The sequence below is a fragment of the Pseudomonas sp. KBN12P06040 genome (assembly GCF_037574965.1).
In the GTDB taxonomy this organism is placed as follows: domain Bacteria; phylum Pseudomonadota; class Gammaproteobacteria; order Pseudomonadales; family Pseudomonadaceae; genus Pseudomonas; species Pseudomonas aeruginosa.
The window spans coordinates 4,208,076-4,264,133 of the sequence record NZ_JBBELS010000001.1; the positions used below are offsets into that span (position 1 = coordinate 4,208,076).

Annotated in this window: 53 protein-coding genes and 2 pseudogenes (2 of these 55 running past the window's edge); 28 read left to right on the forward strand and 27 right to left on the reverse strand. The window is 68.3% G+C overall.

The genetic code is table 11. The features are described 5' to 3' along the window. On the reverse strand, positions 1-592 hold the start of the coding sequence (gene aprX, locus VQ067_RS19730) for a type I secretion system-dependent protein AprX (RefSeq protein ID WP_003082538.1). The gene continues 653 nt to the left of window position 1, outside the view; only the first 592 of its 1,245 coding nucleotides appear in the window; the start codon lies at positions 590-592; its stop codon lies beyond the left edge, outside the window. Positions 593-1,633: 1,041 nt separating this feature from the next. Here aprX and VQ067_RS19735 point away from each other — a divergent pair. Both VQ067_RS19735 and VQ067_RS19740 read left to right on the forward strand, forming a co-directional pair. Then, positions 1,634-1,948 carry a LasR-specific antiactivator QslA gene (locus VQ067_RS19735; RefSeq protein WP_003086723.1) on the forward strand — a complete coding sequence of 105 codons (315 nt, stop codon included), beginning with the start codon at positions 1,634-1,636 and terminating at the stop codon, positions 1,946-1,948. A gap of 235 nt (positions 1,949-2,183) precedes the next feature. Beyond that, positions 2,184-4,760 carry a PAS domain-containing protein gene (locus VQ067_RS19740; RefSeq protein ID WP_033990215.1) on the forward strand — a complete coding sequence of 859 codons (2,577 nt, stop codon included), beginning with the start codon at positions 2,184-2,186 and terminating at the stop codon, positions 4,758-4,760. A 22-nt stretch (positions 4,761-4,782) separates the two neighbouring features. On the opposite strand, the gene VQ067_RS19745 is transcribed toward VQ067_RS19740, so the two are convergent. Next, the gene (locus tag VQ067_RS19745) at positions 4,783-6,555 is read right to left on the reverse strand and encodes a S8/S53 family peptidase (protein ID WP_003086721.1); all 1,773 of its coding nucleotides are present in this window, start codon (positions 6,553-6,555) and stop codon (positions 4,783-4,785) included. A 79-nt stretch (positions 6,556-6,634) separates the two neighbouring features. Next, complete coding sequence (locus tag VQ067_RS19750; RefSeq protein ID WP_003086720.1) at positions 6,635-7,195, reverse strand: TetR/AcrR family transcriptional regulator; 561 nt, start codon at positions 7,193-7,195, stop codon at positions 6,635-6,637. Positions 7,196-7,359: 164 nt separating this feature from the next. On the opposite strand from VQ067_RS19750, the gene VQ067_RS19755 reads away from it, so the two are divergent. From VQ067_RS19755 to VQ067_RS19775, 5 genes are all read left to right on the forward strand, one after another. Continuing rightward, positions 7,360-8,157 carry a crotonase/enoyl-CoA hydratase family protein gene (locus VQ067_RS19755; RefSeq protein ID WP_033990217.1) on the forward strand — a complete coding sequence of 266 codons (798 nt, stop codon included), beginning with the start codon at positions 7,360-7,362 and terminating at the stop codon, positions 8,155-8,157. Between the two features lie 56 nt (positions 8,158-8,213). Next, a complete protein-coding gene (locus VQ067_RS19760) occupies positions 8,214-9,098 on the forward strand; it encodes an alpha/beta hydrolase family protein (protein WP_033990219.1) in 885 nt (294 codons plus the stop codon). Between the two features lie 382 nt (positions 9,099-9,480). After that, entirely contained in the window at positions 9,481-10,929 is a 1,449-nt protein-coding gene (locus VQ067_RS19765; protein ID WP_033990221.1) for an efflux transporter outer membrane subunit, read from the forward strand. Beyond that, complete coding sequence (locus VQ067_RS19770) at positions 10,926-12,077, forward strand: HlyD family secretion protein (protein WP_033990223.1); 1,152 nt, start codon at positions 10,926-10,928, stop codon at positions 12,075-12,077. Before VQ067_RS19765 ends, VQ067_RS19770 begins: the two co-directional genes overlap by 4 nt. After that, entirely contained in the window at positions 12,067-13,578 is a 1,512-nt protein-coding gene (locus VQ067_RS19775) for an MDR family MFS transporter (protein WP_003112040.1), read from the forward strand. Before VQ067_RS19770 ends, VQ067_RS19775 begins: the two co-directional genes overlap by 11 nt. Before the next feature lie 2 nt (positions 13,579-13,580). Here the strand turns inward: VQ067_RS19775 and VQ067_RS19780 are convergent, their stop codons facing one another. Further along, positions 13,581-14,363: an AraC family transcriptional regulator gene (locus tag VQ067_RS19780; RefSeq protein ID WP_033990224.1), complete on the reverse strand. Its 783-nt coding sequence runs from the start codon at positions 14,361-14,363 to the stop codon at positions 13,581-13,583. A 191-nt stretch (positions 14,364-14,554) separates the two neighbouring features. Here VQ067_RS19780 and VQ067_RS19785 point away from each other — a divergent pair, with 191 nt between their 5' ends. Continuing rightward, positions 14,555-15,058: a thioredoxin family protein gene (locus tag VQ067_RS19785; protein ID WP_003086710.1), complete on the forward strand. Its 504-nt coding sequence runs from the start codon at positions 14,555-14,557 to the stop codon at positions 15,056-15,058. Between the two features lie 21 nt (positions 15,059-15,079). On the opposite strand, the gene VQ067_RS19790 is transcribed toward VQ067_RS19785, so the two are convergent. From VQ067_RS19790 to VQ067_RS19805, 4 genes are read right to left on the reverse strand one after another with little or no spacing between them, the layout of a single operon-like run. Beyond that, complete coding sequence (locus tag VQ067_RS19790) at positions 15,080-15,337, reverse strand: DUF2790 domain-containing protein (RefSeq protein ID WP_003107483.1); 258 nt, start codon at positions 15,335-15,337, stop codon at positions 15,080-15,082. Beyond that, positions 15,334-17,373 (reverse strand): FUSC family protein, encoded by a 2,040-nt coding sequence (locus VQ067_RS19795; RefSeq protein ID WP_033936171.1) that lies wholly within the window; start codon positions 17,371-17,373, stop codon positions 15,334-15,336. The genes VQ067_RS19790 and VQ067_RS19795 overlap by 4 nt, the downstream gene beginning before the upstream one ends. Beyond that, a complete protein-coding gene (locus tag VQ067_RS19800) occupies positions 17,373-18,281 on the reverse strand; it encodes an efflux RND transporter periplasmic adaptor subunit (protein ID WP_023101424.1) in 909 nt (302 codons plus the stop codon). The genes VQ067_RS19795 and VQ067_RS19800 overlap by 1 nt, the downstream gene beginning before the upstream one ends. Before the next feature lie 12 nt (positions 18,282-18,293). Then, complete coding sequence (locus VQ067_RS19805; protein WP_003082517.1) at positions 18,294-18,491, reverse strand: DUF1656 domain-containing protein; 198 nt, start codon at positions 18,489-18,491, stop codon at positions 18,294-18,296. 133 nt (positions 18,492-18,624) lie between these two features. Here VQ067_RS19805 and VQ067_RS19810 point away from each other — a divergent pair, with 133 nt between their 5' ends. Both VQ067_RS19810 and VQ067_RS19815 read left to right on the forward strand, forming a co-directional pair. Then, positions 18,625-19,431: an AraC family transcriptional regulator gene (locus VQ067_RS19810; RefSeq protein WP_003082516.1), complete on the forward strand. Its 807-nt coding sequence runs from the start codon at positions 18,625-18,627 to the stop codon at positions 19,429-19,431. A gap of 109 nt (positions 19,432-19,540) precedes the next feature. After that, on the forward strand, positions 19,541-19,891 hold the full coding sequence (locus tag VQ067_RS19815; RefSeq protein ID WP_003120540.1) for a hypothetical protein: 351 nt from the start codon (positions 19,541-19,543) through the stop codon (positions 19,889-19,891). 76 nt (positions 19,892-19,967) lie between these two features. On the opposite strand, the gene VQ067_RS19820 is transcribed toward VQ067_RS19815, so the two are convergent. Continuing rightward, complete coding sequence (locus VQ067_RS19820; protein WP_074241281.1) at positions 19,968-20,816, reverse strand: aminoglycoside phosphotransferase family protein; 849 nt, start codon at positions 20,814-20,816, stop codon at positions 19,968-19,970. Between the two features lie 38 nt (positions 20,817-20,854). After that, the gene (locus tag VQ067_RS19825; protein ID WP_003133652.1) at positions 20,855-21,463 is read right to left on the reverse strand and encodes a TetR/AcrR family transcriptional regulator; all 609 of its coding nucleotides are present in this window, start codon (positions 21,461-21,463) and stop codon (positions 20,855-20,857) included. A 105-nt stretch (positions 21,464-21,568) separates the two neighbouring features. On the opposite strand from VQ067_RS19825, the gene VQ067_RS19830 reads away from it, so the two are divergent. Then, positions 21,569-22,174, forward strand: coding sequence for an NAD(P)H-dependent oxidoreductase (locus VQ067_RS19830; RefSeq protein ID WP_019485849.1), 606 nt, complete (start codon positions 21,569-21,571; stop codon positions 22,172-22,174). Positions 22,175-22,190: 16 nt separating this feature from the next. Here the strand turns inward: VQ067_RS19830 and VQ067_RS19835 are convergent, their stop codons facing one another. The 4 genes from VQ067_RS19835 to VQ067_RS19850 are packed head-to-tail and all read right to left on the reverse strand — an operon-like array spanning position 22,191 to position 26,373. After that, positions 22,191-23,312 carry an agmatine deiminase family protein gene (locus VQ067_RS19835; protein ID WP_009315504.1) on the reverse strand — a complete coding sequence of 374 codons (1,122 nt, stop codon included), beginning with the start codon at positions 23,310-23,312 and terminating at the stop codon, positions 22,191-22,193. Next, positions 23,309-24,421 (reverse strand): extracellular solute-binding protein, encoded by a 1,113-nt coding sequence (locus tag VQ067_RS19840; protein ID WP_003086695.1) that lies wholly within the window; start codon positions 24,419-24,421, stop codon positions 23,309-23,311. Before VQ067_RS19840 ends, VQ067_RS19835 begins: the two co-directional genes overlap by 4 nt. Next, a complete protein-coding gene (aguB, locus tag VQ067_RS19845; RefSeq protein WP_003086694.1) occupies positions 24,418-25,329 on the reverse strand; it encodes an N-carbamoylputrescine amidase in 912 nt (303 codons plus the stop codon). Before aguB ends, VQ067_RS19840 begins: the two co-directional genes overlap by 4 nt. 3 nt (positions 25,330-25,332) lie before the next feature. Continuing rightward, the gene (locus tag VQ067_RS19850; protein ID WP_003086692.1) at positions 25,333-26,373 is read right to left on the reverse strand and encodes an agmatine deiminase family protein; all 1,041 of its coding nucleotides are present in this window, start codon (positions 26,371-26,373) and stop codon (positions 25,333-25,335) included. Positions 26,374-26,504: 131 nt separating this feature from the next. On the opposite strand from VQ067_RS19850, the gene VQ067_RS19855 reads away from it, so the two are divergent. Continuing rightward, a complete protein-coding gene (locus tag VQ067_RS19855; protein WP_003086688.1) occupies positions 26,505-27,392 on the forward strand; it encodes a LysR substrate-binding domain-containing protein in 888 nt (295 codons plus the stop codon). Positions 27,393-27,395: 3 nt separating this feature from the next. Here the strand turns inward: VQ067_RS19855 and VQ067_RS19860 are convergent. After that, positions 27,396-27,545 (reverse strand): annotated as a pseudogene (locus VQ067_RS19860) (hypothetical protein); the annotation flags it as partial. On the opposite strand from VQ067_RS19860, the pseudogene VQ067_RS19865 reads away from it, so the two are divergent. The 15 genes and pseudogenes from VQ067_RS19865 to VQ067_RS19935 all read left to right on the forward strand — a co-directional run. Beyond that, positions 27,528-27,713, forward strand: a pseudogene (locus VQ067_RS19865) (LysR family transcriptional regulator); the annotation flags it as partial. The pseudogenes VQ067_RS19860 and VQ067_RS19865 sit on opposite strands and share 18 nt — an antisense overlap. Positions 27,714-27,799: 86 nt before the next feature. Beyond that, entirely contained in the window at positions 27,800-28,957 is a 1,158-nt protein-coding gene (gene mltA, locus VQ067_RS19870) for a murein transglycosylase A (RefSeq protein WP_003082509.1), read from the forward strand. Between the two features lie 719 nt (positions 28,958-29,676). Beyond that, positions 29,677-31,497, forward strand: coding sequence for a non-ribosomal peptide synthetase (locus tag VQ067_RS19875; protein WP_071534878.1), 1,821 nt, complete (start codon positions 29,677-29,679; stop codon positions 31,495-31,497). After that, complete coding sequence (locus VQ067_RS19880) at positions 31,494-32,756, forward strand: hypothetical protein (RefSeq protein ID WP_033990225.1); 1,263 nt, start codon at positions 31,494-31,496, stop codon at positions 32,754-32,756. The genes VQ067_RS19875 and VQ067_RS19880 overlap by 4 nt, the downstream gene beginning before the upstream one ends. Next, on the forward strand, positions 32,750-33,364 hold the full coding sequence (locus tag VQ067_RS19885; RefSeq protein ID WP_033990227.1) for an alpha/beta fold hydrolase: 615 nt from the start codon (positions 32,750-32,752) through the stop codon (positions 33,362-33,364). Before VQ067_RS19880 ends, VQ067_RS19885 begins: the two co-directional genes overlap by 7 nt. Beyond that, complete coding sequence (locus tag VQ067_RS19890; RefSeq protein WP_003082507.1) at positions 33,361-34,239, forward strand: phytanoyl-CoA dioxygenase family protein; 879 nt, start codon at positions 33,361-33,363, stop codon at positions 34,237-34,239. The genes VQ067_RS19885 and VQ067_RS19890 overlap by 4 nt, the downstream gene beginning before the upstream one ends. Continuing rightward, a complete protein-coding gene (locus VQ067_RS19895; protein ID WP_003086676.1) occupies positions 34,236-35,603 on the forward strand; it encodes a 2-isopropylmalate synthase in 1,368 nt (455 codons plus the stop codon). Before VQ067_RS19890 ends, VQ067_RS19895 begins: the two co-directional genes overlap by 4 nt. Continuing rightward, on the forward strand, positions 35,600-36,346 hold the full coding sequence (locus VQ067_RS19900) for a class I SAM-dependent methyltransferase (RefSeq protein ID WP_003112447.1): 747 nt from the start codon (positions 35,600-35,602) through the stop codon (positions 36,344-36,346). Before VQ067_RS19895 ends, VQ067_RS19900 begins: the two co-directional genes overlap by 4 nt. A 9-nt stretch (positions 36,347-36,355) precedes the next feature. Further along, positions 36,356-37,834 carry an ANL family adenylate-forming protein gene (locus tag VQ067_RS19905; protein WP_015503295.1) on the forward strand — a complete coding sequence of 493 codons (1,479 nt, stop codon included), beginning with the start codon at positions 36,356-36,358 and terminating at the stop codon, positions 37,832-37,834. Continuing rightward, complete coding sequence (locus VQ067_RS19910; protein ID WP_023112205.1) at positions 37,834-39,432, forward strand: asparagine synthetase B family protein; 1,599 nt, start codon at positions 37,834-37,836, stop codon at positions 39,430-39,432. The genes VQ067_RS19905 and VQ067_RS19910 overlap by 1 nt, the downstream gene beginning before the upstream one ends. After that, positions 39,429-40,388, forward strand: coding sequence for a clavaminate synthase family protein (locus VQ067_RS19915; protein ID WP_023088936.1), 960 nt, complete (start codon positions 39,429-39,431; stop codon positions 40,386-40,388). The genes VQ067_RS19910 and VQ067_RS19915 overlap by 4 nt, the downstream gene beginning before the upstream one ends. Next, complete coding sequence (locus VQ067_RS19920) at positions 40,385-41,614, forward strand: MDR family MFS transporter (RefSeq protein ID WP_003082502.1); 1,230 nt, start codon at positions 40,385-40,387, stop codon at positions 41,612-41,614. The genes VQ067_RS19915 and VQ067_RS19920 overlap by 4 nt, the downstream gene beginning before the upstream one ends. Continuing rightward, positions 41,611-42,246 carry an alpha/beta fold hydrolase gene (locus tag VQ067_RS19925; protein ID WP_009315494.1) on the forward strand — a complete coding sequence of 212 codons (636 nt, stop codon included), beginning with the start codon at positions 41,611-41,613 and terminating at the stop codon, positions 42,244-42,246. The genes VQ067_RS19920 and VQ067_RS19925 overlap by 4 nt, the downstream gene beginning before the upstream one ends. Before the next feature lie 117 nt (positions 42,247-42,363). Continuing rightward, positions 42,364-43,062 carry a pirin family protein gene (locus VQ067_RS19930; protein ID WP_003086661.1) on the forward strand — a complete coding sequence of 233 codons (699 nt, stop codon included), beginning with the start codon at positions 42,364-42,366 and terminating at the stop codon, positions 43,060-43,062. A gap of 180 nt (positions 43,063-43,242) precedes the next feature. Then, positions 43,243-44,178, forward strand: a complete 936-nt coding sequence (locus VQ067_RS19935) for a DedA family protein/thiosulfate sulfurtransferase GlpE (protein ID WP_003086658.1) — start codon at positions 43,243-43,245, stop codon at positions 44,176-44,178. A gap of 16 nt (positions 44,179-44,194) precedes the next feature. On the opposite strand, the gene VQ067_RS19940 is transcribed toward VQ067_RS19935, so the two are convergent. The 7 genes from VQ067_RS19940 to ycaC form a co-directional block, all read right to left on the reverse strand. Beyond that, positions 44,195-45,694, reverse strand: coding sequence for a flavin-containing monooxygenase (locus VQ067_RS19940; RefSeq protein WP_033988737.1), 1,500 nt, complete (start codon positions 45,692-45,694; stop codon positions 44,195-44,197). 166 nt (positions 45,695-45,860) lie between these two features. Beyond that, on the reverse strand, positions 45,861-47,702 hold the full coding sequence (kefB, locus tag VQ067_RS19945) for a glutathione-regulated potassium-efflux system protein KefB (protein ID WP_033990230.1): 1,842 nt from the start codon (positions 47,700-47,702) through the stop codon (positions 45,861-45,863). A gap of 2 nt (positions 47,703-47,704) precedes the next feature. Then, positions 47,705-48,178, reverse strand: coding sequence for an SRPBCC family protein (locus VQ067_RS19950; protein WP_003082488.1), 474 nt, complete (start codon positions 48,176-48,178; stop codon positions 47,705-47,707). A 159-nt stretch (positions 48,179-48,337) separates the two neighbouring features. After that, on the reverse strand, positions 48,338-49,285 hold the full coding sequence (locus VQ067_RS19955; protein ID WP_003145400.1) for a pirin family protein: 948 nt from the start codon (positions 49,283-49,285) through the stop codon (positions 48,338-48,340). 26 nt (positions 49,286-49,311) lie between these two features. Further along, positions 49,312-49,869, reverse strand: coding sequence for an NAD(P)H-dependent FMN reductase (locus VQ067_RS19960; protein ID WP_003082483.1), 558 nt, complete (start codon positions 49,867-49,869; stop codon positions 49,312-49,314). Between the two features lie 27 nt (positions 49,870-49,896). Continuing rightward, positions 49,897-50,304: an OsmC family protein gene (locus VQ067_RS19965; RefSeq protein ID WP_003082478.1), complete on the reverse strand. Its 408-nt coding sequence runs from the start codon at positions 50,302-50,304 to the stop codon at positions 49,897-49,899. 141 nt (positions 50,305-50,445) lie between these two features. Continuing rightward, positions 50,446-51,063 carry an isochorismate family cysteine hydrolase YcaC gene (gene ycaC / locus VQ067_RS19970; RefSeq protein WP_003082476.1) on the reverse strand — a complete coding sequence of 206 codons (618 nt, stop codon included), beginning with the start codon at positions 51,061-51,063 and terminating at the stop codon, positions 50,446-50,448. A 300-nt stretch (positions 51,064-51,363) separates the two neighbouring features. On the opposite strand from ycaC, the gene VQ067_RS19975 reads away from it, so the two are divergent. Beyond that, complete coding sequence (locus VQ067_RS19975; RefSeq protein ID WP_003082475.1) at positions 51,364-52,278, forward strand: LysR family transcriptional regulator; 915 nt, start codon at positions 51,364-51,366, stop codon at positions 52,276-52,278. A 7-nt stretch (positions 52,279-52,285) separates the two neighbouring features. On the opposite strand, the gene VQ067_RS19980 is transcribed toward VQ067_RS19975, so the two are convergent. The 5 genes from VQ067_RS19980 to ddaR form a co-directional block, all read right to left on the reverse strand. Continuing rightward, positions 52,286-52,948: an O-methyltransferase gene (locus tag VQ067_RS19980; protein ID WP_003086626.1), complete on the reverse strand. Its 663-nt coding sequence runs from the start codon at positions 52,946-52,948 to the stop codon at positions 52,286-52,288. Positions 52,949-52,967: 19 nt separating this feature from the next. After that, a complete protein-coding gene (locus tag VQ067_RS19985) occupies positions 52,968-53,501 on the reverse strand; it encodes a C40 family peptidase (protein WP_003086623.1) in 534 nt (177 codons plus the stop codon). 82 nt (positions 53,502-53,583) lie between these two features. Beyond that, positions 53,584-54,201 (reverse strand): C40 family peptidase, encoded by a 618-nt coding sequence (locus VQ067_RS19990; RefSeq protein WP_003082470.1) that lies wholly within the window; start codon positions 54,199-54,201, stop codon positions 53,584-53,586. Positions 54,202-54,266: 65 nt separating this feature from the next. Continuing rightward, positions 54,267-55,037: an NAD-dependent deacylase gene (locus tag VQ067_RS19995; RefSeq protein WP_033990233.1), complete on the reverse strand. Its 771-nt coding sequence runs from the start codon at positions 55,035-55,037 to the stop codon at positions 54,267-54,269. 12 nt (positions 55,038-55,049) lie between these two features. Continuing rightward, positions 55,050-56,058: the 3' portion of a transcriptional regulator DdaR gene (gene ddaR / locus VQ067_RS20000; protein WP_033990235.1), read on the reverse strand. It continues 392 nt past the right edge of the window; only the last 1,009 of its 1,401 coding nucleotides appear in the window; its start codon lies off the right edge, out of view; it ends in the stop codon at positions 55,050-55,052.

Sequence of the window (56,058 nt, forward strand, 5' to 3'; positions counted from 1 at the left end):
GCGGGCCGAGGATGCCGCGGCTATCGGGAATCACGCCCTGGTCGTGATTGCCGCCGAGCAGCGAGCCGATCACATTGACCCCGAGCAGGCCGTCGCTATTGCCGAGGCTTAGCGAGCCACCCTGGTAGGCGGCGTGGTAGAGATCGTTGGCGGCCTTCAGGCTGTCGCTGCCGAATTCCCAGGCATGGCCGACGGTGGCACCGACGCCCTGCCCCAGGTCACCGACCAGCTTCAGGTAATCCTCCGGCTCGACGCGCCCGTGCAACAAGTCGTCGGCGATCGCCAGCGAGTTGCCGGCCAGCCCGCCCAGCGTGCCGACCGCGGAGCCTACGGTGTCGAGGGCGTCGCCGGCGATCTCGCCGAGCGTGCCGGCCACCGCGCCGACCGTACCCTCCAGCGCCTGCTCCACGCTGGCAACGGCGTCATGCACCGATGTCAGCGCTTCGTGCACCTGCTGCTCCACGGCGTCGACGGTGGAGCCCACCAATGTCCTGGCCACGTCCGCCACCGCCGTGACGGCGGTGGCGGCCACCTGCGTCGCACGCTCGTAGACCTGGCCGAACAGGTTCGCGGCTGCATTGAATAATCCCATCTTCTGTTCCTCGATTGAGTTGTCTCGGTTATCGCGTTTCCGGCGCAGGTCGCTGTTTACCGACCGAACCGGTCACGCGGTTAAGCGCAGTCAGTGAGTTCCGCGAGAAAACGGAACGCGGGTACCTGAAAGTTCATCAGGCCTGGCGACAACTTGTTTTTATTGGAAGACAGGAGCCCCCGAGGGCGAAACCCATTTAATCCCGAGCAGCCCGCAACAGAGCGCTCTCCACCGCTTCGCCTGTTAAGTAGGACTAACATGGGAAAGGCAAATTTGTACCACCACTTAAATCAGTTCAATACTTTGGTTGGGCATACCGACCTGTCAGTTCTGCCAGGTGGATTTCCAAGCCCCTGATTCCTAAACGGATTATTGACGCTTTTAATTAATATCGAATGACGGACGGTCGCCCCGGCACGAACTCTGACGAAAATCAGAAATGAAGAAAGGGTTATATCCTTATGCACCAAAGTGCCGAGCCGCCCTCGCGGCGTGCCCAACTAGCGTGCAACTTCGGCAGCGCCCTCTTCGAAGAAGCGAATGACACTTTTGCGTGGCTCATAAGGAATACTCTTATTGCGTGAAGCGCATCACAAAATATTGAATCGAACAGTCCAGGCGGATTGTTTTCTCCTGGTAAACGATGATTAACGGCGCGCTCCCAACGCCGGGTTATTTCCATGAATCGCTTCAGCCAACGCCTTGCCTGCCGATAGCCTCTGCCGTCACCCGTTCCCGCCCTTGCTCCCCGCCTTGCCTGCCCCTATCCTGCGCCCGTCACGGCCAAATCCGTGACCGGGTTTGACAGCCCGAAGAGACGGCGCGATGCGCCGAGCGGTGCATGCGAAAGCAGCGAATGCTTTTGCAGGCATCGGCTCGACCGCAGTTTTCCAACTGCGGGCCTTCATGGCGGATCGCGTGGGGAGACCCTCGTGGTCTGCCGGTTCCGTTTCCCGGTCTGTCAACCCTGAGCGATCCTGCCTCCATCGATTGACAGCGAAGGCGGCAGGTCATGTGACTCTCAGAAACGGAGTACCCAGCATGACGAAGGATGAAAAGGAAAAGACCCACGTCGACGCAATCATCGAACGCTACAAGGACCTGATGGTCGAGATTCCCCCCGCCGACCGGCAACCCGGTCTCTCCCTGCTCTGGCCGGTTCCCGCCCAGCCCGCCATCGACAAGGGCGTCCGCCAGGCCGAGAACTGGCTTGCCGACCAGATCGAAGGCCAGCTCTGGACCGCCTTCGCCTTCGGCCGCGACAGCCTGCCCACACCGATGCAGAAGACCGCCTTCGAAGTGGCCTTCCTGACGCGCCTGCAGCAGCGCCTGGTAGCCGCTCGACGTTCCGGTTGACCCGGCCATGGCGAATGACGCCGGTGGCGTCGTTCGCCCCTACGCCAAGTCTCCATCGCGGTCTCGGGCACCGCGTACGAAATCATCGCCAGACTCCGCCTGGCAACGCGCCGAGCGTCTGGAGCGCCCCGGTGCGCCATCCCGCCCAGCCGGATTGAACGCAAGCGCACCCACCGCCCTCCTATATTCCATACGACCCACCACCTCAACCGGAACCGAGCAAGACTCCGCAGACATGGCACAGCCTTTCACCATCGAACCGGACCCGAACACCCTCGACCATCCACCGGCCTTCCTGGCCAACGGAGGAGCGGTCGGGAAACTGTTGCTCAGCCTCGACGCGGCCAGTTCGCCCCTCGGCCCGCCGGACGCCTGGTCGGCGAGCCTGAAGACGACGATGGCCACGCTGCTGCCGGCCAAGGCGCAGATCGTGCTGTTCTGGGGCGCGGAATTCGTCGCCCTGTACAACGATGCCTACGCGCCGAGCATCGGCGACAAGCATCCGCGCGCCCTCGGCCGGCCGGCGATAGAGAACTGGCGGGAGCTGTGGGATGACCTCGAACCGCTGCTGCGCGGGGTGTACGAGACCGGTGAAACCTTCGCGGCAAAGGATCGGCCCTTCTACATCGAACGCCATGGACGCGGCGAGACGGTCTATTTCGACGTGTCCTATTCGGCGGTGCGGGAAACCGACGGTTCCGTCGGCGGCGTGCTGTGCATCGTCACCGAGACCACCGAGCGGGTGCGTTTTGAACGCCGCCAGGCGTTCCTCCTGGAACTGGGCCAGACCCTGCCGTCCCTGGCCGATCCCCTGGAGATCGAAGCCACCGCCCTGCGCCGGCTCGGCGAGGAGCTGGGCGCGTCGCGGATATTCTTCGGCGAGGACAACGGCGACGGCATGACCTTCCAGGTCCATCGCGACTATCTCCACGACGGCCGCTCGGCGGTCGGTCGGCATCGCTACCTGGCGTTCGGCGCCACCCTGTCCGGCGAACTGCATGCCGGACGCAGCGTGGCGCGGGAAGACCTCGCCGGGGAGCGCGGCATGAGTCTCGACGAGGCGGCGAGCCGCGCGCGCCTGGGGCTGGGCGCCACGCTGCACGTCCCGGTGCTGCGCCACGGCCGGCTGGAGGCGCTGCTGGCGATCCACTTCGCCCATCCGCAGGCCCTCGGCGAAGATTCGCGCCGCCTGGCGGAGGAAGCCGCCAAGCTGGCCTGGACCTCGCTCACCCATGCCCGCGCGGAGCTGGCGCTGCGCACCAGTTCCGCGCAACTGGCGGCGATGTTCGACCAGGCCAGCGCGGGCATCGCGGTATGCGACCGGAACTGGCGCTTCACCCGGGTCAACGATCGCTACTGCGAGATCGCCGGCCGTTCGCGCGAGACCCTGCTCGGCCTGCGCATGCAGGACATCCTCGACCCCGCCGACTTCGCCCTCCCTGCGGCGCCAGGCGGAGCGACCGGCGCGGCGTTCGAGATGAGCGGCCGCTACGTTCGCCCCGACGGCGATACGGTGTGGGTGCAGAACCAGGTCACGCCGCTGGTGGACGAGCAGCATGCCGCCAGCGGCCTGCTCTGCGTGTGCATGGACATCAGCGCGCGGGTACGCGCCGAGAACGAGCTGCGCGAACTCAACGAAAGCCTGGAAGAACGTGTCGCGACCATGCTCGCCCAGCGCGAAAGCGCCCTGGCGCAGCTTCACGAGGCACGCAAGATGGAGATGGTCGGCCAGTTGACCGGCGGCATCGCCCATGACTTCAACAACCTGCTGACGCCGATCATGGCCTCGCTGGAACTGATCCGCCGGCGGCTCGACGACGCCCGCTCCACCGACCTCATCGACGGCGCGCTACAGTCCGCCGAACGGGCGCGGAACCTCGTCGGTCGCCTGCTCACCTTCGCCCGCCGGCAAACCCTCAAGCCGCAGGCGGTGGCCCTGCGCGAGCTGGTCGAAGGCATGCACGACCTGATCGAGCGCTCGCTCGGCCCGACCATCGAGGTCCGCATCGAGATCCCGGAACGCCTGCCTGCGGTGGTGGTGGATCCGCACCAGTTCGAACTGGCCATCCTCAACCTCGCGGTGAACGCCCGCGACGCCATGGGCGAAGGCGGCCGCCTGGAAATAGGCGCGCGGACCGACCTGGTGATCGACGGCGCGGTGGACGGTCTCGGCGCCGGCCGCTACGTGTGCCTGGAAGTCGCCGACAACGGCGGAGGCATGCCCGCCGAGGTGCTGGCCCGCTGCATGGAGCCGTTCTTTTCCACCAAGGGCGTGGGCAAGGGCACCGGCCTCGGCCTGTCGATGGTCCAGGGCCTGGTCGCCCAGTCCGGCGGCGGCCTGGGCATCCACTCGGAGATCGGCAAGGGGACCCGGGTGAGCATCTGGCTGCCGATCACCGCGGAGCAGACGCAATCCACCGCAGAAAGCTGCCCGGACGCACCGGAAGCGTTGCGGCCGACCTACGTGCTGCTGGTCGACGACGACAGGATGGTGCGCTACACCACCGCGCTGCTGCTCGGCGATCTCGGCTACCAGGTCAGCGAGGCGGCGTCGGCGGAGGAAGCCCTGGGCGAGGTCGAGCGCGGCCTGGCGCCCGACCTGCTGGTCACCGACCATCTCATGGCCGACAAGACCGGCGTGCAGCTTGCCGAGGAACTGCGCCAGCGCTTCCCGCAATTGCCGGTGCTGGTCATCACCGGCTACGCCAACCTCACGCCCGAGCAACTCAACGGCTTCGAGGTGTTGACCAAGCCGTTCCGCCACAACGAACTCGCCGAACGCCTCGCCCGGCTGCTGGAAGCCTCGCCGTGAGGCCCAGGGCCGGCGGAACGCCTCAGCGCACCCGCTCGCGGCTCTTCACCGCCAGGTCCAGGGCTTTCTGCATGTCCAGCCGCGCCGAGCGGCCGACGTCGCGGTGGTCCAGGCGGTAGCCGCGCTCCGAGGGCAGGATCGGTGCGGTGAGGTCCTCGGCATCGGCCGGCTCGAAATCGTAGTCGCCGCCGATGGTCATGGCGCTGCGCCGGAGCAGCATGCGGATCTCCTCGGGTCGCAGCCGCGGGTTGAGGGAAAGCATGGCGGCGACCGTGCCGGCGACCATCGGCGTGGCATAGGAGGTGCCGCAGTGCACCTCGCCCCGCGCGTCCCTCTCCAGGGTCGAGGCGTGGGTACAGGCGGCGGCGGTGACATCCACCCGCATGTCGACGTTCGAGGTGCTGCGCTTGACCGCGTAGGCCGGGTCGTCCACCGCCAGGCCTTGGCGCTCGCTGCGCTGGTGGCCGCCCACCACCAGCAACTGCTCGGTGACGAAGGAGGACGGCAGGCGGTATTCGTCTGTACCGGAGTAGGACGAGCCGTTGCCGGCGGAGTTGACCACCAGCACGTCCGGATGCTCCTTGCGCAGCCAGAGGAAGAATTCCTCGAGCAACTCCTCGTAGCCGCTCATGGCGATCCCCGAGCGCACCAGCGAATCCACCTCGTCGCCATCGACGTCGCGAGCGCCGACGCGGTGGATGCCCCAGCTCCAGTTGAGCACCCGCACGCCATCCTCCACCAGGTTCACCGAAGCGGCGACGTTGGCCGTGATGCCAGCGTCGGAATTGCGCTCGACGATCACTTCGAAACCCTGGCTGGCGCGGTCCAGCCCACGCAGGAAGCCACTGTTGCCGCCCTGGTCCCAGCGCGCGGCGAGGATGCCGGCGACCGTCGAACCGTGGTTGTCGGGACGTTCGGCATCGCGCGCGTAGAGGCAGGTACGCGGCGCGGGCGCCTTGCAGGGGCCGAGGTAGTCGGCGAAGTCGGGGGCGTCGAAGTCGACGTCGCGCTCGATCACCCCGATGCGCACCGGGCGGGTCTCCAGCGGGGCCTGGCGGGCGCGGACCCGACGCTGGTAATAGTTCACCGCGTCCATGAAACGATTGGCCGCCCACTCGTCGGAGTCGCTGTCCGGCTTGTCCACGGGCCGGCGCGCCGCCTCGGTTTCCTCGCCCTTCTCCGGCGCGGACTCCTCCACCACCACGGCGTCCACGCTGGTCTCGCTGCCGATGCGGAGGACCAGCGCGTCGCGCTGGACGAGGTCGCGCGCCGGCAGGCGCAACTGGTAGAGGTTCAACGGCGGGATCGCGCCGACCACCCGCGCGCCATATTTATCGGCCAGGCGTTCGGCCTCCCGGCGACCATCGTGGTTCTCCTCGATCAACAGGCTGACCAGGTCGACGTAGGTGGTCAGGCCATCCATGTTCTTCGCCACCTCGTCGGGACCGGCGGCGAGCACATGGCTGCCGTTCAGGGTCAGCCATACCGGATTGCTGCTGCGCCCGCCCTGCTCCAGCCAAAGCGGACCGCTGGCGTGGCCACGGCGGTCCAGGCGGAGCCGCAGGCCGTCGCCCTCGCGCCGCAGGGCGGTGGCCGGCAGTTCGCGGCCGTCCAGCAACAGGCGCGGCAGGCCGGCACCCAGGCCGCGCACGCGCAGGCACCACTCCTGCCGCTCGCTGGCCAGGAGATCGCCGCAGCGCTCCAGGCGCTCCAGGCGCAGGGGTGTTTCGGCGGCGACCAAAGGACTGCCCAGGGACGCGAAAAGGATGGCGAAAACGGCACGGCGCAGCGGCATGGACTCGGCTTCCGGAACGGGGACCTGTTGTTCCGACCGCCTGGCGAAACGCTTCGTTCAGGTTGAAGGCGGGCGCAGGCTAGCCCGCCAGTTGCTCCAGCGCTCGCCGGGTGACGCCATCGATATAGCCCGGCTCGCCATAGATGCGCGCCAGCAGGATGGCGCCTTCGAAATCGGCCACCAGTTGCCGGCCGCGCTCCAGCGCCTGCGCCTCGTCGAAGGCCGGGCGGTAGAGCTGGGCGAAGGCTTGCGCCCAGTCGTCGAGGAAACTGCGGATCGGCGCCATCAGCTCGCTGCGACCATAGCTGGCGTCGACCGCGACCACGCCCATCAGGCAGCCGATGCTGTCGTCCTGGAACAACCGGGCGGCCTTGCGGCCGAGTTTTTCCAGGCGCTCGCGGGGCGTCAGCAGCGGGTCGTAGGCGATGCTGAAGAGCGTCTCGGCGAGCCGCTGGTGGGTCCATTCGAGAACGTCGCGGAGCAAGGCTTCCTTGTTCGGGTAGTGGTGGTAGAACGAGGCCTTGGTCAAGCCGCAGGCGCTGGACAGCATTTCCATGGTGGTGCCGTGGTAGCCGTAGCGACGGAAGGTGCCGGCGCAGCGCTGGAGAAGCTCGTCGCGGGAGATTTTCAACGGACGCACGGAAGGTTCCTGCTCTCGATCAAAGGCGTTGATTCTATGCCATAAGCCTTGGCGCCTCAATTTGACGGTTACCGAATGTTTGTTTAGTTTTTACAAACCGAATGTTCGGTAGGTAACTAGAAGAAGTTTCCGCTCCACCAACCCAAGCACAGGAGAGAGGCATCATGAGCGAAGCCAACAGCGGCCCGGGCCGCGTCACCCGAGAGCAGCGCGGTCATCTGTTTCTCATCGGCCTGGACCGCGCGGGCAAGCGCAACGCCTTCGACAGCGCAATGCTGGCGGACCTGGCGCTGGCCATGGGTGAATACGAGCGCAGCGAGGAATCCCGCTGTGCCGTGCTCTTCGCCCATGGCGAGCACTTCACCGCCGGGCTCGACCTGATGGAACTGGCACCGAAGCTCGCCGCCAGCGGTTTCCGCTATCCGGACGGCGGCGTCGATCCCTGGGGCGTGGTCCAGCCGCGTCGGAGCAAGCCGCTGGTGGTCGCGGTGCAAGGCACCTGCTGGACCGCCGGGATAGAGCTAATGCTCAATGCCGACATCGCGGTGGCCGCGCGCGGCACGCGCTTCGCCCATCTGGAGGTGCTACGCGGCATCCCGCCGCTGGGCGGATCCACCGTGCGCTTCCCGCGCGCGGCGGGCTGGACCGACGCCATGCGCTACATCCTCACCGGCGATGAGTTCGATGCCGACGAAGCCCTGCGCATGCGCCTGCTCACCGAGGTGGTGGAACCCGGCGAGGAACTGGCACGGGCCCTCGAATACGCCGAGCGGATCGCCCGGGCCGCGCCGCTGGCGGTGCGCACCGCGCTGCAATCGGCGTTCCAGGGGCGCGACGAGGGGGACGATGCGGCGCTGTCGCGGGTCAACGAGTCGCTGGCCGCGTTGATCGGCAGCGAGGACGTCCGCGAGGGCGTGCTGGCGATGGTGCAAAAGCGCGCGCCGGCGTTCAAAGGCCGCTAGCTCCCCTGCGGGTCGACCCCCGGTCGCTCCGCTCCATCTCTCCTGCGGAAACCGACATGACTTCGTTGACTCAACATTCCGCAGCGCCGGTGCGGATGGAACGCCTGGCCCTGCCCGCGACCGACGGCTATCCGCTGTCCGCCTACCGCTACCACGCGCCGGGCCACGCCCATGGCAACCTGCTGGTGGCCGGCGCGACGGGCGTCGCCCAGCGCTTCTACCGGCGTTTCGCCGAACACGCCGCGCGCCAGGGCTTCGACGTACTCACCCTGGACTATCGCGGCATCGGCGAATCCGCGCCGGCAAGCCTGAAGGGCTTCGCCATGTCCTACCTGGACTGGGCCTACCGGGACCTCGCCGCCGCCGTCGAGCTGCTCGGCCGGGAGGAGCGGCCGCTGTACTGGATCGGCCACTCCTTCGGCGGCCACGCCATCGGCCTGCTGCCCGACCATGGGCGGCTCGCCGCCTGCTACAGCTTCGGCAGCGGCGCCGGCTGGAGCGGCTGGATGTCGCGCCGCGAAGCGTTCAAGGTGCGCCTGCTGTGGACCCTGGTGCTGCCGCCGCTGGTGGCCTGGAAAGGCTACATGGCCTGGAGCCTGCTGGGCATGGGCGACGACCTGCCGCTGGGGGTCTACCGCGACTGGAAGCGCTGGTGCCGCCATCCCCGCTACTATTTCGACGACCCGGCGATGCGCCACCTCCACCAGCGCTACGCCGCAGTGCGCACGCCCTGTCTGTTCGCCACCGCCCTGGACGATCCCTGGGCACCGCCGCGCTCGCGGGACGCCTTCGTCGAGGCCTACCGCAACGCACCGCTGGAAACCCTCGACCTGCGACCCGACGGTGGACCGCTCGGACACATGGGCTACTTCCGCGCCGGTGCAGAGGCGCTGTGGGACGACGCCCTGCGCTGGCTGAGACGGCATCCGGAGAACGCCTGAAAGACCAGCGAGAGCGCGCCATGCACCCGTTGCCGTTGTCCCTTCGCCTGTTCGCCGTCGCATTCTGGCTGGGCGTGGTCGCCGTGGAGTTCCTTCTCGAACGCAGCCGCGCCGAAAGCCGCGACCGGGGTTTCGCCGGGAGACCGCCACCAAGGCCGACAGCTTTGCCGGGGTGAACCGCTACTCCCGGCAGATCGCCCGCATCTCCCTGCTGGCCATCCCGGCCGGGCTGCTGGCCCTGGGCTGCGGCCCATACCTGATGCGACAACGCTGAAAAATCCGCCGACTGTCCATTTCGCGACGATGACTGGCGCTTTTGCCGGCGCAGGCCGCCCGCGCCTGCCTTACCGTTCCCCGCTCTTTCAGACACGGGAGCAGGGCAATGCCGCTTGCCAGTCATCTGCGTTGCGTGGCGCTGGCGCTGGGGATCTCCACCGCGCTGGGCTGCGCGAACCGCAACCAACCCGCGCCACGCGCGGAAAGCCTCGACCCTGGCCTGTCGAGGGTGGCGGGAACCCGCGGCGACGCGCTGCCCGCCCAGTGGTGGACGCTCTACCAGGACCCTGGGCTGAACCACCTGGTGGCCGCCGCGCTGCGCCACAACCGCGACCTGGCCGCAGCCGATGCCCATGCCCGCGCGCTCCTCGGCCATCTGCGCGGCGCACAGGGCGAACGCTGGCCACGGACCGAGGTCGGCTATGGCTACCAGTATGGGCGCGACGGCGACGACCAGACCCTCGCCGAAGCCACCGACGAGGAGCTGCGCAGCCAGTGGAAACACACCGCCCGCCTCGACCTGTCCTACCAGTTGGACCTGTGGGGCGAAGTCCGCGCCCGCATCGCCGCGGCGAAGGCGGATGCCGAAGCGGCGCAAGCGGCGCGCGACCTGCTCAGGGTCAGCGTGGCCAGCCAGACCACCCTCGCCTACGTCCGCGCCTGCGCCCTGGCGCGACGGGCAGAGGTACAACGCCGATCGGTCGGCCTGCTCGACGCGAGCCTGGCGCTGAGCGAACGCCAGCTCGCCGCCGGCCTTTCCAGCGAGCTGCAGCGACGCCGGCTGCTGGCCTTGCGCGAGCGGACCCGCGCCGCGCTGCCGATGCTCGAGGCGCGGCGGCGCGCGGCACTCTACGAACTGGCGCTGCTCAGCGGGCGCTCGCCGCGCCAGTTGGACGCTCCTGCCGCGACCTGCGCCGGCATACCGCAACTGCGCCGTGCCCTGCCCACCGGCGACGGCTGGAGCCTGCTGGCGCGCCGCCCGGACGTCCGCGCGGCCGAGCGCCGGCTCGCCGCCGCCGACGCCCGGCGCGCGCTGGCCGAAGCCGAGCTGTACCCGCGCATCAGCTTCGCCGTCGGCGCCGAAACCTCCGCAGTGACCCTCGCCGGCCTCGGCGGCAGCGGCGCGCTGGCCTACGCGGCCGGCCCGCTGCTGAGCTGGCGCTTCCCCAACCGGGAAAGCGCGCGAGGCCGCCTGGACAGCGCAGCGGCAGAGCACGACGCCGCTCTGGCGCGCTTCGACGGAGCGGTGCTCGGCGCCCTGCGCGAGGTCGAGCGTGCCCTGGCGCTGTATGCCGGCGAGCGCCAGCGGCGTGCCGACCTCCAGCGTGCCCTCGACGAGCAGCGCCACGCCTACCGGTTGGCGCGCAGCAACTATCGCGCCGGCGCCCTCGATGCCCTCGAGCTGCTCGACAGTCAACGCAGCCTGGTCGCCGACCGGGCGCGCCTGGTCGACGCCGAGATGCGCGTCGCCGAGCGCCAGGTCGAACTGTTCCGGGCTCTCGGCGGCGGCTGGCAAGCCGCTCCCAGCCCCTCCCACCAGGAAAACGGACAATGAACCAGGCAATCAGAGAACCCATCGAACACACCACTGGCGAAACCATGCCAGCAGCCACGCACCGGCGCCGAACCTGGCTGCTGGGCGGCCTCGCCGGCGCCATCGTGCTCGCCGCCCTGCTGGCCTGGTGGTGGAGCAGCGGACGCTTCCTGGAGGGCACCGACGATGCCTATGTACGCGCCGACTGGGTGGCGGTCAGCGCGCAGGTCTCCGGCTACGTCGCCGAGGTGCTGGTGGCCGACGACGCCGACGTCCAGGCCGGCGACCTGCTGCTGCGCCTGGACCCGCGCGACTTCCGCCAGCGCCTGCGCGCCGCCGAGGCCCGCGAAGCGGCGGCGCAGGCGGCGCTGGAAGCCCAGCGCGCGAAGCTGGAGACCCTCGATCGGCAACTGCTGGAGCAGGCGCAGACGATCAGCCGCGCCCGCGCCGATGGCGAAGCGGCGCGAGCCGAATGGCGCCGCGCCGAGACCGACTGGCGACGCTACCGGCAATTGGCCGACGAGCATGCCACCAGTCGCCAGCGCCTGGAGAATGCCGACGCGGCGCACCAGCGAGCGCGGGCGGCAGCGCGGCGGGCAAGCGCCGAGGAAGGCCGCCAGCGCGCCGCCAGGGACGTACTGAAGAGCCGGCGACGCGAGGCGGAGGCGGCGCTCGCCCAGCGCCAGGCGGAGCTGCAGGAAGCCGCGGCGGCGCGCGAACTGGCGCGCCACGCCCTGGACGATACCGAAATCCGCGCCCCATTCGCCGGCCGCGTCGGCCAGCGCAAGGTGCGCCTGCGCCAGTACGTCACGCCGGGGCTGCCGCTGCTGGCGGTGGTGCCACTGGAGCAGGCCTACGTGGTGGCCAACTACAAGGAGACCCAGCTCGAACGCATCCGCCCCGGGCAACCGGTAGAGCTGGAGGTGGACACGTTCGGCCGCCGCTGGCGCGGCCGCGTCGACAGCGTGGCGCCGGCCTCCGGCGCGGTATTCGCGCTGCTGCCGCCGGACAACGCCACCGGTAACTTCACCAAGATCGTCCAGCGCTTCCCGGTGCGTATCCGCCTGGACACCGACGCCGCCGAGCGGGGCCGGCTGCTGCCGGGGATGTCGGTGATCGCCACCGTGGACACTCGCGAACCGGACGGAGCCTCCGCCGATGAGCGCTGACGACAAGGTATCGCTGCGTGCCTGGGTCGCCGTCACCGGCGGCCTGTTCGGCTGCTTCATGGCTGGCATGAACGTGCACGTCACCAGCGCGGCGCTGCCGGAGATAGAAGGCGCGCTGGGAGCCACCTTCGAGGAGGGCTCGTGGATATCCACCGCCTATCTGGTCGCGGAAATCAGCATGATCCCGCTTACCGCCTGGCTGGTGGAAGTGTTCTCCTTGCGCCGGGTGATGCTCCTCGGCTCGCTGGTGTTCCTGCTCAGTTCGCTGAGCTGCGCGCTGGCGCCGAACCTGTCGACGCTGATCCTGATCCGGGTGATCCAGGGGGCTTCGGGGGCGGTGCTGATCCCGCTGTCGATGCAACTGATCCTCACCGAGCTGCCGTCCAGCCGGATACCCCTCGGCATGGCGCTGTTCAGCCTTTCCAACAGCGTGGCCCAGGCCGCCGGCCCGTCGATCGGCGGCTGGCTGGCGGATGCCTATTCCTGGCGCTGGATCTTTCTCCTGCAACTGTTGCCGGGGATCGCCCTGCTGGCCGCGGTGGCCTGGTCGATCCGCCCCCGCGACGGCGACCGCGAACGCCTGCGCCAGGCCGACTGGCTCGGCATCGGCGCGATGGTCGCCGGCCTCGGCGCGCTGCAGATCGTGCTGGAGGAAGGTGGCCGCCGCGACTGGTTCGAGTCCGGCTTCATCCGCACCTTCGCCGTCCTCGCCGTGCTCGCCCTGCTGCTCTTCGTACAGCGCCAACTGTGGGGCGCGCGGCCGTTCATCAACCTGCGCCTGCTGGGCAGCTACAACTTCGGCGTGTCCAGCCTGGCGATGGCGGTGTTCGGCGCGGCGACCTTCGGCCTGGTGTTCCTGGTGCCCAACTACCTGTCCCAGTTGCAGGGTTTCAACGCCCGGCAGATCGGCGACAGCCTGATCCTCTACGGCCTCGTGCAACTGCTCCTGGCGCCGCTGCTGCCGCGCCTGATGCGCTGGCTGAACCCCAAGCTGCTGGTGGCCGGCGGCTTCGCGATCATGGCCCTGGGCTGCTGGATGGGCGCGCACCTGAACGCCGACGCGGGACGCAACGTGATCATCCCCTCCATCGTCGTGCGCGGCATCGGCCAGCCGCTGATCATGGTCGCGCTCTCGGTACTGGCGGTGAAGGGCCTGGACAAGGCCCAGGCCGGCTCGGCCTCGGCGCTGATCTCGATGCTGCGCAACCTCGGCGGCGCGATCGGCACCGCGCTGTTGACGCAACTGGTCTCGCTGCGCGAGCGCTTCCACTCCGAGCGGATCGGCGAGACCCTGACGATCTTCGACGGCGCCCTGCAACAGCGCCTGGGCGGTAGCCAGGTGCGGATACAACTGCCGGAGCAGCAGCAGGCGCTGGCCCTGCTCGACCACGGGGTGCGCCAGCAGGCCTACCTGATGGCCTACTCCGACGCCTTCTACCTTTCCTGCGTGGCGCTCCTGGCCTGCGCCCTGGCCTCGCTGATGCTGCGCCAGAAGGACTGAACTCAGTCGCCCTCGGCCACCCCGTAGGCGGCGCCGCGGCCGAAATAGAGGCTCGGCGAAACGCCCAGGGTCCGGCGAAACATGGCGCTGAAGGCGCTCTGGCTGTCGTAGCCGAGGTCCAGTGCGACCTCGAGGATCGAGTGCCCTGCCGCCAGCGCATCGAGGCTGGCGAGCAGGCGCATGCGCCGCAGCCACTGGACGAAGCTGAGACCGGTTTCGCGCTGGAAGGCGCGGGTCAGGGTCCGCGGGCTGACGCCCAGGCGACGCGCGGCATCGCCCAGGCTCCAGTCGGCGGCCGGCTCGGCGCGCAGGCTGCGGCACAGCGCCGCCAGTTGCGGATCGACCGGCTGTGGCACGTGCAGGGCGAGGATCGGCAGCACCCGCAGTTCATCGAGGATCAGCTCCATCACCCGCTCGTCGCGGCCGCCCGGCGGGTAGTCCGGGGAGATCCGCATCGCCGCGACGATCAATTGCCGCAGCAACGGCGGCACGTCCACCACCCGGCAGTCCTGCGGTAGGTCGTGGCGCGCCTGCGGGGCGATGAACAAGGTGCGCATGCGCACCTGGCCGGCGAAACGCAGGGCATGCTCGATACCGGCCGGCAACCAGACACCGCGTCCCGGCGGCACCACCCAGGTGCCCTCGGCGGTGCCGACCGTGACCACCCCGCTGAGCGCATGGATCAATTGCGCGCGCGAATGCCGGTGCAGCTCGACGCGCTCGCCGTGGAGATAATCCTGGGCATAGGCGAAGACCGGACGGGTGGAAGGCAGGTCGATCAGCATCGGGCGGGCCTTGGCGGGCAGTGGTGGCGCTGTCTTTTTACCAGCCGCGCCATGCTAACGACCAGACCCGGCGGAGCACGCCGGCGCTCGCCGCGACGCGGCGAGCGCGCTACCCTGGCCGCCCCGGCGTGGCGCGACTGCCTGGCATATCCGCCGCGCCATCCCTCCCCAAGCACAGGAGCGAAACCAGCATGGCCTCTTACGCGGAACTGTTCGATATCGGAGAAGACTTCGCCGCCTTCGTCGGCCATGGCCTGGCCACGGAACAGGGCGCGGTCGCGCGGTTCCGGCAGAAGCTGGAAAGCAACGGGCTGCCGAGCGCGCTGACGGAACGCCTGCAACGCATCGAACGGCGCTATCGCCTGCTGGTCGCCGGGGAAATGTGGTGCCCGGACTGCCAGATCAACCTGGCCGCGCTGGACTTCGCGCAGCGCCTGCAACCGAATATCGAGCTGGCAATCATTTCCAAGGGCCGCGCCGAGGACGACCTGCGCCAGCGCCTGGCGCTGGAGCGAATCCCGATTCCGCTGGTACTGGTGCTGGACGAGGAGTTCAACCTGCTCGGACGCTTCGTCGAACGGCCGCAGGCGGTGCTCGACGGCGGTCCGCAGGCGCTTGCGGCGTACAAGGCGGGCGACTACCTGGAGCACGCCATCGGCGACGTCCTGGCGATCATCGAAGGCGCGGCGCGCTGAGACAGCGCCTGCGCCCGCTTCTCAGTGCCGCGAACAGCCCGCGCCAAGGCCTCGGTACTGCAAGCGATGTAGGCGTCCGGCGCTGTCGCGATAGAGCATCACCAGCGGCACCACGCCACAGGTGGCCGGCACCGGCGTGACGGAAAGCACCCGCTCGATGTCCAGCGGCATGCCGTAGTCGTAGCGCTCGATCGGCGGCAACTCTTTCCCGTCGTCGTCCGCCGCCTGGACCTGGGACCAGCAGGACAGCAGCAAGGCCAGCAAGAACGAGGTTTTCATGAGGTCTTTTCTCCATGCTGCGCCCCGTCGGACGAGACGCTTTGCGAATAGGCCCGGAGCAACCAGGCGAGGTCGGTGAGGATCGCGGCCAGGCGCCATTCGCCGGCGGCCGCCAGGCGGGCGCCGGCACGGCGTGCGTGCCGCGCGGCGAGCGGCGGATCGCGATGGCGGACGGCGATGGCTCGCAGTGCGCGCTCGATCCACCGCGCCTCCGCGGCGGCCGGGTCGAGCCCGGCCAGGGCGCGCCACAGGCGCCGCGACTCGCGGCCGAGTTGCAGGGATACGAAGCCCAGGCGCAGGGCCAGCGCGCTGCGCGGATGTTCCATGCCATGCAACGCGCCCAGCTGGGCGATGCGATGCTGCTGGCGGGCCTGCCAGGCATGCGCGTCGAAACCGGCGCGACGACGCAGCAAGGCGAGGGTCTCGCGGCGCAGATGGTCGAGCAGCGACGCCGAATGCCGTTCCAGGTCCTTCGGCAGCAGGCGATAGACCAGCAGGCTGATGCAGAGCGCCAGCACCCAGGCGCAGGACTGGTTGGCGAAGTCGCCGAAATCGAAGCGGGCGAGATTGCCGGTGGCGACCAGGGTGTTGAAGGCGATCAGGTAGGCGATTCCCTGCAACGCCCGCCTGGGCACTGTGGTGGCCTGGATACCGAACGACCAGAAGAAGGCGAGGCACAGCAGCAGCAATGGAAAACCGTTGATCAGCGGTAGCAGAAGGAATTTGCAGAGCAATGCGGCAGGTATCGCGCAGAGCGTGCCGCGAATGAAATTGCGCGTGCCCTCGGCGGGAAAGGGCGAGGCTGCCAGCAGCGTGCAGTAGGGGCCGAGCACCGCCAGCAGGGTCGGCCCCTGGTCCCACCCGCTGAGGAACCACAGGGCGCCGCCGACCAGCATCGCCAGCCAGGCTCGCGCGCCGTTGCGCAAGGCCTCGCGGTAATGTCGATGGAAGGCCGCTGGGCGGACGTCGGCGCGGGCCCGGCCGTCGAGCCGGGCGAACCCCCGCAGGGCGGCCTGCAGGTCATCCAGTTGCTCGTCGAGTCGCTCCATGAACAGCCCTTCGCGACAGGCATCCGCTTGGTCTGTCGGAAGTCCGCGCCGAATCGCCGCCAGGCGACCACGCAAGCTCGCGAGCCGTCGCGCGGCGCCGGCGAAGTCGAGCTCGCCGCGCTCCAGTTGGCCGCCCAGCAGGCGCAGGTCGTCGGCCATCGGCAGCGCCAGTCCGCGCTCCGCCAAGCGCCGGGCCCAATGCGTCTCGCCGGCGAAGCGGAACTCCATCAGCGTGGAAAACAGCGCCGCCAGGCCACCGCGGATCGCCGGGAGCGCAGCGCTCAGCACCCGCGACTCGGCGCGACCGACGCCCAGCAGGTCGTCTACCGCGTAGACCTCGCCGGCCAGCGTCCGGCGACGGCGCTCCAGTTCCCCGTCAGCCGCACCGGCGTGCCGCGCAGCGACCAGCGCCAGCGTCGCCGCGCAGAGCGAGACGAGACGCTGGCGCACCCGCCCGGACACGGTCCTGCGGCTGAAGAGCACGGTCACCAGGCTCAGGCAGCAGACCCCGACGATTACCGCCGAGGCGCGGGTGACGATGTGCTCGAAGGCCGCCTCGGGCTCGACCATGGCCGGTCCCAGCGCCAGGCACACGGTGTAACCGGCGACCACCGCGGCGGTGGCGTAGAAGTGCCGGACCAGGCTCATGACGCCGACGCAGAGACCCAGCCAGAAACCCAGGGCGACGACGAACAGCAGCATCTTCTGGGCGAACAGCGCGGTCAGGACGAAGGCAGCGAGCGTGCCGACCAGGGTACCCACGGCGCGCCACCAGCCCTTGCCGACCACCGCCCCCTGCACCGGATTGATCAGCAACAGCACAGTGGACGCCGCGGAAAACGGCGAATCCAGTTGCAGGTAGAGTCCCAGGCCGAGCGCCAGAGCGGCAGCGCCGATGCTGCGCAGCACGTAGCCCAGGCTGTCGGTCCGCCAGGGCAACGGCAACGCCGCGTACCAATCGCGCCCGCCGGACGCCGACGCCGCCATCAAAGGTACTCCTGCAACCAGCGGGTCAGCCGCCAGTGCCGCGCGGTGCCCGCCTGCAGCACCTCGACACTGCCGGTCATGCCGGCGGCAAGCACCACGCCCGCCGGTACCCGGTCGAGTTCGATGCGCACCGGAACGCGCTGCGCCAGGCGTATCCAGCTGAAGTTCGGGCTGACCTGCGGCAGGCCGCTGTCGGCACGGCTTTCGTTGAGGTCGGCGACACCGCGACCGATGCTCTCGACATGGCCGTCGAGCAGCGGATCGAACCCCATCAGCTTGATCGTCGCCGGCGCGCCGACCTGTACATTGCGCAGCTTGGTTTCCTCGAAATAGCCGGTGACCCAGAAGCTTCGCCGATCGACGATGAAGATGTTGGTCCGGCCCGCCGCCGCGTAATCGCCGGGCTGCACGCGCAACTGCGTCACATAGCCGTCCACCGGCGAGCGCAACTCGCTGCGCCGCAGGTCCAGCCGCGCCTGGTCGAGCGCCGCCCCGGCGGCCTCGGCGCGGGCGCGGGCGATACGCAGGGCGCGACCGGCGTTGGCGACCTCCTCGCGCGAAACCGCGCCGGCCAACTGCATGCGTCGGCGCCATTGCTCGTCACGTTGGCGCAGGGTTTCCCGCGCCTGCTCCAGCTCCGCCTCGCGCTGGCGCACGGCCAGGCGATAGCTGCGCGGATCGATGCGGTACAGCGGATCGCCGCGGGCCACCCGCTGGTTATCTGCGACGAACACCGCCTCGACGCTGCCGGAGACTTCCGGCGCGATGCGGATCACCTGCGCGCTGACCCGCCCGTCGCGGGTCCAGGGCGCCAGCACGTAGGCTTGCCACAACTGCAACGCCAGGCACAGGGCGAGCAGGCCGCAGGCGAAGGTCGCAGCCACCTTGGAAAGACGAACGATGGACATGGGGACCTCGGCTCAGAACTTCAGCACCAGCACGGACAGCACGATGAACGACAGGAAGAAACGCAGCAGGCCGGGATGCCAGGCGCATTCCAGCCAGCGCCAGGCGAGGCGCTCCAGCAGCAGGTAGAGCGGCATCGCCAGGCACAGGTAGAGGAACAATGGCGGCACGTAGAGGCCGGAAACGGAGACTTCGCTCAGCATGCAGGGCACCAGGGTATCGAGGGCGCGGAGCGGTCGGCCGCTCCTGTCGGGTTGACGAGCACAGGCTACGGGTCGTGGCGATTTGCAAATATCGACTACTCAGCCAGAAAATAATCGAATTCGGACAACCAAAGGACCTGCCGTGAGCCGTGAACCGCAGACCTACCTCGCCCAACGCTTCGATCCCGACGCGCTCGGCCAGCCGGCCCTGGCCCTGCAGCTGGAGGCCCGGCACAACGACACCGAAGTGCCGGTGCACCGGCATCGCAAGGGCCAGCTGGTGGTGGCCTGCCGCGGCGGCATCACCTGCACGGTGCCCGATGGCCTGTGGATGGTGCCGGCCGGGTTCGGTGTGTGGATTCCCGGCGGCATCGCGCATAGCAACCGGGTCACCGCCAACGGCAAGGTCTGCTTCCTCTTCGTCGAGCCGGGGGCGGCACGCCTGCCGAGCGACTGCTGCACCCTGGCCCTGTCGCCGCTGGTCCTCGAACTGATCCTGCACCTGAGCGCGCAACCGCAGGACTATCCGCACGACGGCCCGCTCGCACGTCTCGCCGGGGTGCTGCTGGAACTCCTGGAACAGGCGCCGACCGAACAGCTCTACCTGCCGCTGCCGGACAACCGCGGCCTGCGCCGCATCGCCGACGAACTGACCCGCGCCCCCGGCGACCGCGCCAGCATGGCCGAATGGGCCAGGCGAGTGGCGATGAGCGAGCGGTCCCTGGCGCGGATGGTGCGCCGGGAGACCGGCATGACCTTCGGCCAGTGGCGCCAGCAATTGCAGATCATCATCGCCCTGCAGCAACTGTCCGCCGGCGTTTCGGTGCAACGCACCGCCGAGATCCTCGGCTACGAGTCGGTCAGCTCGTTCATCGGCATGTTCCGCAAGGCGCTCGGCAGCCCCCCGGCCCGCTACGTGCGCGACAGCATGCGGCGGCCAGCCGACTGAACGGAGGTCGACGGAAAGGTCTTGCAGTTCGTCAGCTGTTCTCCCCCGAGACTGGCACTCGAAGGCACTTCTGGGAATAATGCCGCCCTTTTTTCTCCAGGAGGATCAGATGGTTACGCACTTCTTGAGCGAATCCGGCCAGGCAGCCTGCGGGCGCGGCGACAGCAACGTGAACGGCTCGAGCGACGTCGGCCAGGTCAGTTGCAAGACCTGCCGGCGCACCAACGCCTTCGCCCAGGCCCAGGAAAACGCCGCTCCGGCCAGTGCCCCTGTCACCCCCACCGCCGCTGCGCCAGTGATCGACAAGGCCGCGCCGCGGCCGAAAGCCGAGGCCAGGCCCGCCGCCGCGCAGCGCCAGGACCGCGATGCCGCCCGCAAGGCCTGGCAGGCGCGTCTCAACGAATTATCCGGGAAGAACCGCATGCCGCGCTCGCGGCGCCGCGCGCAAGCCTATCTCTGAGCGGTAGCGGTACTTCGCGGCGGATGTCCGCACGCGGTCATATCCGTCCTGCCCAGCACAACCGCGCGTCCCCTCATCAGGCCAGGCCCTGCGCCTCCGCCAGGGCCAGACCGTCGAGGGCGCCGGCGAGCATGTCCGGCAGATGGCGCGGCTCGTCGGCCAGCTCGGCCAGCTCCGACAACCGATGCGCCGCCGTCAGCAAGGCGATCCGCCGACGCTCCAGGCGCCGACCGCTGAAGCGCTCGTAGGCGGCGACGATGCGCTCGGTGAGGTCGGCATCGATGAAGGTGGAATAGATGAACTCCTGGTGCAGCGGACCGATGCTCGCGTCGGCGAAGTCGTAGACACCGTTCAACCGCCCGACCTCGCTATCGAATGCCATGTTCCAGCCATGGCCGTCGAAGAAGCCGAAGATCGAACCCAGCGGATCGGCAGGCAGCTTGGCGTATTCCCGCACCAAGCGTTCCGCGCGTTCGCGCCAGGCCGCAGGCAGCAGCGGCAAGGCGCGCCTGCGCATCGCCGTGGGCGACTCCCAGGGACGCACCGGCAAGGCTCCAACCGCCCGCATGCGCGCCGGTGGCAGTCGATGCAGCTCGGCGTAGAAGCGCCCCAACGCATCGCCGACCGCCTGCCGTGCGGGTTCGTCCAGGCGCCGGTAGTCCTCGCCCAGGAGGTAACCGCCAGGCAGTTTCTCGTGGCGGGAAAACAGCGGCGGTCCCGCAAACACCTGCGGCGCCGGCACCGCCAGGCTCACCGCCGGACGCACCAGGCGTAGCACGGCGGCCTCGCGCAGCAGCGCCGCCTCGGCCTCCGCGCCGCGCGGAAACTTGAATACCCAGCGCCCTCCGACCTCCACCGCCGTGGAATGCCAGCCCGAGGCCAGGATGGTGAACGTGGCATCCGCCAGTTCCGGACAGGCCGCCACTATCGCCCGGCGATATTCCTCCAGGGCACGCGGTTCCTTCACCGACGACTCCGCGCGACCATCGCCACGATCGCCTCGTACAGTTCCCGCCGCGCCTCTTCCGGGGCGATTTCTTCGGTGGCGGCCGCGTGCGACAGCGCTTCGGCGGCGCCGATCATTGCGCGCAGAGCGGCGACGGTCAGCCGTCCGCCGCCGGCGAAGGGCTCCAGCACGGCGCGGCACTTGTCCATGAAGAGAACCTCGTAGTCGCGCTTGATCCGCTCCAGCTCCGGCGAGCTGGCGAGGGCCGCGACCACCCCGGGAATCTCCCGTCCTTGTTGCATCACGCAGTCGACATAGGCGCGGGCGATGACGTCAGCGCGCCCCTCCAGGGTCGCCTCGCTCGCTTCCAGGGCAGCCTCCATCAGCGCCGTCTGGCGCAGGTCGTAATCCTGGTAGAGCGCCGCCAGGAGGCCGGCGCGGGTGCCGAAGTGGTCATAGACCACCGGCTTGGTCACCCCGGCCTGCTCGGCCAGGCGACCGAGGGTCAGCGCCTCGGTGCCTTCTTCGCGGACCAGCCGCCAGGCCACCTCGAGCAACTGGCGCTGGCGCTCGTCGCGGGACAGGCGGCGGCGTGGCGACGGGTCGTCTGGGGAGTGCATTGACATAGATAACCTACTAAAAGCAACTTACTAAAGGTAACCTACAAAAGGTAGGTTTTACCCAGACTATCGACTTGCCCCCCTTCCCGCAATTCCCGGAGGAATTCGCCCATGCATGCCCTGATCGTCGTCGCCCATCACCATCCTCGCTCTCTCACACATGCCCTCGCCGCCCACATCGCCGAAGGCGTAGTCCGCGCCGGCCATTCCGCGGAAACCGCCGATCTGGCGGCGGAAGGCTTCGAGCCGCGCTTCGGCCTGGCCGACCACGCCGTGCATCGCGGCCAGGCGTCGCCTCCCGCCGACGTCCTCGCCGAGCAGGCGCGCATCGATCGCGCCGATACCCTGGTGCTGGTCTACCCGATCTACTGGTGGTCGATGCCGGCCCTGCTCAAGGGCTGGATCGATCGCGTGTTCTCCAATGGCTGGGCCTTCGACTACAGCATCGGCGGCGACCTGCGGAAAAAGCTGCAGCGCCTGCGCGTGGTGCTGGTCGGTGTCGGCGGCGCCGATGCCGGCACCTTCGAGCGGCACGGCTACGCCGGGGCGATGCGCACCCAGATCGACCATGGCATCTTCGATTACTGCGGCGCACGGGTGGTCCGTTCCGAACTGTTGCTGGAGTCGGAGAGCGCCGATCCAGCCGCGCACCTGGAGCAGGCTCGGCGAATCGGCGCCGAGCTGTTCGCCAGCGCCCGGCGGCCGACGCCGGCCTGAGCCCGCCGCAGGCGACTCAGGCACGTGACATGTGCTTGGTCACGCAATGGATGCCGCCGCCTCCGGCGGCGATGGGATCGATGTTCAGCTGGACGATGTCCCGCCCCGGATACAGGCGGCCCAGCAATTCCCCGCAGTGGCGATCGGCGCTGGCGTCGCCGAACTGCGGGGCAATCACCGCACCGTTGATCGGCAGGTAGTTGATGTAGCCGGCGGCGAAGTCCGGGTTGTTTCGCGAGTAGTCGCGGCGCGGCTTCAGGGGCGGCGACAGGGTATGCACCTGCAGAGCGCGACCGTCGGCGTCGGTGGCTGTGCGCAGGATCTCCAGGTGTTCGCGGGTCACGGCGTAGTCGTAGGAGTCCGGGTCGTTGTCGAGATTGGCGATGACCACGCCCGGCCTGACGAAGCGCGCATAGAAGTCGACATGCGCATCGGTGATGTCCCTGCCGCGGATACCCGGCAGCCAGACGATCTTGCGCAGGCCGAGCAGGGCTTTCAATTCGGCCTCGACCTGGCCCTTGTCCATGCCGGGGTTGCGATTGTCGTTGAGCCAGCAACTTTCGGTGAGGATCGCCGTGCCACGCCCGTCCACTTCGATGCCGCCGCCCTCGCCGGTCAGTTGGCTGGCGATGTAGCGGACCTCCAGTCGCTCGCTTAGCACGCCGGCGACGCGGCTATCGTTGCCGGCCTGCTGCTTGCCGCCCCAGCCGTTGAAGTTGAAATCCACCAGGCCCGCTTCGCCCTCCCCGTTCAGCACGAAGCAGCCGCCGTAGTCGCGGACCCAGATATCGTCCAGCGGCAACGCCAGGTAGTCGATGTTGGCGCCGCCGCATGCGCGGCGCGCCGCGGCCTCCTGCGCGGGCCGGCAGAGCAGCGTGACCGGCTGGTAGCGGGCGATGGTCCTGGCCAGCAGGGCGACGCTGCGATTCACGTCCTCGGCCAGGTCCTTCCAGATCGACGGGGACGCGGCATAGGCAAGGAACACCCGTTCCTGCGGCAGGTGCTCGTCGGGCATGTGCCAGTGATCGGCCGCCGCCGCCTGTCCACGCGGCGAGCCGAACTCCAGGCCGAGCGTGAGGGCGGCACCGAGGCCGGCGCTGGCGCCGAGTCGCTGGAGGAAATGTCTGCGGGTCATCATTTCGGGTCCTCGGGAACGGGATCGGAACGGGTGGTCTTGAAGGTAGTCCAGGCGCGCATCCGCGCCCGCATGTCGCGCTGCGGGATGTCCTGGCCGGGAAACAGCCGGGCGTAGGTCGCCGCGTCCGGATAGATGTCCGGGTTGTCGCGCATGTCGGCGGATACCAGGGCCCGCGCCCCGGCGCTGGAGGTCGGGTAGCCGGTAGCGCTGCTGATCGCGGCCATGTTCTGCGGGCGCATGATGAAGTTGATCAACGCATAGGCATATTCCGGGTGCTGCGCGTCGACCGGAATCGCCATGCTGTCCATCCACAGAGACGTGCCTTCGCGCGGCACCCGGTAGACGAAGCGCAGTGCCTTGCCGGCTTCGTCGGCGGCGCGCTGGGCCTGGATCGCATCGCCGCTGTAGCCCAGCGACAGGCAGATCTCCTCGTTCACCAGTTGCGCCACCGGCTGCGACTGGAACTTGCGAATGTAGGGCTTGATGCGCTGCAGCAAGGCCAGCGCGGCGGCCAGGTCCTGCGGCTTGCCGCTGCGCGGATCGCGCCCCAGGTAATGCAGGGCCAGCGCCAGCACTTCGTCCGGCGAGTCGATCAGGGAAATCCCGCAGTCGGCGAATCTCGCCGCCAATTCCGGCTTGAACAGCAGGTCGAGGCTGTCCAGCGGAGCGTCGGCCAGGCGCCGTTCGATCTGCTCGCGGTTGAAGGTCAGGCCGATGGTGCCCCAGGTGTAGGGCACGGCGGCGTCGCGCGAACGCGCGTAGCGGGCTTGCAGTTCGCGCAGGCCCGGCTCGATCTCGTCGAGATGCTCCAGGCGCCGGGGGTCGAGCTTCTGCAGGGCGCCGGCGCGCATCAGCCGCTCGGCCACGGTATCGCCGGGAAAGATAAGGTCGTAGCCGCTGTTCCCCGACATCAACTTGGCCTCGAGGGTCTCGCTGCTGTCCATCACGTCATAGACCACGCGGATGCCGGTTTCCCGGGTGAACGCGGCGAGGGTATCGGGCGCGAAGTAGTCGGCCCAGTTATACAGGCGCAGCACTTTCTCTTCCGCCTGGGCCACGGCCAGGCCCAGGAGCAGCGCGGCGAGCAGCGGTCGTGCGGAACGTTTCATGGGGACACCTCCCAGGCGTGTCGGCTGGCCGGGTCACGCCCGTCCAGGCTCATCAGCGGGCCATACAGCTCTGGCCGCCGGTCACGATAGACACCCCAGGCCAGGCGTTCTTCGCCTATCGCATCGAGGTCGAGGCCACAGACCAGCACCGCCTCCTCGTCGCGGCCGGCCGCGGCGAGCAAGGCACCCTTGTGGTCGGCGATGAAGGACGAACCGTAGAACCGCATGGCCAGCGCCGGGTCGCCGCAAGCGACCTCGCGGCCGATCCGGTTGGCAGCCACCAGCGGTACCAGGTTGGCGGCGGCCTGGCCGCGCTGGGCGATCTGCCAGTGATCGCGGGAATCCAGCTGCGCGGCGCCAGGCTCGGAGCCGATGGCGGTAGGAAACAGCAGCACCTCGGCGCCCAGCAGCGCCAGACAGCGCGCGGTCTCGGGAAACCACTGGTCCCAGCAGATGCCGACGCCGATACGGCCGACCGCGGTGTCCCAGACGCGAAAGCCGCTATCCCCCGGACTGAAATATTCCTTTTCCTGGTAGCCGATGGCGTTGGGGACGTGGGCCTTGCGGTAGACGCCGAGCAACCGGCCATCGGCGTCGGCCACCGCCAGCGAGTTGAAGCGCGCGTTGCCGGCGCGCTCGTACCAGCTGAGCGGCAGGACTACGCCAAGCTCCCGCGCCAGGCTGGAAAAGCGCGCCAGCACCCGGCTGCCACGGAAGGTTTCGGCGAGGCGCAGATGGCGATGGTCCTGCTCGATGCAGAAGTACGGGGTGGCGAACAGCTCCTGCAACAGGACCAGTTGCGCGCCCCGGGCAGCCGCTTCGCGGACCAGACGCTCGGCGCGGTCGAGATTGTCGTCGAGACTCCAGCTACAGGCGAACTGGGTAGTGGCCAGGGTCAGGTGGCGCATCGCTCACCTCCGCGCCGGCCAGGCCGGCTGCTGCTGGGTGATGCAATGCACGCCGCCGCCGCCGTGGGCCAGGTGGTCGATGCGCACCGGCACCACCTCGCGAGCGGGGAAGGCCCGGGCCAGGGTCGCGGCGGCCGCGTCGTCGGCGGCGACACCGTAGGCCGGCATGATGATCGCGCCATTGGCGATATAGAAATTGGTGTAGGAGGCACAGAACACCCCCTCCTCCGGAGCCACTTCGCCGGCATCGAACAGTTCGATCAGCTCGAAACGCCGACCGCGGGCGTCGAGCGCCAGCTCCAGGGCGCGACGGTTCTCCCGCACCACCTCGGCGTAGGCGGAGGTGGTGTCGCGGGTGGCGTCCAGCAACAACGCGCCGGGCCGGGCGAAGGCACAGACGCCGTCGACATGGCCATCGGTCATGTCGCCTGTGACCCGGTCGGGATCGCCGGGCAACCAGATGGTCCTGGTCACGCCGAGCAGGCGGGCGAACAATGCCTCGATCTCAGCCTTGCTCAGGCCAGGGTTGCGATTGGCATTGAGCAGCACGGACTCGGTGGTGATCAGCGTGCCCTCGCCGTCCACGTGGATGGCCCCGCCCTCGTTGGCCAGCGGCACGCCGAAACACTCCAGGCCGAGGCCATCGAGAATCCGCCGCGCCAGGCTGGCGTCCTGCGCGTAGGCGGACTTTCCACCCCAGGCGTTGAAACGCCAACTGACACCGGCCAACCCGAGTTGCGGATGGCAGACGAAACTCGGTCCGGAATCGCGGCACCAACTGTCATCGATGGCCAGCTCGATGAGTTCGACATTGCCCGCGCACAGCTCCCCGGCCCTGTCCAGCGCGGCGGGGTCGACCACCAGTTTCACCGGTTCGAAACGCGCGATGGCGTTGGCCACTGCGGCGAAGTCCTGTTGTACGTCCGCCAGGCTCACGCCCCATTCGGACTCCCAGAGCATCCGATTGTGCGGAAAAGCCATCCAGGTGGCGGCATGGGGAGTCCATTCGGCGGGCATGCGCCAGCCTGTGTCGAGCGTATTCATGGGTCGGCTTCCAATAAGTATTTTTTATCTGGCGGAATAGGCGTGGATTGCCTGAAGAGATGCTATGGCTAGGCATCAGGCTCAACAAACGATAAATTCTGCGCAAACCTAATTAGCCCGACTTATCAGCAATGCTCAAACACTGGCCCCCACTGAATGCCCTTCGTGGCTTCGAAGCCGCCGCCCGCCTCGGCAGCTTCCACAAGGCCGCCGAGGAGCTGCACCTCACCCAGTCGGCGATCAGCCAGCAGATCCGCAGCCTGGAAGGCTATCTCGAGCAACCGCTGTTCTTTCGCAACGGACGCAAGGTGAGCCTGACCGACGCTGGCTTCGATCTGCTCAGCACCACCCAGTCCCTGCTCCAGCAACTGGCCGCGGGGGTCCGTCGCCTCGACCAGTACCGCAAGCCCAACCAACTGGTGGTCAATACCACCCCGGCCTTCGCCCGCCACTGGCTGGTGCCGCACCTGGGCGATTTCCATCGCCGTCACCCACAGGTGGACCTCTGGCTATTGACCACCGACGAGGTACCCGAGATGGCCAGCCAGACCATCGACGTAGCCATCCGCGACGACCTTTGCGCCCAGGCCGAATGCAGCTTTCGCTCGCTCCTCGAAGACCGCCTCTACCCCGCCTGCCATCCCGACCTGCTGGCGCTGCCGGCGGAACAGCGCGGCACCCTGCACGGCGAGCGCGAAATGGACTGGAGCCACTGGCAGGTACAGGGCGGCGCGGACGTTGGCCAACGCAGTGCCGGCCTGAACTTCTCCGACCCCGGACTGCTGCTGGAGGCCGCCACCCAGGGCCTCGGCATCGCGCTGGTCAGCCAGTTGCTGGCCGCACCCGCGCGAGCCGCCGGACAGTTGGTCGCGCTCTGCGAACAGAATGTCCGCGGGCCCGAATGGGCCTGGCTGGTGCACCGCGACAGCGAACGCAACAGCCTGACCCGGGCATTCTGCCAATGGCTGGAAGAAACCATTGGCGGAGCATCGCGCACAGCCCCCGGACGGCGCGGATAACGCTCACTCCAGGTGCATGGCGAAACCGACCCGCTGCGGGGTGAGTTCGTCGCGCAGGGTCAGCGCCGGGATCAGGTAGTCGCCGCCGTTCTGCCGGCGGAACGGGATCGGCGCGCAGCGCTGCGGGTCATCGAGGCGCCGGCCGCGCCGTTCGATCCGACGCAGTCGCGGCATACCTGGCGCGTCGCCGCCACCGACTACGCCGAGTCGGCGATCCTCCTGCCGATCCTCGCCAGTCTTCGCCGCCAGGCGCCGGGCAGCCGCCTGGCGGTGCTGGAGCTGGCGCCGCCGCGAATCGTCAGGCAGGCGGAACGCGGCGATACGCTTCGGTCGTCGCCGCGGTTTGACGCACCGTCGCGCTTTGCCCAAGCTAGCGGGCTTCGATCCACCACCAGGAAGTCCTTGGCGTGAAGTTTCCGTTCCATCCCTGGCGCCGCCTGCTGCTCTGCGCGCTCCCTTTCGCCGCCCTGCTGACCGCATGCGACGACGGCAAGAAAGAGCCCCCGCCCAAACCCGCCGAAGTCACCACCTACAACAGCGTGCCCTGGGACGCCCTGCCGGCCACCAGCGACGCCGACCTGCTCGCCGGCTTCAATGCCTGGCGCTCGGCCTGCGCGCGGCTGGCCAAGGACCCGGTATGGGGCGAGCCCTGTGCGAGCGCCACGACGGTCGCCGCCGATCCGACGGCTGTGCGCGCGTTCCTCCAGGAGCGGATGCAGGTCTATAGCCTGCGTTCCTCCAGCAACGGCGACCAGGGCCTGATCACCGGCTACTACGAACCGGTCTACCACGGCAGCCTGAGCCAGGGCGAAAAAACCCCGGTGCCGGTCTACGGCGTACCGGACGACCTGGTGGTGGTCGCGCTGGAAAGCGTCTACCCGGAACTCAAGGGCAAGCGCCTGCGCGGACGCCTGGAAGGCCGGGTGCTGAAACCCTACGACGACGCCGCGACGATCCGCGACAACGGCTCCAGCGCGCCGGTGCTCGCCTGGCTGGGCGACCCGATGGACCTGCAGTTCCTGCAGATCCAGGGTTCCGGGCGCATCCAGCTGGAAGACGGCCGGCAACTGCGCATCGGCTACGGCGACCAGAATGGCCACCCGTACAAGCCGGTCGGCCGCTGGCTGGTCGAGCAGGGCCTGGTGCCGAAGGAAGAGATCAGCATGAAGCGCATCCGCGACTGGGCCGAGGCCAATCCGCAGCGGGTCTCCGAACTGCTGGCGAGCAATCCCAGCTTCGTGTTCTTCAGCCTGCGCCCGGACAGCGACGAAGGTCCGCGCGGCTCGCTGAACGTACCGCTGACCGACGGCTACAGCGTAGCCATCGACCGCAAGGTGATTCCGCTGGGCAGCCTGATGTGGCTGTCCACCACTCGCCCTGACGACGGCAGCGCGGTGGTCCGTCCGGTGGCGGCCCAGGATACCGGCGGGGCCATCGTCGGCGAGGTCCGCGCCGATCTGTTCTGGGGCACCGGCGACGCCGCCGGCGAACTCGCCGGACACATGAAGCAGCCGGGCCGGCTCTGGCTGCTATGGCCCAAGGGTGCGCCGCTGCCCGCCTCCTGAAAACCTCCGGCCGGTGCCTACGCACCCGGCCGGGACGGCTGGCCAACGCAACGCCAGCGAGCGCCCGACACCGCCGACCAGCATCGACGGCGCCGGGCGCGCTTGCGGCAGCAACCATTCAAACGATGAATGACGCCGCAGAATCTTCTGTGATGATCGCCGCGCCAGCCGGACCTCCGCGCCTCGCCGCAGCGGCCAGGCCCCCCGACACCACTTGTCCGTGCTACCCCCGGCAGGCGTAGCCGCGGCCGCCTGCCTCGGCAAAAAGCCATCAGCCGGCGCGCTTCGACGCCCCTCATAGCGCCCTTTCGCCAACTACCAATTCTCATAGTTGTGACGGGAAATTTGTATCTTATTTTAAATACCCACGAAACATATAAAAACACACACAGCGAAACACTTCGGAAACCCAACGCAAGGTGGAAGTGCAATGCGTGACCGTGAATCCATTCTCATCGCTTTTCTCTCTTTCCTGACGATAAGTCTGCATGGCAGCAGTTGACTGCCCTTGAGTCGACGGCACTCCGTATTTCCATAACGTTTTTTCCGGGCAAGGCGCCTCGACGCTTGCCGCTCGCGTGAGCGAGCCGGTGGGCGGCGGACGACTGGCAGAGCCCGGGAAGACTCGGTCGCCGTCTTCGCGAAAAACCAAAAATCCTTCATTTAGCCGAAGAAGCCGGCAGATGGACTCATTTTTTCGAAAAAAGGCGATTGCCAGAATGTCCCAGAACTCCCTGCTCGACCTGTACGCGCACCCAACGGTGGTGGCCCGCTTCAGCGAAATGGCAGCGCTTCATCCCCATCGCGAAGCCATCAGGGACCGTTTCGGAAGTGTCGACTATCGGCAACTCCTGCATAGCGCCGAACAACTTTCAGACTATCTTCTCGAGCATTATCCGCAGCCGGGAGTTTGTCTTGGAGTGTACGGCGAATATTCTCGGGAAAGCATTACCTGCCTGCTCGCCATACTATTATCCGGCCATCACTACTTATATATAGACCTGAAACAACCGGCGGCCTGGAATGCAGAGTTGTGCCGGCAGGTCGACTGCCGCCTGATCCTCGACTGCTCGACCACGCCGACGCCCGCCAACGGTCTTCCCTGCGTCCCGGTCAGGCACCTGCCTGCCGCTCCAGCCTCGGTCGCCCGGCCATGCTTCGCGGCGGACCAGATCGCCTACATCAACTTCTCCTCGGGCACCACCGGCCGCCCGAAAGCCATCGCCTGCACCCACGCCGGCATTACCCGTCTGTGCCTGGGCCAGTCGTTCCTCGCGTTCGCTCCGCAGATGCGCTTCCTGGTGAACTCGCCGCTATCCTTCGATGCGGCGACCCTGGAGATCTGGGGCGCGCTGCTCAACGGCGGCTGCTGCGTGCTGAACGACCTCGGCCCCCTCGACCCGGGCGTGCTGCGCCGGCTGATCGACGAGCGCGGAGCCGACAGCGCCTGGCTCACCGCCTCGCTGTTCAACACCCTGGTGGACCTCGACCCGGACTGCCTCGGCGGCCTTCGCCAGTTGCTCACCGGCGGCGACATCCTCTCGGTGCCGCACGTGCGCCGGGCGCTGCTGCGGCATCCGCGACTGCACCTGGTGAATGGCTACGGACCGACGGAGAACACCACCTTCACCTGCTGCCATGTCGTCACCAACGACGACCTTGAGGAAGACGACATCCCCATCGGCAAGGCCATCGCCGGCACCGCGGTGCTCCTGCTCGACGAGCACGGACAGGAGATCGCCGAGCCCGACCGGGCCGGGGAGATCGTCGCCTTCGGCGCCGGCCTGGCGCAGGGTTATCGGAACGATGCGACGCGCACCCGCGCCAGCTTCGTCGAGTTGCCCTATCGCGGCCGCCTGCTGCGTGCCTACCGTACCGGCGACCGCGCTCGCTACGACGAGCAGGGTCGGCTGCGCTTCATCGGCCGCGGCGATGGCCAGGTCAAGCTGAACGGCTATCGCCTCGACCTCCCCGCCCTGGAACAGCGCTTGCGCCGCCAGCCGGGCATCCTCGACTGCGCCCTGCTGGTCCGCGAGCGCAACGGCGTCAAGCAACTGCTCTGCGCCTGGACGGGAAAAGCCGACGCCAGCCCGCAGGCCCTGCTCCGCCAACTGCCCACCTGGCAGCGCCCGCATGCCTGCGTCCGGGTCGAGGCCTTGCCCTTGACGGCGCACGGCAAGCTGGACCGCGCCGCCCTGCTGCGCCGCCTGGAAGAACCGCTGGAGCGCTGCGCCAGCGCGCTCGATCCCGACCAACGCGGCTGCGCGCAGCTGTGGAGCGAATTGCTGGGTTGCGAGGTCGGCGCCGCCGACCAGGATTTCTTCCTCTGCGGCGGCAACTCGTTGCTCGCCCTGCAACTGGTCGCCCTCTGTCAATCGGCAGGTGCGGGAGCAAACCTGGGACTCGCCGACTTGCAGGCAAACTCGCGCCTCGACCAGTTCAGCCGTCTCCTGCGCAGCCACGGCCTGGCGCCGGAGCGTCTGCTGGAACGGGCGGCGACGCCGGAGCAGCCGCTGGTGCTGTCGAGGAGCGCGGCATGAACGTCGGTCTCTCCGCGGAGGTGCGCTACCACTGGTTCCGCGAGCACCTGGTGGTGGTCGGCGATTGGCACCGCCTGTCCCCCTCCGAGCGCGACCGCCTGCGGCACCAACCGATGCCGGATGAGGCCGCGCAGTCCTTGCGCGTCGACCTGTCGCCCTGGTCCTGCGGGATGGTCTTCAGCGAGCTGCTCGGCGCCGACCTGACCCGCTTCGGCCTCTGCTACCTGGCTCCGGCCGAGGTGCCGGCATCCGACCTGACGCGCCTGGGTCGGCGCCTGCGCGAAGAGTTCCCGTTGCTCGACAGCCAGGTGGACAGCGGCGCGGAAGGTTTCGAACTGGTCGTCCACGGGCGGCCCGAGGAGAGCCCGGCGCTGGAAGTCGGCCCCTTCGCCGACGAAGACGCGCTCATCGCAGCGCTGCTGCAACGCCCGCATTCCCTGTTCGAGCGCGGCCTGCTGCGACTGTTCCACGGGCGCTGCGGAGGACGTGCGCGCTGGGGCGTCTGGCTGCATCACCTGGTCGCCGACGCCGACTTCGCCAGCGTGCTGCTGGCCCGCCTGGCCGCGCTCAACGCCAACCCCGCGACCGAAGCGGCGGCCCCCGAGTTCGGCTTCCTCCAGCAGCAATGGCGCCTGGAGCGCCAGCTGCGGGAGCGCAGGACCAGGCTGGAAGACTACTGGAGCGAGCGCGGCGAGGCGTTCCGTGAACTGGCGAGCCTGCCCTGGGCGGAGCGCGCCAGCCATTGCGAGGATTTCCGCTTGGCCGCCACGCCAGGAGACGGCGAAGCCGCCCTGCTGACCCGGCTCGCCTGCGCCCTGGCTCTCGCCCTGGCCAGCCAGGGCGCCACCGGCAAGGTCCTGGCGCTGACCCCGGTCAGCCTGCGCAGTCGCCGAGGCACGGCGGTTTCCGGTTGCTGGCTGAACCTGGTGCCGCTGTTGCTGGACGCCGCGACCGCCGAGGACACCTTCGAACGACACAGGCTCGAGGCCTTCGAGCACAGCCTGCTGCCGGCGGAGGCCATCGCCGAACGGGCCGGACTGCGCTATGCCGACGCCCAGGTGATGATCAATGTCATCGACCAGCCATTCCGCAGCGCCGGGTTCATCCACCGGCCGACACTGAAGAGCCGCCTGCCGCTGACCCTGACCCTGGTCCGGCGCGACGACGGCGGCTGGGACGCCAGCCTGGCCAGCCGCTTCGGCCGCGAACGGACCCTGGCGCTGGCGGCGGCCATGGCCGAGGCGCTACGCCCATGCTGATCCTGCTGCCTGACTTCATCGGCCACCCGAGCTGCTTCCGCGGGCTGCTGGCACGCCTCGGCGCAACGGACTGCCGGCCGGTCGACTACCACCGGCTGGATGCCTACGCCAGCATCGAAGCCCTCGCCAGCCAGGTACTCGCCGGCCTGGCGGAAGAACCGGACTGGCTGATCGGCTATTCCTTCGGCGGCCTGGTCGGCTACGAGATGGCCCGCCAGTTGCCGGCCAGCCGCCTGCTGATGATCGACAGCCACCTGCCCTGGCCGGCCCTGCGGCGAATGCCGCCGAGCGAGCAATACCAGCGCTGGCTGAGCGCCGAGATGCGCGAATGGATCGCCCTGATGAGCGAGCTTGGCGAACTGCGCGAAGAGGTCCTGCTGCGCAATGTCGAGCTGTTCGGCCGCTGGCAGCCCCGCCATCGCCTCGCCCGCGCCAGCTGGGTGCGCTGCCGGGACGACGCCGGCCGCGACCCGGCCGCCGAACGCTGGTGCGACCTGATCGAGCAGCTCGACACCTTCCCCTGCGAGCGTCCGCACCACCTGGCCCTGCAGGACCCGGCGGTGATCGATTTCATCGTCCACACCGTCAGCAAGGAGTCCGTCCAATGAAACACTATCGGCAGGTGGTATCCCCGCAATTGCGCCAACAGGCGCTGGATTGGATCCTCGCCGCGGCGCAGCGGCCGGACCCGGCGCTGGAACCGGAATTCGACATCGCCGACGACGAGCGCCGCGAGGCGAAGAAGGTGCGCAACCTGCACCGCCACGACCCGCTCTTCTGGGACGACTGGTTCGCCCGCTCCGGGCTCGACGCGCTGGTCCGCGACCATCTGCGCAAGCCGCGCCTGCTGCGCCACGCGGCGTTCATCAAGCGCCATGCCGACGAGTCCTACATCCCGCTGCACCAGGACATCGCGCTGTGGGAGAAGCGCTACGAAAGCGCGCAGACCTTCTGGGTCGCCCTGACCCCGTCGCGGAACGACAACGGTGGGATGTTCTATTACCCCGACGACCGCACGATCTTCCCTCACGAATTCGACCTCGCCTACCCGATGTTCAAGTGCATCGACCTCCAGGCCAACGGCATTTCCCGCGAGCAACTGGTGGATGCCGAGCTGGACGCCGGCGACGTCCTGGTCTGGCCCGCCCGCACCGCACATGGCAGCCACAATAACCGCAGCGGCCAGCTGCGCATCGGCATGCCGATCGTCTTCGTCGAGGACGACGAATTCCACCAACTGAATCGAGAGGACAGCATGAAAACCTGGATCGCTTCCAACCTGAAAAGCGTGTTCCCGGACGAGGCAATCACCGAGGACAACCTCGACCACTATCTTCCGCAGCTGTGCGACTACTCGCTGAAGATGGTCACCTTCCTCGCCCGTTTCTCCCGCCAGTTCGGCCATGCGCCGAAGATCCACGACTTCATCAGGGAGCCGCGGCTGGCGACGCTGTCGGCCTCGGACGCGGGAGCGAGACGATGATCCGGGTCATCGACTGCACCCTGCGCGAGGGGTGCCAGGCCCGCCAGTGCAGCTTCGACAGCGCGCAGTCGGTCCAGCTGGCACGGGAAATCGCGGCGCTGGGGGTGGATATGATCGAGTGCGGCCACCCGCGGATTTCCGCGGACGAACGCGAGCGGGTACGCGCCGTGGTGGCGGCGGTTTCCACGCCGGTGCTGGCCCACGCCCGGGCGCGCCGGGAGGATATCGACGCGGTGCTGGAAACCGGTGCCCAGTGGGTCGGGCTGTTCGCCTCGATCAACGCGATCTCGCTGGAAACCAAGTTCAAGGGCATGAACCGCGAGGAGGTGCTCGAACTGTTCCACGACGCGATCCGCTACGCCCGCGAACGCGGCCTGCGGGTCCGGGCCACGGTGGAAGACGCCGCGCGCACCTCGGTCAGCGACCTGGTCAGCATGATCGCCACCGCGCGCGACGCCGGCGCCGATCGCATCTGCTTCGCCGACAGCGTGGGCATCCTGCTGCCGGACGAGACCTTCGACGTGCTCTCTCTGCTGCGCCACGAGTTCCCCGACGTGGTCTTCGAGTACCACGTGCACAACGACCGCGGCCTGGCCCTGGGCAACACCCTGGCGGCGATCCAGGCCGGGGTCCAGTGGCACTCGGCGAGCTGCAACGGGATCGGCGAACGCGCCGGGATCACCGATACCTTCCAGTTGCTGACCCTGCTGCACACCAAGTTCGCCGCCGACCGCTTCAACCTGAAGAACGTCCTCGCGGTCTCCGAACTGGTCGAGGCGCACAGCCGGATCAAGCGTTCGCCGATGCACCCGGTGGTCGGCGAGAACGCCTTCGTCCATGTCGCCCGCCTGCACCAGCTGGCCATGCAGGAAAACCAGGACGCCTACAGCGCCTTCGATCCGGAACTGATCAACGGCCGCGTCTCGCTGCAACGCTACACGCCGATGCACCGCCAATCCCTGTTCCTCACGCCTTTCGAGAAGTCCGCCAGCGAACTGAAGTACCACCGCCACGGCCCCGGCAAGCGCTTCGTCATGCTCGACCGGCGCCTGCTCGACGGCTCGCCGTTCTACTTCATCGCCCGCCAGTTCCACGACGTCGGCGACGGCGGGCCGGGCCACGTCGACAGCCACGTACACAACTGCGACTCGGTGTTCCTGTTCCTCGGCAGCGACGAGGACTACCGCGGCCTGGAGGTGGAAGTCCTGCTCGGCGGCCAGCTGCGCCGTTTGCAGAGCCCGGCCAGCGTGTTCATCCCCGCCGGCGTCGAGCACAGCTACCGCTACCTCGGCGGCAGCGGCACCTACATCAATTTCGTCCACAAGGGCGATTACCACGAGAGCCTACTGGAGATTACCCAATGAAGCAGTTCGACAAGCACGCAGACGCCTACAACGTGGTCCGCGGCAAGATCGCCTATCCGGATTCGCTCTACCGCAACCTCGCCGAACGCGCCCCGGCACGCGAAGCGGCGCTGGACATCGGCTGCGGCAACGGCGTCTCGACCGTCCGCCTGCAACCCTGGTTCCGCTACGTGGAAGGCAGCGACCTGGGCGAGGCGCTGATCGCCAAGGCCCGCGAGAACTACCCGGAGATCCGCTTCAGCGTGTCGCCGGCGGAAACCTTCGCGCCGCAACGCCGCTTCGACCTGGTCACCAGCGCCACCTCCTTCTACTGGATGGACCGCAAGCAGGTGCTGACGCGCATGGCCGACTGGCTGACCCCCGGCGGGCTGTTCTGCGCCTACAAGTACGACTTCCCGATCGCCTACGGGCCGCTGCGCGACTTCATCGAGCACGAACTGGTGAACAAGTGGGCCAAACACCGCGACCCGCGCCTGACCCGCTATGACGACACCCTGGAGATCATGGGCAGTTGCCCGCACCTGCGCGACTGCCGCCGCGAAGTGTTCGCCAACATCATCTTCCTCAGCCCGGAGGAGGTCGCGCTGTTCTTCCTCTCCACCAGCTACGTGACCCGCTACATCGAGCAGGAAGGCGGCGAAGACTACGCCGACCGCTTCATCGCCGCGGTGCGCGAGATCGAGAGCGCGCCGCAGGTGGCGGTGAACTTCGACATCCACGCCTTCACCGCGCTGAATCGCTGAGGAGCCGGCATGAGCAGCCTCCCCGTACCCGTATCGCTCGACAGCACCCTCCGCCATCTCGGCAGCGCCGACCCGCGGCGGCCGTTCCTGATCGACGCCCGCGAGCCGGAGCGCCCGCTGGAATACACCTGGGGCGACGCCGACCACCAGGTCGACGCCCTCGCCGAGCAGATCGCCGCGCATGCCTGCCGCAGTGTCGGCGTGCTGCTGGACAACAGCTACCGCAACCTCTGCCTGATCTATGCGGTCATGCGCGCGGGCAAGCATCTGGTGCTGATCGATCCCGAGTGGGGGGAGGCCGCGAAGCAGGCCATCGTCGACGAGATGCGCCTGGAAGCGCTGGTCAGCGAACATCCGCTCGAGGGCGCGCTGGCCGGGCTGCGCCTGGCGCTGGATTTCGAGCGCAGCGCGACGCGCCGGCTCGACCGCGCCGCGCACAGCCACATGATCCTGTTCACCTCGGGCACCACCGGCCAGCCGAAAGGCATCGAACTCAGCCAGCAGGCCATGCTCCATGCCTACCGCATCGGCCGCGACTGCCTGGGCATCGGCGAGCACACGCGCTCCGGTTGCTTCTACCGGATCAGCGGCCTGGGCATCCTCGGCATCAATTTCCTCTTCCCGCTGCTGTACGGCGGCAGCGCGGTGCTCCTGCCGCTGCACTGCTGGGCCGACAGCGAAGGCTTCTGGGAATACGTGGAACGCTTCGGCATCAGTTTCCTCTACCTGGTGCCGCCGGTGGTCAACCACATGGTCAAGGAAGGCTCCCCGCCGCCGCGCCGCTTGCCGTTGCAGCGCCTGCTCTGCGTCGCCGGCTCGGCGCGCCTGGACGCCGACCTGCAAGCGGCCTTCCAGCGCGACTACGCGGCGCTGGCGAACATCTACGGCCTCAGCGAGTGCGGCTTCGCCTTCCTCTTCGGCAAGCGTCGCGGCGATGCGTTCGACAACTCGGTGGGACCGGCCGTCGGCCTGGAACTCAAGCTGACTGACCCCGACGGCCGCCCGCTGGAGGGCAGCGGCGAACGCGGGCGCCTGTGGGTGCGCACGCCGAGCCTGTTCTCCGGCTACGTCAACCGCCCCGACCTGACCGCCCAGGTGCTCGAGGACGGCTGGCTGAACACCCAGGACCTCGCCTACTTCGACGAGGACCGCTGCGTGCACGTCCTCGGCCGTTGCGACGGCACCATCAACAAGGGCGGCAACCTGTTCCACCTGAATGAATGCGAACGGGCGCTCAACGGCCTGGACGAGGTGATCGACGTCTGCTGCCTGAAGGTCGACTGCCCGCTCTATGGCGAAGACTATGTCGCCGTGATCCACACCGCGCCGCAGGTCGAGTTCGCCTTCCTGCCCTGGCTCCAGCAGCAGCTCGGCACCCTCCGCGCGCCACAGCGCGTGGTGCTGTCGCACCAGGCCCTGCCGCTGAATGGCGCCGGCAAGCACGATCGCCGTGCGCTCGCCACGCTGCTGCAACGGGAAGCCTCGTGATGTGCGGCATCCTCGGTTACGTCGGCACCGGTTTCAGTGTCTCGCGCTTCGCCGGAGCGCTACGCCTGCTGGCCCATCGGGGTCCGTTCGGCGAGGGCATCGCGGCCCTGCCGAACGGCGCCATCGGCATGACCCGCCTGCCGATGTCCGGCGCCGCGGCGGTGCCGCTGCCGCCGCAGGAGGGTCAGCGGCGGGTCGCCTACAACGGCGAGGTCTACCAGGCCGGCTGCGAAATCCATGGCGAGATCCGCCTGCTGCTCGACGGCTTGCAGCGCGGGGTACTGCCGGACGGCATGTACGCCCTCGCCAGCTGGGACCCGCAGACCCGGCAATTGACCCTGCTGCGCGACGAGTTCGGCATCAAGCCGCTGTACTACAGCTACCAGCCCGAGCGCGGCCTGCTGGCCTTCGCCTCCGAGCCGCGGGCGCTGCTGCATCTGCTCGGCGGCGCCCGCGCCGACGCCGAGGCGATCGCCCAGGTGGTCGCCGCCGGCGTGCCGCTGGAAGGCCAGACCCTGTTCCAGCAGGTCCGTCTGCTGCTGCCCGGCGAGGTGTTGCGCTTCGATCTCTCCCAGGAGCGTCCGCGCCTCTGCCAGCGCCAGCGGCTGGCCACCGCCCCGGCCAGCGAGGCGGACAGCCTCGACGAGCAGCTCGGCGAAACCCTCGAACGCTGCCGCCAGACCTTCCGCCCCTGCGCCCTGCTGGTCAGCGGCGGGGTCGATTCCAACCTGCTCGGCAGCTACCTGGACCCGCAGTTGCAACGCTTCCACCTTTGCCTGGAAGGCGACGAGGAAAGCCTGCTGCCACACCCTCGGCTGCAACGCTTCGAGCTGCGCCAGGAAGCCTTCATGCCGCTGCTGCGTCGCGCGGTCGGCAACTTCGGCGGGGCGACACGGATGTCCAGCCTGCTGATGTACCAGCGCCTGGCCGACGGTATCGGCGAGCAGGGCTATCACTGCGTGCTTCTCGGCGAAGGCGCCGACGAACTGTTCTGGGGCTACCCGCGCCATCTCGAACTCTGGCGCCGGCGCGACGCACCGGAACCGCGGCGCTTCGCCGCCGCCTGGTTCGGCGAGTACCGACGCAAGGCCACGCTGCTGGCGGAACCGGCGGGCCGACGGGTCGCCGAGCGGATCGAGGAACTCGCCCACGAGGCCCTCGGCCAGGGCCTCGAGGCGGCGATCGGCCAGTTCGACCTGCACTACTCGCTGGAGCCGCTGCTGCGCCGCGCCGACCATCTGCTGATGTCGCGCACCATCGAAGCGCGCACCCCCTACCTGCATGGCGCCCTGGCGCAGCGCGCCGGGCGCCTCCAGCGGATCGTCGGCGACACCGCCAAGGCACCGCTGGTGGCGCTCCTGGAGCAGCGCGAGAAACGCTGGCAGGCGCAGCCGAAACGGCATTTCCGCCTGCCGTTCGAACGGTGGCCGCAGGCCCTCGGGGAAATGCGCCGGCACCTCGCCGAACGCCTGCCGGCGCTCCACGACCTCGGCCTGGAAGGCCTGGATGCACCGAGCGTCGCGGCGCTGCCCGGCGACCAGTTGTTCACCCTCACCACCCTGTCGCTCTGGCAGCAGGAATACGGAGCCTCGCTATGACAACCATCCATCGTCGCCCCGCGCCCTGGCGGGGCAACGCGGTGTTCTGCGCTTCGGCCGCTTTCGCCGCCGGCCTGGAAACGCTGTTCGCGCGCCTGCTGGAGCGGCGTCCCGCGGATAGCGCGGAGGCTCTCCTGCGCCAGCGCCTGCATCACGAACTGGAGCATGGAAGCGGCGTGCTGCTGCACGATTCCGCGCTGCTGCGCGGACTCGCCGAGGACGAATTCCAGCGGGTGTTCCGCGCATTCTGCCAATGGCTGGGACGCACCGTGGCGATCAACCGCAACGGCGAGTACCTCAAGGAAGTGCGCGACCTCGGCCTGCGCGACGCCCGCGACGCGCCGCAGCGCGGCCACCTGACCAGCCAGGAACTGGCCTTCCACTCCGATCGCGCCGATCTCACCGTGCTCGCCTGCTGGTCGCCGGCGCGTCGGGGCGGCGCCTTCCGCATCCGTTCCTCGGCCGACGTCCTCGCCACCCTGGAAGCCGCCAATCCGGCCTGGCTGCCCCTGCTCGGCCAACCGATCCCCCACGACCTGCGCGACGAAGGCGACGCCGACTACGCGCTGGTGCCGCTGCTCACGGAAACCCCACGGACCTTCGTCTTGCGCTATATCCGCAAGTTCAACGAATCGGTGACGCGCCACGGGCTAAGCCTCGCCCCGCAGGTGCGAAGCATGCTCGACGCGCTGGACGAGGCGATCGAACGCGCCGACGGCTATGCCGAACTGGACTTCAGCAAGGGCATGCTGGTGCTGGTGAACAACCACACCACCCTGCACGCGCGCACCGAGTTCAGCGACGACGAGCGGCAGCGCCGCTGCCTGCTGCGCTGCTGGCTGAGCAGCGAATTCACCCGCGAACTGCCGGAAAGCTTCCTGCCGCTGTTCCACCAGGTAGCCGCCGGCAGCCTGCGCGGCGGCATCCGTCCCCTCGCCCAGGAGCCCCGCCCGTGAGCGACAACACCTTCAGCGTGCAACGCTTCCGCGCCCTGCCGACGGAAATCCACGTAATGCTCGTCGGTACGCTGCTGACCCGCGGCGCCTACTTCATGGTCTGGCCGTTCCTGGCACTGCTGCTGTGGCGCGAGTTCCGGCTGTCCGCCAGCGCCATCGGCCTGCTGCTGGCGCTGGCGACCGTCTGCGGCGCGCTCAGCGGCATCTATACCGGCTGGCTGTCGGACCGTTTCGGGCGCAAGCGCCTGATCTTCTTCGGCACCAGCCTCAGCGGGCTTTCCTTCGTGCTGCTGGGCTTCAGCGGCCAGCCGCTGTCCTACGGACTGGCGATCTCCGGGGTGAGCATCGGCTGCGCCCTGCTCGAATCCAGTTGCAAGGCGCTGATCGGCGACCGCGTCGAGGATCGCCGCTCGCGGGAACTGGCGCTCTACTGCCGGTACTTCCTGATCAACCTGGGCGCCGCCCTCGGCCCGCTGATTGGCCTGACTCTCGGCGTCGCCGCCCAAGCCGGCACCTTCCTGGTCACCGCGCTGGTCTACTTCTGCTACGGCCTGCTGCTCTGGCGCCTGCTGCACCACCTCGAACTGAAGCGGCGCAGCCTTGCCCCGCGATCCTCGACCGGGTTCCTCGAAGCCTGCCTGAGCATGGCCCGGCATCGCGCCTTCACCCTGCTGTTGCTGTGCAACATGCTGGCCGCGCTGATCTACGCCACCTTCGATTCGACCCTCGTGCAGTACCTCACCCGCAGCGGTCTGCCCGACGTGGTCAACAGCATCGCCCTGCTGGTGACCATCAACGCGCTGACCATAGTGGTCGCCCAGTTTCCCCTCCTCCGCCTGCTGGAAAACACCGGCACCGGCGGCCGCCTGATGCTCGGCATGCTGCTCATGCTCCTGGCCCAGCTAGGCTTCGCCTGGACCCCGGTGACCCTGTTCGCCGGCCTGGCGCTGGCCACGGTGGTGCTCAGCCTCGGCGAACTGATCGTGTTCCCGACCTTCAGCGTGGAGGTCGACCAACTGACCCCCGACGACTTGCGCGGCAGCTATTTCGGCGCGGCCAATCTCTACAGCCTCGGCACCGCGCTGGCACCGCTGTACGGCGGGATCATGCTCGACCATGCCGGCAGCCAGGCGCTGTACCTCGGCCTGGCCGCGCTGTGCGGGGTGATCATGCTGCTGCAGGTCGGCGCGGTCGGCCTGCGCCAGGCCGAGCGGGCCGGCGGATGAGCGGCGTGCTGCTGGTCTCGGGATTTTTCCTGCGCCGCTCCGCCTGGTCCGTGGAAGGCGCCGGCTGGCGAAGCTGCGACCATCTGCGCGACGCGCCCGGATGCGACCTGGCGCATTGGCTGGACCAGGCCGCCGCCACGCTGGCCGGCGAGGAGCGGGTGATACTCTGCGGCCACAGCTTCGGCGGCTACCTGGCGCAATGCCTGGCGGCCCGCCTGGGCGAGCGCGCCGCGCACCTGTACCTGTTCAGCGCGCTGGTCAGCGAGGGCGGCGGCGCGCTGGAAAGCTACCAGGACAGCGGCCAGGACAATCTCCTCGGGCTATGCCGCCTCGACCCGCTCGGAGGGCGGGTCCGCCTGGAAGACCGCGCCGGCTTCCTCGAACTGCTCGGCGCCGAGGTGCCGACCAGCGCCAGCGAGCCAGCGCAATTGCTGATCGACTCGCCACGGCAGACTCGTCCAGCCTGCCCGGTCACCTACGTGGTGGCGGCCGCCGACCGGCTCAGCCCGCCGTCGCTGCAACGTTCCTTCGCCCGTCGCCTGGACGCTCGGGTGCGGGAATACCCGGGCGGGCACCTCGCCGCACTGGCGGACCCGCGCTTCCTTCGCGCCCTTATCGAATCTAATAATTAGATAGATAAAGCCGAAAATACGCGCTTTTTTATCGCAATGATCTGACGGATGATGACCCCATCAACCGCCCGCACCCTCGCGCAAACGAGCGGCGACGGGCCCAATGGAGATCCGATCATGATCGAACGTCGTCCCTTCGACCGTCTGGGCCATGCCAACCACGGCTGGCTGAACGCGCGTCATCATTTTTCCTTCGCCGACTACTATGACCCGGAGCGCGAGGACTGGGGCCGCCTGCGGGTCTGGAACGATGACGAGATCGCCGCCGGCAGCGGCTTCCCGCCGCACCCGCACCGTGACATGGAGATCATCACCTATGTCCGCGAAGGCGCGATCACCCACCAGGACAGCCTGGGCAACAAGGGCCGCACCGAGGCCGGCGACGTGCAGGTGATGAGCGCCGGTACCGGCATCGTCCATTCGGAGTACAACCTGGAAGCCGAGACCACCCGGATCTTCCAGATCTGGATCATCCCGGACCGCCGCGGCGACCAACCGCGCTGGGGCTCCAAACCGTTCCCGAAGGCCGAGCGCGACGGTCGTTTCGTCACTCTCGCCAGCGGCGACGAGCAGGACAGCGAAGCGCTGCACATCCGCGCCGACGCCGAGGTCGCCGCGGTGACCCTGAAGGCCGGCCAGAGCGCCGAGTACGCCCTGGAAAACGGTCGCCGTGCCTACCTGGTGCCGGCCACCGGCAGCATCGAGGTCAACGGCGTGCGCGCCGAGGCCCGCGATGGCCTGGCGGTACGCGACGAACCGACCCTGAAGGTCACGGCCCTGGAAGACAGCGAAGTGCTGCTGGTGGAAGTGGCCTGACCCGACAGCCCCTCGCCCCCCACGGGCGAGGTGCTGCTTTCGTTTCGCCCCAGCCCAGGGCCGCCTCTCTCGACGCAGCGGCGTTATCCGCCGCAACGCCTCCGGCCCTGCCGACTTGGTTCTTCCCAGCTTCACGCTTCGCGCTCACACTACCCGCAGAAGAATTCGAGAGGCTCCGCCATGCGTGAACTGCAACCCCTGCTGGAGAACCACGGGCTGCTCCTGCTGTTCCTCAACGTGCTCTGCGAACAGGCCGGGCTGCCGATCCCCGCCTACCCGGCGCTGATCGTCGCCGGCGCGCTGGCCATGCAGGGCGTCGGCGCGCCGCTGGGCGTGGTCCTGCTGGTGGTGGTGCTCGCCTGCCTGCTGGCGGACGTCGCCTGGTACCTGGCCGGGCGCCGCTACGGCGGCTTCCTCCTGCGCAGCATCTGCAAGGTCTCGCTGTCCCAGGACAGTTGCATCCGCCAGAGCCAGAACATGTACCTGCGGGTCGGTCCGAGGGCGCTGCTGATGTCGAAGTTCCTGCCCGGCGCCAGTGCGTTGTCCACCACCCTGGCCGGCATGACCCGCACCCACCTGCGCCGCTTCCTCGCCTACGACGCCGCCGGCTCGGCACTCTGGGCCGGTTCCGCGCTGCTGCTGGGGGTGATCTTCAGCGATGCGGTGGACCACCTGCTGGCCCTGCTCAGCGACTACGCGGCCATCGGCGCGCTGCTGATCGCCGGCGCCTTCGCCGCCTTCATCGCCTGGAAGCTCTGGCAGCGCCAGCGCCTGCTGTCGCGCAGCCGGCGGATTCCGCGAATCAGCGTGGAGGAACTGGAAAGCCTTCGCGAACAGGGGCAATTGCCGGTGATCCTCGATGTCCGCGCCCATCACGAAGACGAGCCGAGCGGCATTCCGGGAGCCATCCCGGTGGAACTGAACGTGTCGCTGAAGGACCTGCCCGGCGACCTCAGGGACGCCAGCATCGTCATCTATTGCGCCTGTCCCCACGAACTTTCCGCCGCGATGCTCGCCCAGCGCCTCAACGCCTCCGGCTTCACCCGCACCTGGGCGCTGGCCGGCGGCCTGGACGCCTGGCGCAAGGCCTACGGGCAGGTCGCGGCGAACGCCTGAGCGGTGCCCGCCGGGTTCAGCCCAGGGCCTGCACCGCCGCGCCGCCGGCTTGCCGCTGCGACGCCGGCGAGGAGAACACCAGGTAGCCGTCCTCGACCTTGCCGTAGCGCAGCAGCGCCAGGTCGAGGACGTAGTTCTGGTAAAGCTTCCAGGGCATCCGGTCGCCCTGCTTGGGCATGCGCTCGGCGGCGCGCTGGATGTAGCCGGAGTCGAGGTTGAGGAAGGGCTCCTCGCGCACGTCGCCGGTGCTGTCGCGGGCGGTCACCTGGCGCATGCCGGTGGCGTCCATGTGATTGATCAGGCGGCAGAAGTATTCGCTGGAGAGGTCCGCCTTGAGCGTCCAGCTGGCGTTGGTATAGCCGACCACCGCCGCCAGGTTTGGCAGGTCGCGCAGCATGATGCCGCGATAGCCCATGCTCTGGTTGACCTGGAACGGCTTGCCGTCGACCGCCAGCTCGGCGCCGCCGAACATCACCAGGTCGAGGCCGGTGGCGGTGACGATGATGTCCGCCTCCAGCACCTCGCCGGTCTTCAGGCGAATGCCCCGCTCGACGAAGCGGTCGATGTGCTCGGTGACCACCGACGCCTTGCCCTTGCGCAGCACCTTGAACAGGTCGCCGTCCGGTACCGCGCAGACCCGCTCGTCCCACGGCTTGTAGCGCGGGCTGAAGTGACGCATGTCGAAGCGCTTGCCCAGTTGCAGGCTGGCCAGCTTGAGCAGGACCTTGCGGACCAGGCCGGGGAAGGTCCTGGCGAGCATGAAGAAGACCATCTGCATGGCCACGTTGCGCGCCCGCGCCTGGCGGTAGACCCAGGTTTCCGGAAGGAAGCGGCGAAGGAAATTGGAGATCGCGTCCTTCTGCGGCAGGGTGATCACGTAGGACGGCGAGCGCTGCAACATGGTGACGTGGGCGGCCTTGTCGGTCAGCGACGGCACCAGGGTCACGGCTGTCGCGCCGCTACCGATCACCACCACCTTCTTGCCGCTGTAGTCGAGGTCCTCGGGCCACAGCTGCGGATGGACGACCTGCCCGGCGAAGTCCTCGCGGCCGACGAATTCCGGGGTATAGCCAGCCTCGTAGCGGTAGTAGCCGGTGCACATCAGCAGGAACTGCGCGGTCATGCGCAGCGGCTCGGGCTCGTCACCGCGCTGCACGTCGAGGTTCCAGCGCGCATTGACGGAGTCCCAGTCGGCCCTGAGCACCCGGTGGCGGTAGCGGATCTTCCGGTCGATGCCGTTCTCCCGCGCGGTCTCCTCGATGTAGCGGCGGATCGACGGACCGTCGGCGATGGCCTTGGGATCGCTCCATGGCTTGAAGTTGTAGCCGAGGGTGAACATGTCCGAGTCGGAACGGATGCCGGGGTAGCGGAACAGGTCCCAGGTACCGCCCATCGCCGCGCGCCCCTCGAGCAGGGCGAAGCTCTTGCCGGGGCAATGCTTCATCAGGTGGTAGGCGGCGCCGACGCCGGACAATCCGGCGCCGACGATGAGTACGTCCAGGTGTTCGACAGGCATAAGGTTCCTCGATCGGCGGAAGCGTCCAGCCGTCTGCTGGGCTGATGCCCTCCACCCTACAGAGGGGATGCCGCGCGGGTATCCCAACCTTCGTACTGCGATATCCGCAAAGTATGGACCCAGGCGTGGGAATCACCCATGCCGGCGTACCGGCATGGGTCGGGCGCTAGGACGCGCGGGAAGGTTTCTCCGGGGTCTCCACCGCTACCGCGCCACGGTCTTCCAACTGGTCGGTCTGGAACAGCGTCTCCAGCTCGACCCGCGCCTCGCGAGCGCTTTTGATCAGCGCGTCGCGGTCGTTGTAGAACAGGTGCTGGGAGGCCAGGACCTCTTCGTCGTGCCGACGGAAACGACGGATCCGCGCGTCCGCCTGTTCCTCGCTCAGACCCAGGCCGCAGAGCACCATGCGGCTCATCTCCAGGCTGGAGAAGAAGGTCTCGCGCACCGGCTCGACCCCGGCGTCGAGCAACAGGTGGACGTGCTGGCGGTTACGCGCGCGGGCGATGATCTTCAGGTGCGGATACAGCTTGCGCACGCGCTTGGCCGTCTCGATGTTGGTCTCCGGGTCATCGGTGGCGATGACGAAGAACTCGGCCTTCTCTACCTGGGCCGCGCGAAGGATCTCCGGGCGCATCGGGTCGCCGTAGAAGATCGGGATCGCGCCGAGGGTACGGGTCAGCTCGATGGTCTCCACCGAGGTGTCCAGGGCGATGAACGGCACGCGCTGGGCGCGCAGCACGCGAGCGACGATCTGGCCCATGCGGCCGACCCCGGCGATCACCACGCGCGGGGTGTCGTCGTTGTCGATGCGTTCCATTTCCGGCGGCGGCTTCGTCGCCTCCGGCTCCTTCGCCAGCAGGCGCGCGAGGCCGAGTACCAGCAACGGGGTCAGGGCCATCGACAGGGTGATGGAAAGCACCAGCAGGTTGTGCAGGTCGTTCTGGAACAGGCCCTGGTCGCGGGCCATCTTGAACACGACGAAGGCGAACTCGCCGCCGGCCGCCAGGACCACGCCCAGGCGCAGCGCCGAGGCCTTGTCGAGGCCGCCGGAAATGCGTCCGACGAAGTACAGCACCGGCGCCTTCAGGGCGATCAGCAGCACGGTCAGGCCGAGCACCATCCACGGCGACTTGAGCAGCAGGCTGATGTCCGCGCTCATCCCCACGCTGATGAAGAACAGGCCGAGCAACAGGCCCTTGAACGGCTCGATCTGCGCCTCCAGTTCGTGGCGGTACTCCGAGTCGGCCAGCAGCAGGCCGGCGAGGAAGGCACCGAGGGCCATGGACACGCCGGCCAGCTCCATCAGCAGCGCGGTGCCCATCACCACCAGCAGCGCGGTGGCGGTGGACATGTCCTGGAGCTTGGTCTGGGCGACGATGCGGAACACCGGGCGCAGCAGGTAGCGGCCGCCGACCACCACCGCGGCGATGCTGCCGACCACCTTGAGGGTCTGGGTCAGTTCGCTGCCGCCGGCGTCGCTGTGCGCACCGCTGAGCAGCGGGATCATGGCGATCAGCGGGATCGCCGCGATGTCCTGGAACAGCAGGATGGCGAAGGCCAGGCGGCCATGGGGCTGGGTCAGTTCCTTGCGCTCGGCGAGGATCTGCAGGCCGAAGGCGGTGGACGACAGCGCCAGGCCCAGGCCGAGCACCACCGCGCTGTTCACCGGTTGGTCGAAGCCGACCAGGGCCACGATGCCGATCACCACGCCGGTCAGCAGCACCTGCAGCAGGCCGACGCCGAACACCGACTTGCGCATCACCCACAGGCGCCGCGGCGACAGCTCCAGGCCGATGATGAACAGCAGCAGCACCACGCCCATCTCGGAGATCTGCGCGACGCTTTCCGGGTTGTCCACCAGGCCCAGCACGCTGGGACCGATCAGCACGCCGGCCAGCAGGTAGCCGAGCACCGCGCCCAGTTGCAGGCGCTTGGCCAGCGGCACCATGAACACCGCCGCGATCAGGAAGACCACGCCGGACTGGAGAAAACTGCTTCCGTGTTCCACGCTCAACTCCCGCTGGCGGCGCTGGCGCCGAACCGGTCGCGGATGGTGGCGATGGTCTCCACATCCATGGCGATATAGGCCTGCTTGACGAAGGCGTCGTAGGGCAGTTCGTCGCCCAGCGGCTGCAGGTAGCGGGTGCAGTAGGCGAAACGCACGAACAGCGAGCCGGGCTCCGGCTCCTCGATGGTCATGTCGAGGCTGCCGCCGGCCACCTCGGCGCTCGGCTTGATGCTGTAGTGGGCACTGTCCGGCGCCTTCAGCACGACTTCGTCCTCGACCACCAGACCCGGCAGGTACAGGCGCCGGTGCAGGCGGTCGCCGTCATCGACGAGGATCTCGAAACGCTCCAGGCCGACGACGAAATACTGTGGCTCGCGCGCACGGCAGACCAGGCCTTCCCAGAGTTGCAGCCGGTCGAGGACCGGCAGGTCGACAAGCGTCCGGTCGTTGACCTGGACCAGGTGTTCGAATTGCATGTGGCTCACTTCCTGTTCGGTGCATGCGATAGGCGAGTTCTGACCGGCGATGGGTGCAGAAAGTTTTCCCGCTGCCGGCGAATCGCCAGACCGCAGGTCCGCAACGATCGCCGACAGGCATTCGAGGACGCCGCCGGGGCCCCCGGCGGCACATCGACCTCACTCGGCGTCGATCTTCCAGGGAATCGGCGGAGCGCTCAAGCGCGGCCCTTCCAGGGCGTCGAGCCGGCCGAAGCGGGCATCCCCCTCCTCCCAGGCCTTCTGCGCCCGGGCGATCTCGCCCTTGCTGTGGCCGACGAAGTTCCACCACATGAAGATCTCCGCACCGAACGGTGCGCCACCCAGCAACAGCACCCGCGCGCCAGGGTCGAGTTGCAGTTGCAGGCCGTCGCGGCCGTCGCCCAGGTAGGCCAGTTCGTTCACCGCGAAATGCTCGCCGCCCACTTCCAACCCGCCTTCCAGCGGCAGCAGGCCGTACTCGAAGTGCGGGTCGAGCGTCAGTTGCAGGGTCGAGGCGTCGTGGCAGGCCAGGTCGGCACCGAGCAGCGGCGAGTAGAGCCGGCACGGCGCCTGTCGCCCGGCCAGCGCACCGGCCAGCAGGGTGAAGGTGACCCCCTGCTCCTGCCAGCGCGGCAGGTCGGGATGATGGTCGAAGGCCGGGGCGATGTCGCGCTGCTCGTAGGGCAGCGCGATCCACAACTGCGCGGCGTGGGCGTGGCGCTCGTCGGGCAGCGACTCCTCGGTGTGGGCGATGCCATGACCGGCGGTCATCAGGTTGACCTGGCCGGGGCGGATCACCTGGACGTTGCCCAGGCTGTCGCGGTGCAACGCCTCGCCCTGGATCATCCAGGTAAAGGTCTGCAGGCCGATGTGCGGGTGCGGGCCCACGGCCAGTCCGCCGCCAGGTTCGAATTCGGCGGGACCGGCATGGTCGAGGAAGCACCAGGCACCGATCATCCGCCGCTGGCGCGACGGCATCAGCCGACTGACGGTGATCCCGCCGCCGATTTCCGCGGCACGCGCGGTGACCCGTTGCAGCAGGTGTTCGCGGCGCTCCGGACAGTCCCGCGAGGAGGACAGGTCGCAACGCTCTTCGGTATTGCTCATGTTCAGGCTCTCCGGTGACGAGGCATTCAACCGCGCAGGCGGCGCACCCATAGCTGCAGGGCCTGCAACTGCTGCTGGATCAGCTCGCGCGCCTTGTCGTCGAGCAGCCGGCCCTGGGCGTCGAAGGCGTTCTGCGCGCTGGAGATCATCACTTCCGGCTTGTTCAGCGGATGAACGTCGAGGAACACCAGCGTCTGGCGCAAGTGATACTGCGCCCGCGCGGTGCCGAAACGCCCGGCACTGGCACCGAGGATCGCCGCCGGCTTGCCGGAGAACGGCTGCTCCGGCGGCCGCGAGGCCCAGTCGATGGCATTCTTCAGCACCCCGGCCATCGAATAGTTGTATTCCGGGGTGGCGAACAGCAGCGCGTCCGCCGCGCGGATCTGCTCGCGGAAGCGTTCCACCGCGGGCGGGAAGCCGAGGGCGTAGACGTCCTCGTTGTACAGCGGGATGCCGGAGATGTCCGCCAGCTCGATGCTCATGCCCGGCGGGACCAGGCCAATCGCCTCCTGCAGCGCCGCGCTGTTGTAGGAGCCGCTGCGCAGGCTGCCGGAAATGCCCAATACCTTGATGTCGTCGCTCATGCCGTGCTCCTCGTTGTGCGTGCGGGTTCAGTCGCGTAGCTGGCTGCTGACGCTGACCTCTCCGGAGAGTACACGATGGATCGGGCAGGCATTGGCGATCTCCAGCAGACGCTGGCGCTGCTCGGCGTCGAGATCGCCGGCCAGGCGGATGTCGCGGCGGATATGGGTGAAGGGCTCCGGCTTGGTGCGTTCCTCGACGATGTTCAGTTGCACGTCGATACCCTCCAGCGGCCACTCCTTGCGCTGCGCGTACATCGCCACGGTGATCGCCGTGCAGGCGCCCAGCGCCGAGAGCAGGATCTCGTGCGGCGAGGGACCGCTGTCGGCGCCGCCGAGGGCGGCCGGCACGTCGCTCAGCCACTGGTGGCTGTCGTCGCCGAGGGTCACGCGATAAGGGGTGGTGCCGAGGGAAGCGTTGACGACCTGGGTAGCCATGGGGTTTCTCCTGTGCATGGGGGCGTGCCGGAACCTCGGGTTCCGGCGAAGCGGCGTTCCGATGAAAACACCTGGACGGAAAACGACACAAGGCACCCGATGGTCGGAGTGCCTTGTGTCCGGGACAGCGGCGAAGCCGGCTTACTTCTTCGTGCCGAAGCTCTGGATCAGGTTGGCGTACGCCGGCAGGTGGCCGCCGAGGATGGCGCCGAAGCCTTCGATGTCGTTGCGCCAGTCGCGGTGCAGTTCGCAGCCGACGCTGAACCAGTTCATCAGTTGCGCGCCGGCGGCGGTCATGCGCGCCCAGGCGGCGTCGCGCACCACCGGGTTGAAGGTGCCGGAGGCGTCGGTGACGACGAATACGTCAAACCCCTCCTCCAGTGCCGAGAGGGTCGGGAAGGCTACGCAGACATCGGTCACCACGCCGGCGATGATCAGTTGCTTCTTGCCGGTGGCCTTGACTGCCTTGACGAAGTCCTCGTTGTCCCAGGCGTTGATGTTGCCGGGGCGGGCGATGTACGGGGCCTGCGGAAACATTTCCTTGAGTTCCGGCACCAGCGGGCCGTTGGGGCCATCCTCGAAGCTGGTGGTGAGGATGGTCGGCAGGTTGAAGAACCTGGCGATGTCGGCCAATGCCAGGACGTTGTTCTTGAACTCGTCCGGGCTGAAATCGCGGACCAGGGAGAGCAGGCCTGCCTGGTGGTCGACGAACAGCACCGCCGCATCGTTCTTGTCGAGTCGCTTGTAGGTGAAGGACATGGTGTTTCTCCGGTCTCGGGCGGCGTCCGTCGCCGCGCGGTGTGAAACGAAGCGCCTCCTGGGAGGCATGCATGGGCGGTCTCGGGAGCGCACGCCGCCCATCAAGAGTAGTGACAGCGACAGCGATTTACCGCCCGGCAAAATGCGAAAACGGTGTTCTCGATACCAGAACAATGCCATTCCCCGGGCGCGCTACGCTTGCCCTGCCATTGCCGTTCCTGCACGTTCGACGCGCGCGTCCCCTTACCAGGAGTTCTCCCGCATGCGACAGTCTGCCTCCCGATTGTTTCGAGATTCGCCATGAGCCTGCGCCTTGAAGACATACAGGCCTTCCTCAACGTGGTCGAGCTGGGCAGCATCAGCGCCGCCGCCGAACGCATGAGCCTGTCCAAGTCCGTGATCAGCAAACGCGTCAGCGACCTGGAGCGCCACCTCGGCGTGCGCCTGCTCTACCGCTCGACGCGCAACGTCGAGCCGACCGAGGCCGGCGGCTTCTTCTACAAGTCGGCCAAGGCCTCGCTGCAGGACCTGAACAACGCCGCGGAAAGCGTGGCCCTGCGCGAGAACGACCTGTGCGGGGAATTGCGGGTGATGGCGCCGATGAGCTTCGGCACGCTCTGGCTGGGGCCGCTGGTGATGGAATTCATGGCGCGCAACCCGCGCCTGGAAGTGGTCCTGCAACTGGACGACCGGATCGTCGACTTCGAGAAGGAAGGCTACGACCTGGCGATCCGCATCACCCGCCTGCAGGACAGCTCGCTGATCGCCCGCCAACTGGGCACCAGCCGCCGGGTAGTGTGTTGCAGCCCGGAATACCTGGAACGGCACGGCCCGCTGCAACGCATCGAAGACATTCTCTGCCATCCCTGCATCGGCTACAGCCACAACACCCCGTCGCAGCTGTGGAGCTTCGAGCCGCGGGTGGCCGGCGAGCCGGCGCGGATGATCACCCCGCGCGGACGCTTCAACACCAACAACGGTCAGACCATGCGCGACGCCGCGGTGCGTGGCCTGGGCCTGGCGATGCTGCCGCTGTTCATCGCCGCCGAAGACCTGGCCGCCGGCCGGCTGGTCGAGGCCCTGCCCCAGGAGCGGCCGCTGGACGACCTGATCTATGCCATGTATTCGCGAGCGGCAACCCTCTCGCCGAAAGTGAAGCTGTTCGTCCAGTTTCTCCAGCAGGCCCTGGGCAGCCCGCCGTGGGGCGTGCGCTGAGCCTCGCTCAGCGCTTGCGACAGACGCTCAGCCCGTCGCCGATCGGCAGCAGCGAGTAGTCCACCCGCGCGTCGTTCTTCAGCGCCAGGTTGAGCTGCTGGATGCCGCGGGTATCCGCACTCTTCGGCTGCGCTTCGAGCACCCGGCCGCTCCACAGCACGTTGTCGAAAAGCACCAGCCCACCCTGGCGCACCAGCGCCAGCGCGGCTTCCAGGTATTCGGGGTAGTTGGCCTTGTCGGCGTCGATGAAGGCCAGGTCGAATTGCCCGGCCAGGCCTTCGTCGAGCAACGCACGCAGGGTTTCCAGGGCGGGCCCGAGGCGCAGCTCGATGCGCTCCTCGACAGCGGCTTCGCGCCAGTAGCGGCGCGCGGTGAGATGATAGTCGCCGGGCAGGTCGCAACAGGTAAGACGCCCCTGCTCGCCAAGGGCGGTAGCCATGCACAGGGCGCTGTAGCCGGTGAAGGTGCCGACCTCCAGCGCCCGCCGCGCACCGATCAGGGTCAGCAGCAAGGCGATGAACTGGCCCTGCTCGGGGGCGATCTGCCAGCGCGCGTTGGGCAGCTTCGCGGTTTCCTCGCGCAGGCGGGTCATCAGCGGGGTTTCCCGCAGCGAAACGTCCAGCAGGTAGCGGTAGAGGTTGTCGTCGAGGTTGAGGGTGCGGGTGGTCATCGGCCCTGACCTCCCCGCCTCAGGGCATCCGCGCCAAGGGCGACGGCGCGACCAGCACGCGCTTGGCGTCCAGGTACGCGCGTTGCCAGTAGCTGTTCTGCAGGCTGTCCAGGCGCACCGTGCCGCCGGTGCGCGGCGCATGCACGAAGCGACCCTCGCCGACGTAGATGCCGGCATGGCTCACGGTGCGTCCACCGGAGGTGGCGAAGAACACCAGGTCGCCGGTCTGCAGGGCCTGCACCGGCACGCTGGGCGCGCGCATGGAAATCATCTCGCGGGTCGAGCGCGGCAGCTTGATGCCGGTCATGTCGCGGTAGACGAAGTTGATCAGGCCGCTGCAATCGAAGCCCGAATCGGGCGTGTTGCCGCCCCAGCGGTAGGGCGTGCCGACCAGGCCGAGGGCACGGAACAGCACATCGTCGGCGGCGGGCGAGAAATTCGTCGCCGGACGGAATACGACCTGTTTGGCGGGCGCGGGGGGCGGCGCTTTGCTGGCGCAGGCGGTAAGCAGCGCAGCAAAGGCGAGGATCGAGAATCGGGCCAGTGCATGCATAGTGGAAGCCTTCCTGGTGAGGAATGCTTCCACTTTGCTACGACAAGGAGTTAAACGCAATACTTAAAGTAAAACTTTAAGTTTAGCGCTTGCTCGTCAGGGCGTCCTTGTAGCCGGGTTCGAGCACCCGCTTGGCTTCCATGTAGCTCAGGCTCCAGTAGCTGGAGTCCAGGCTGTCCACCCGCACCCCGCCGCCGCGACGGCTGGCGGAATGGATGAACTGGCCATCGCCGATGTAGATGCCGGCGTGGCTGACGCGGCCACGGCCACGGTTGTTGAAGAACAGCAGGTCGCCCGGCTGCAGCTCGTCCTTGGAGACCAGCGGCACGTCCATATCGATGAGTTCGCGGGTGGAGCGCGGCAGCTTGATGCCGGCCTCCTCGCGGAACAGGTAGCCGACGAAGCCGCTGCAATCGAAGCCTTTCGCCGTCGTACCGCCGAAACGGTACGGCGTACCGATCAGTTCGAAAGCGCGCTCGAGGATGCTGGACGCCAGCGCAGGCGTACCAGCCGATGAATTGTCCGCCCCTTCGTCCTCAACATCCTGCCAAGCGATCGCGTCGCGTTCGACGTCGATGCTGCTCTTGGCTGCGGTCGGCTCTTTGGCGACCTGCGGCTCCGGCGAATGGCTGGCGCAAGCGGCCAGCAGCAGAACGAAACTCATGGGCACGAGGGGTGCTAAGCGTTTAAGCATGGGCACGACCGTGTCTCATTAGTTTTACTAGCGGGCTAATTTGCCTTCTCGATCAATCCTATGCAAGTTTTTTATCGATAAATGTGACTTACCACCTGCGGCATGATGTCTAAGGCTCGTCCTGTCATTTTCACATCGACCCGCTCGCTGAGCTCGGTCACGCCAGGATTCACCTCCGCGGTGAAGCCTCCCGCCTGCCGCGTGCGCAGCACCGGTTCGACGATATAGGGGAAGCTCGCGGTGGTTCCCACCACCAGCACCGCATCGAAGCCTTTGCGCAATTCGCGGTACAGGGTATCGATCGCCTCTTCCGGCAACATTTCCTCGAACAGCACCACCGGCGGCCGCAGCACCCCACCGCAAGCGGCGCAGCGCGGCGGCAACTGGCCGTGCAGATGCTCCTCCAGGCCGCCGCTCTCGGCACCGCAGGACTGGCAGTAGAGCGGCGCCAGTTCGCCATGGATCTCGATCAGCCGCTCGGCCGGCGAGCCGGCCTGGCGATGGAAGCCGTCGATGTTCTGGGTCAGCACCCAGCATTCCGGTTTGTGCTTCTGCAACTCGGCGATGGCTTCGTGGCCGGCGTTGGGTCGGGCCGCCAGGCAAGCCTTGCCGAGTTCCGCGAGGTACTTCCAGCACAGCGCCGGATCGCGCCGCAGCATCGGTCCGGAAAGTGCCGCCTCGATCGGCAGGCCCTCTTCCGTGCGACCGTTGTAGAGACCGCCGAGGCCGCGATAGGTGGGCATACCGGAGTCCGCGGAGAGGCCGGCGCCGGTGATGACCAGGATGCGTTCGGCGCGCCGCAGGGCCTGGGCGACGGTGGCGATCGGGCTGTGGCTGTCCATGGTTGGCTCCTGTCAGGCTGGCGGATCGAGGGAAGCCGGCAAGCCGAGCCGGCGCATGCGCCCGAGCAGGGTCGTGCGCGGAATCCGCAACCGGGCGGCGGCCCGGGAGAGATTGCCGCGCGCCTGGCGCAAGGCGTCTTCTATCAGGTTGCGCTCCTGTTGCGCCAGCGCCTCGCGCAGGCCTCCGACCGCCGCGCTGTTCATCGAGCGCGCGGCCTCGCCGCCCACGGCCTCGGCGCCGTCGTCGGCGAACGCCACCTCATCCAGCAGTGCGCCGCCCTCCCCGTGCAGCAACAGGCTGCGCCGGATCACGTTTTCCAGTTGCCGGACGTTGCCCGGCCAGTCGCAGGCCAGCAACTGCGCCAGCGCCCGCTCGCCAAGAGCGGTGACACGCGGGTTGAGGCTGCGCGCATCGCGACGGACGAACGCCCGTGCCAGCAGTTCCACATCGCCGGGGCGCTCGCGCAGCGGCGGGATGCACAGGCTGCCCACGTCCAGACGGTAGTACAGGTCCTCGCGCAGGCGTCCCTCGGCGATCGCCTGGCGCGGCGGCTGGTTGCTCGCCGCGATCAGGCGTACATCGGCCCGCTGCGGGCTCAGACTGCCCAGAGGCAGGTAGCTGCCGTCCTGCAGGACCCGCAGCAGCTTGCTCTGCATGGCCATCGGCATGGAATTGATCTCGTCGAGGAACAAGCTGCCGCCCTGCGCCAGGGCGAACATGCCCTTGCGGTTCTCGGCGCCGGTGAAAGCGCCGCGGGTGGTGCCGAACAGGGTACTTTCCAGCAGCGTCTCGGGAATCGCCGCGCAGTTCAGGCTGATCATCGGACCGCTGCGTCGCGGGCTCAGGGCATGGGCGCGACGGGCGAACAGTTCCTTGCCGGTGCCGGTCTCGCCATGGATCAGCAGCGGCAGGTCGGTGGCCGCGAAGACGTCCAGGCGCTGCAACTGCCGCAGCAGGCTCGGCGCCACGCTCAGGATGTTCGGGCAATCCGCCGGGCCTGCGGCCTCTTCGGTCTCGGCG

Bases quoted from the DNA above. Each gene is read 5' to 3' on its own strand.
- VQ067_RS19735 (WP_003086723.1), top strand. From the start codon at position 1,634: ATGACGAAGGATGAAAAGGAAAAGACCCACGTCGACGCAATCATCGAA.
- VQ067_RS19740 (WP_033990215.1), top strand. From the start codon at position 2,184: ATGGCACAGCCTTTCACCATCGAACCGGACCCGAACACCCTCGACCAT.
- VQ067_RS19745 (WP_003086721.1), bottom strand. From the start codon at position 6,555: ATGCCGCTGCGCCGTGCCGTTTTCGCCATCCTTTTCGCGTCCCTGGGC.
- VQ067_RS19755 (WP_033990217.1), top strand. From the start codon at position 7,360: ATGAGCGAAGCCAACAGCGGCCCGGGCCGCGTCACCCGAGAGCAGCGC.
- VQ067_RS19760 (WP_033990219.1), top strand. From the start codon at position 8,214: ATGACTTCGTTGACTCAACATTCCGCAGCGCCGGTGCGGATGGAACGC.
- VQ067_RS19765 (WP_033990221.1), top strand. From the start codon at position 9,481: ATGCCGCTTGCCAGTCATCTGCGTTGCGTGGCGCTGGCGCTGGGGATC.
- VQ067_RS19770 (WP_033990223.1), top strand. From the start codon at position 10,926: ATGAACCAGGCAATCAGAGAACCCATCGAACACACCACTGGCGAAACC.
- VQ067_RS19775 (WP_003112040.1), top strand. From the start codon at position 12,067: ATGAGCGCTGACGACAAGGTATCGCTGCGTGCCTGGGTCGCCGTCACC.
- VQ067_RS19780 (WP_033990224.1), bottom strand. From the start codon at position 14,363: ATGCTGATCGACCTGCCTTCCACCCGTCCGGTCTTCGCCTATGCCCAG.
- VQ067_RS19785 (WP_003086710.1), top strand. From the start codon at position 14,555: ATGGCCTCTTACGCGGAACTGTTCGATATCGGAGAAGACTTCGCCGCC.
- VQ067_RS19790 (WP_003107483.1), bottom strand. From the start codon at position 15,337: ATGAAAACCTCGTTCTTGCTGGCCTTGCTGCTGTCCTGCTGGTCCCAG.
- VQ067_RS19795 (WP_033936171.1), bottom strand. From the start codon at position 17,373: ATGGCGGCGTCGGCGTCCGGCGGGCGCGATTGGTACGCGGCGTTGCCG.
- VQ067_RS19800 (WP_023101424.1), bottom strand. From the start codon at position 18,281: ATGTCCATCGTTCGTCTTTCCAAGGTGGCTGCGACCTTCGCCTGCGGC.
- VQ067_RS19815 (WP_003120540.1), top strand. From the start codon at position 19,541: ATGGTTACGCACTTCTTGAGCGAATCCGGCCAGGCAGCCTGCGGGCGC.
- VQ067_RS19825 (WP_003133652.1), bottom strand. From the start codon at position 21,463: ATGTCAATGCACTCCCCAGACGACCCGTCGCCACGCCGCCGCCTGTCC.
- VQ067_RS19830 (WP_019485849.1), top strand. From the start codon at position 21,569: ATGCATGCCCTGATCGTCGTCGCCCATCACCATCCTCGCTCTCTCACA.
- VQ067_RS19835 (WP_009315504.1), bottom strand. From the start codon at position 23,312: ATGATGACCCGCAGACATTTCCTCCAGCGACTCGGCGCCAGCGCCGGC.
- VQ067_RS19840 (WP_003086695.1), bottom strand. From the start codon at position 24,421: ATGAAACGTTCCGCACGACCGCTGCTCGCCGCGCTGCTCCTGGGCCTG.
- aguB (WP_003086694.1), bottom strand. From the start codon at position 25,329: ATGCGCCACCTGACCCTGGCCACTACCCAGTTCGCCTGTAGCTGGAGT.
- VQ067_RS19850 (WP_003086692.1), bottom strand. From the start codon at position 26,373: ATGAATACGCTCGACACAGGCTGGCGCATGCCCGCCGAATGGACTCCC.
- VQ067_RS19855 (WP_003086688.1), top strand. From the start codon at position 26,505: ATGCTCAAACACTGGCCCCCACTGAATGCCCTTCGTGGCTTCGAAGCC.
- VQ067_RS19875 (WP_071534878.1), top strand. From the start codon at position 29,677: ATGTCCCAGAACTCCCTGCTCGACCTGTACGCGCACCCAACGGTGGTG.
- VQ067_RS19880 (WP_033990225.1), top strand. From the start codon at position 31,494: ATGAACGTCGGTCTCTCCGCGGAGGTGCGCTACCACTGGTTCCGCGAG.
- VQ067_RS19885 (WP_033990227.1), top strand. From the start codon at position 32,750: ATGCTGATCCTGCTGCCTGACTTCATCGGCCACCCGAGCTGCTTCCGC.
- VQ067_RS19890 (WP_003082507.1), top strand. From the start codon at position 33,361: ATGAAACACTATCGGCAGGTGGTATCCCCGCAATTGCGCCAACAGGCG.
- VQ067_RS19895 (WP_003086676.1), top strand. From the start codon at position 34,236: ATGATCCGGGTCATCGACTGCACCCTGCGCGAGGGGTGCCAGGCCCGC.
- VQ067_RS19900 (WP_003112447.1), top strand. From the start codon at position 35,600: ATGAAGCAGTTCGACAAGCACGCAGACGCCTACAACGTGGTCCGCGGC.
- VQ067_RS19905 (WP_015503295.1), top strand. From the start codon at position 36,356: ATGAGCAGCCTCCCCGTACCCGTATCGCTCGACAGCACCCTCCGCCAT.
- VQ067_RS19910 (WP_023112205.1), top strand. From the start codon at position 37,834: ATGTGCGGCATCCTCGGTTACGTCGGCACCGGTTTCAGTGTCTCGCGC.
- VQ067_RS19915 (WP_023088936.1), top strand. From the start codon at position 39,429: ATGACAACCATCCATCGTCGCCCCGCGCCCTGGCGGGGCAACGCGGTG.
- VQ067_RS19925 (WP_009315494.1), top strand. From the start codon at position 41,611: ATGAGCGGCGTGCTGCTGGTCTCGGGATTTTTCCTGCGCCGCTCCGCC.
- VQ067_RS19930 (WP_003086661.1), top strand. From the start codon at position 42,364: ATGATCGAACGTCGTCCCTTCGACCGTCTGGGCCATGCCAACCACGGC.
- VQ067_RS19935 (WP_003086658.1), top strand. From the start codon at position 43,243: ATGCGTGAACTGCAACCCCTGCTGGAGAACCACGGGCTGCTCCTGCTG.
- VQ067_RS19940 (WP_033988737.1), bottom strand. From the start codon at position 45,694: ATGCCTGTCGAACACCTGGACGTACTCATCGTCGGCGCCGGATTGTCC.
- VQ067_RS19950 (WP_003082488.1), bottom strand. From the start codon at position 48,178: ATGCAATTCGAACACCTGGTCCAGGTCAACGACCGGACGCTTGTCGAC.
- VQ067_RS19955 (WP_003145400.1), bottom strand. From the start codon at position 49,285: ATGAGCAATACCGAAGAGCGTTGCGACCTGTCCTCCTCGCGGGACTGT.
- VQ067_RS19960 (WP_003082483.1), bottom strand. From the start codon at position 49,869: ATGAGCGACGACATCAAGGTATTGGGCATTTCCGGCAGCCTGCGCAGC.
- VQ067_RS19965 (WP_003082478.1), bottom strand. From the start codon at position 50,304: ATGGCTACCCAGGTCGTCAACGCTTCCCTCGGCACCACCCCTTATCGC.
- ycaC (WP_003082476.1), bottom strand. From the start codon at position 51,063: ATGTCCTTCACCTACAAGCGACTCGACAAGAACGATGCGGCGGTGCTG.
- VQ067_RS19975 (WP_003082475.1), top strand. From the start codon at position 51,364: ATGAGCCTGCGCCTTGAAGACATACAGGCCTTCCTCAACGTGGTCGAG.
- VQ067_RS19980 (WP_003086626.1), bottom strand. From the start codon at position 52,948: ATGACCACCCGCACCCTCAACCTCGACGACAACCTCTACCGCTACCTG.
- VQ067_RS19985 (WP_003086623.1), bottom strand. From the start codon at position 53,501: ATGCATGCACTGGCCCGATTCTCGATCCTCGCCTTTGCTGCGCTGCTT.
- VQ067_RS19995 (WP_033990233.1), bottom strand. From the start codon at position 55,037: ATGGACAGCCACAGCCCGATCGCCACCGTCGCCCAGGCCCTGCGGCGC.